A 40,902-nucleotide genomic window follows, 5' to 3' on the forward strand; every position below is an offset into this window, starting at 1 on the left:
AATTTTTTTGTATAACAATCGACGCGCACCCGCATAGCGGGTGGATTATTGTTTCGCCCATCTCCATTTTTCGGATCAACGAAAAACTCCAATGGGCGAAACAGACTAAAGTCCACATTAAAAAATACTGCCTTTCTCCTAACTGGAGAAGGCAGCATCTCTTGCATGTTTCATCAAAGTTTCCAAAACTTCATCTGCACATCCGTAGTATTCCTGTATCATTTGAAGTTCCCTTGTAATACTTGTATTGCTCACAGTTCGATTATCCGTGTTTATGGTAACCGGTATTCCTTTTTTCAAAAACAGAAACAATGGATACTCTTCCATACTTTGTACTGCTTTTGTCTGGAGATTGCTTACCGGACACATCTCAAAAGGGATTTTGTGCTGTACACAGTATTCCATCAGCCTGGGGTCTTTTCTAGCTGCGATTCCGTGTCCGATTCTGGACGCGCCCAGTTCCAAAGCGTCCCAAATACTCTGGGCATTTTGACATTCCCCTGCATGAATGGTAAAGGGAATACCTAGCTCTTTCGCAGTCTGGAACATGACCGCCTGCTGCCTTACCGGAAAGGCGGCCTCGTCTCCCGCCAAATCCACGGCGCAGACACCATGACCATAATATTCCTTTGCTGCCTTTACCAATTCCACATTTTTCTCCCAAGGCATGTGGCGCATACCGCAAAGAATCAAATTCCCCCTTATGCTATATGCTTCTTCCCCCTGCTTCAATCCTTTTAGAGCTCCTTCTATAATCTGGCGAAGAGACAGCCCTTCTCTCACAGAAAGCATGGGTGCAAAACGGATTTCTATATATACCACCCGTTCTGCAGCAGCAGTTTTCATGACATCTTTTACCGCCTCAGTAAAATTCTCCTCTGTCACAAGACATTCCAGAGGCAAATCAAACTTCGTCAGATACTCTGCCAGACTTTTGCAGTTAAAATCAGCCAAAAGACGCTCCTTGAGATTTTTTTCTTCCAGAGAAATCCCTGCCTGTTCTGCCATGGTACGAATACAATCCACAGACAGCGAGCCGTCCAGATGACAGTGCAAATCATATTTTTGTAATTCCTGTAAAAAGCTCATAACAGTTCCTCCTGTTTTCTGCTCACACTTTTCTTAATATATACTGTAACACGATTTGCACTTTTTTACTACCATTTCGGTTTTATGCCCGGACAATGACGTACTTTCATAGCCGCACGCATTTCAACATAACAGCCGCATATTCTGCACATCCCGGAAATCAAATTCTCACAGTTTCTGCACAACTCCAGCCTGCTCTGGTATTCCGCCTCTGACACCTTATCCTCCTTGGACAGATTATCAATATAAGCGTACATGTTTGCGAAATATTCTTTTTCCTCCATATCCCGCAGAAGGCATTTCTTACATATCCTCTGGATATTATCCGGCATTTTATCTCACCTCTAAATGTACCACACTGCATTTTGGGATTGTAAATTTCAATCCTCCCTCTGTAAGCTCTGCTTTATCAAAGGTTTCCACTGTTACAGTCTCCGGCTCTTCAAAGGTATTCTTCGCATGCATTTCTCCTGTGACGATTTCTCCCCGCACCTGTGATACTGCTTTATCCAATATGGTGGTATCAATTTCATAATCCTCTTCCAAAGACAGATTTGTAAGTGTAATATGCAGCGTACCATCTTCTGCCACAGAAACAGATTCTGTCAGATTCGGCACATTCCACTCTCCTGTGCCAATGGTTTTCGTCTCCATATGGCTGTCCAGAAGTTCTGCATCCTGGTGATGTTTATACATATTAAAAATATGATAAGTTGGTGTTTTCACCATCTTTTCACCTTCTGTCAAAAGCACTGACTGCAGAACATTGACCATCTGAGCCAGGTTTGCCATTTTCACCCTGTCGCTGTGTTTATTAAAAATATTCAGGGTAATTCCTGCCACCAGAGCGTCACGCATGGTATTCTGCTGATAAAGAAATCCTGGATTTGTGCCAGGTTCGCAGGTATACCAAGTTCCCCACTCATCTACAATCATGCCGATTTTTTTCTCTGGGTCATAAGTATCCATAATAGCCCCGTGACGCTGAATCAATTCCTCCATATACAAAGCCTTATTTAAGGTTTTGTACCATACTGTTTCGTCAAAATCTGTAGCACTTCCTTTCACATCCCATCCTTCCGGGTGCACATAATAGTGCAGAGAAAGCCCGTCCATAAAACCATGCTGGAAAGGAAGAGAATGACGAAAACAGGTATCCAGAACCTCTTTTGTCCATTCATAATCATCTACATTTGCACCACAGCAAATTTTCTCAATATGCTCTCCTGCCTTATAATCTCTGATAAAAGTCTGGTATCTGCGGTATTCATTGGCATAAAAATCCGGATTCATATTGCCGCCGCAGCCCCAGCTTTCATTTCCCACACCAAAAAAATCTACTTTCCACGGTTTCTCGTGTCCGTTCTTTGCACGAAGCTCTGCCATAGGAGAAACGCCTTCAAAAGTCATGTATTCTACCCATTCGGACATTTCCTGAACCGTACCGCTTCCCAGATTTCCATTGATATAGGTTTCGCAGCCAAGTTGCTCACACAATTCAAAAAATTCATGGGTTCCGAAACTGTTGTCCTCTACCACTCCGCCCCAGTGAGTATTAATCATCTTTTTCCTTGTTTCTTTCGGTCCTATACCGTCTTTCCAGTGATATTCATCCGCAAAGCAGCCGCCCGGCCAGCGCAGAACAGGCACTTTCATTTCCTTCAGGGCCTCCACCACATCACATCTCATGCCATTGACATTCTCAATAGGGGAGTCTTCTCCCACATAAATCCCTTCGTAGATACATCTTCCCAGATGTTCCGAAAAATGTCCGTAAATTTCTTTGTTGATTTTGCTTACTTTCTTTTTTGTGTTAATTACAAGTCTTGCCATGTGCTTTTCTCCTTTTCTACTCTTCTATTGCGTTAAGGCCACTTCCCCAGACAGACACTCCTGTTTCACTGCACAGGGCAGTAAACGTCATAACATACTTTTTGCCGTCCTCGTCCCATTGCTTTAAATAAACACCTTTATAACTTTTTCCATCAAGCTCCAGCTCTATCTTACAATCCTTTTTGAGATTCCAGGTGCCTTCTGCCGCCCCCTTTATCTTTCCATCCGTGCAAAGTTGAATTTCATCTGATTCTGCCATATCTGCCGAAATCTCTCTGCCATGATTGATAAATTTATAATTTCCTGCAAGTTCTTCCTTTGTATATTCTTTCAAAGATTCCTCTGTATATCGGTAAGGCGCAATCACCGGCCAGCCATCTTCATTGAAAAACATTTGGTGTACACGAACCTCATGTTCTTCACCCCTGTTCTCAAATCTGGTGTGATAAATAATGAAATATCGGTCTGTCTCTTCCTGATAAATACAAGAATTATGTCCTGGCGAAAGGTATCCTTCCCTTTCCTCTCCCTCTTCGCCTTCTTTCCATAAAAACTTATAGCCCCCCATTAACTTCGTGCCATACAAAGCTGCTGTTGCATCACTAAAAGATGTCCCTGCTGCCCCTTTACAATCCTCCATTTCCTGTCCCATGGAGTCCACATAGGGACCGTCTGGATTTTCAGACCTGCACACCCGGATGTTATATCCTCCGGTAGAATCCAATCCTCCAAAGGAAAGAAACATGTAATAATATCCTGTTTCTTCATTATATATAATGTACGGCGCCTCTATCCTAAGATGATTGCCGCCCAATAGTTTTTTCCCATAGCCTGTTTCCAGGGGCAGACCCGTTTCCGGATTCATTTCTTTTATGAAAATTCCGCCCGAATAAGAACCGTAAACCATCCAGAGTTTTCCCTCTGCGTCATAAAAGGTACATGGGTCTACCGTATTAGGGTCCGTGGTTGCCTGATACAAATTACCATCCTCGTCTTTTTCTTCTGCACCCATTCCGGATTTCAACATCAGCCCCTCGTTAATATATGGACCTGCTACTGTGTCAGAAACCGCTGTTCCGAGACAGGAAACCGGGGCATCTCCTTGACAGTTACAATAATACAAATGAAATTTCCCGTCTGCCAGCTTTGCCACATCCGGAGCCCAGAACGTATTGCTGTGAGACCATTCAAATGCCTCTTTCATATTCAGATACACATCCGGGATAACGGAATTATCATTCTTCACTCCCTGATTCACATATTCCCAATTCATAAAATCATCGGTTTTCGCTACTGCCAGATGAGAACCAAAAATATAATAACTTCCATCATCTCCCTGCACAACCGACGGGTCATGAACAGATACCTCTTTAAATTCTTTCTCGAAAGCTTTATCTGCCTTTAACTTTTCTTTTTGTCCACAGCCAGCCATGCCAACACACAGGGCCATTGTCAGATATAAAATTGCTTTTTTCTTCATGCTGCCTCCTTTTACTCCCGCAGATGCAAAACAAAACGACTCAACTCTGCTTATAATGCAGAATATTGAGCCGCTTCTATCTTCTTTACATTTGACTATATGCAATCCGAACCTTAATGTCCTGATTGTAATTTCCGAATCCATTGCCGAAAATTGTGATGCCGCCTACATTTTTAGCATCTTCTTCAATCTGGAACTTAAATCGGATGGTACTCTTATAATCCAGATTAAATTTTCGGATATTAATATCCGATATTTTTAATCCATCTACAAAAGTTCCTTTCTTATTAATTACAATCATTTTCAAAAGTCCATATTGATTCCAATTCGGGAACCACCAATCCGGAGTGAAAATTCCCCGGACATCGCCATAATCTCCCGGACTTGTCCAGGTTCCGATTTTCTCATCATTTAAGTAAAAAGAAATATCGGAAGGCCAGTCGCTGTTGACTCCCGGCGCCTCTGAACTAATTTCGAGAGAAAGGGTAATTTGTTCTATCTTTGTTGCACTGGGCAAAAGATTGGGTATAATATATTCAATATAACCCTTTGTAAACCAGAGAATTCTTGCTTTAATTCTGTCCGGATGAGCAAAATATCTTGGATCATCAACTTCCCCTACCAAAGCCGTGTCTGTGGCTAAACCGCAGGTCGGATAAATTTCATAATCAGAATAATGTCCAACCCTCACTTCCGTGTTATAGATATTGTTTTCATCTTCCGCCTCTTTGCCCTCTACTTCCACCAGAATCTTATCCACATCGACTCTGCACAGCTTCTGATTCCCATGTCCGCCATGTTCTGTAATGACTTTAATTATGCCCGTCTCTTCAAGTTTCTTAATATGGCTGGTCAATGCACCATTCGTAATGCCCAAGCTGGATGCAAGTTCATTCATATTCATCTCTCGGTTTTCCAGCAGCAGTTTGACAATATTAATTCTGACTTCTGACCCCAATGCCTTGAATATCTCAAGACCCTCATCTAAGCTCTTAATATGTAACATTGCTTCTTCCCACTTTCCAGATAACCTTAAAAATTTTAGACTTATCTAAACTATACTATACATGAATTTTCCCCAATATGCAAGACCGGATTTATCAATTCCCGACATAACTACCGATTTTTTTCCATTCTCAAAATCTCTGCATTCATAAACTATAGAGTTTTCAAAGTGCTTACAAAAATCCGCTATCAGAACCTTTTCTGAGCGCTGGATTTCTTTTCCATCTTCCCGGAAATATAAAATTTCCCAATATCCACCGGGAGCTTCAGAAACAGGAATTTTCCTCTCCTCTCCCTGGTACGGTTCGGGCAGAAAAACAGGCCAGTCATTTATCAGTGCCATTGTGCGTACCATCATGTAATGCACCTGATAACTGGCACGCTTTTCCTCTTCGTCATAGTCTCTGTATATTTCAGCACCATCTCTTACATGATGCACAAAAAAATATCTGTTCCGCCTTTCGTCATAAAAGGGCACGCCATGCCCCGGACCTCGAAATCCATTCCATTTCCATGAATTCCCATTTATCCCTGCATTAGGATTTCCAGCTTCAAACCTATAACTCCCTGCAATCTGAACTCCCATGCTTTCTTCTTTCAGATTCTTTCCACAAAAGTCCAGATAAGGGCCGGTCACATTTCTGCTTCTCCCTACCCGAATATCGTAATCGTCTCCCAGCCAGCCATAAGACTGAAACAGATAAAACCAACCGTTTTCAGGCATATATATAATGGAAGCACCTTCCGGTCCGTCTTTTGAAAATCCTTTTCCTCGTCTGGAAATACACTTTCCGAAACTTTTCGGATTACCATCTGCGGATAATCCCGTAGACGGATCTAGAGCTTTTATATAGATTCCTCCGAAAAAGGAGCCATAGACCAAATAACACCGGTGTTCATCCCATACCACATGTGCATCAATTGCATTTGGATAAGTATTATCCGTTCCCCAGGTATCTGCCACAACCCCTCTATTCTCAAAAGGCCCCAGAGGATGCCTGGCTACAGCCAGCCATATGCGGGATTCCGAACTGCCAAAGGCTTTCGTTGCAGAATAATACATTCGATATTCTCCTTTTACATACTCCACATAAGGCGCCCAAAAACCTTCCGTAGGCGGAAAATCCCCATTATCCCGCCCTTCCCGTATAGCCTTTTCCGAAAGTACGATTCCCTCATAAGTAAAATGTATTAAATCCCTGGAACTGCGCACCGGAATTCCTATTTTTTCTCTTAATCCCTCTTCAGGTCTGTAAATATCTGTGCTATAGGAATAATACAGTTTGGTTACAGGGTCCCACATCATAGACGGATCGTGGGACCATACCACTGGATTTTGATACACATTTGTCTCGTTCAGGCGAAGAACACCTTGTACTTCCCCTTCATTTTCTTCATACACAGAAACACACCTCATCCTTTTACACCAGTAACTGCCATGGATTCAATAATGTATCTCTGGAAGAAAAAGAACAAAAGCAGCGTTGGCAGGATTGCTAAAACAGAAGCTGCCATAATCAGCGGGTAATCGCTGTTTACTGCATAATAAGCATTAAAGGACCGGATAACCACCTGCAGAGTAAACCACTGTTCATCCTGAATAAAAATAGTCGGTGCCAGATAATCATTCCAGATTCCCATGAACCACAAAATAATCTGTGTCATTAATGCCCCCTTCATCAAAGGAAGAAAAATTTTATAATACATTTTAAAATAGCCACAGCCATCAATTTTAGCAGCCTCCACCATAGAATCCGGAACGCTGGTCAGATTCTGCCGCAAAAAGAAAATAATACTGACATTTCCAAAAAGCCCTGGAATAATCAGAGGCAAAAGACTGTTTGTCCATCCCATCTTTGTAAACATCACATACTGGGGTATCATAACGACCGCAAACGGTATCATCATAGTTGCCAGCAATCCCAGAAAAATTCCATCTTTCCCTTTAAATTTCAGCTTGCTGAAAGAAAACGCCGCCAAAGAAGAAGTAAATCCGCCAACTATCAATACTGGCATAGCTACTATCAGCGTATTTCTAAGACCTCTCATAAATTCCGGTTTCTGCAGCACCTCTGCATACTTTCCAAACTTCCACGGATTCGGAATAATACTGAAGTTCGCAGACAAAATCTGATTTTTTGTCATAAAGGAACTCAGAAGCATATAAATCAGCGGAAATACCATGGCAATAGCGCCTATCAAAAGGAGAGTAAAAACAATCCTGTCTACTATTTTTGCTTTTTTCGTTTTCACTTCAGAACTTTTTTCATCTAATTTAGCCATTTTCTTTTCCCCTCCTATTCAATGGTCTTTACCCATTTATCCTGGGCCTTAAAGTTAATTGCCGTAATGATAAAGATAAAGATTGCCAGAATAAATGCCATTGCAGAACCATATCCCATCTGGTTATTGCCAAAGGCCTTATCATAGAGATAGAATACAACGGTTGCAGCACTGTAGTTTAAGCCTCCGTTCGGAACCATAACCAGCACTTCTACAAAAACCTGGAAACCACCAATCAGACCTGTAATCAACAAATAAAAAGTAACCGGAGATACCAAAGGCATGGTAATATAGCGAAACAGCTTCAGGCCATTAGCGCCATCAATTTTAGCAGCCTCATAATAATCTCTCGGAATACTCTGCAGACCTGCCAGATACAAAATAATGGAACCACCCAGACCTTTCCATACCATAAAAATAATCATGGATACTTTTACCCAAAATTCATCTCCCAGCCAATTAGGACCATGAGCGCCTGTAACAGCTTTGATAATACTATTCAGCAGACCATAGTCATAGTTGAAAACCCACATCCACAGAATAGCTACCGCAACCAGGGAAGATACAACCGGTACATAGTATAACGTACGAAGAATCTTAATTCCCTTTATTTTTCGGTTCATTCCTACCGCAATCACCAACGCCAGTATCATGCCAACAGGAATACCTATCATATAAATCACTGTGTTCAGCAGTACCTTCCAGAACTTCTCATCTCCCAGTAATTTAATGTAATTGTCCAAGCCCACAAAGTTATCCAGCATCTGGTTCATACCGTTCCATTTTGTCAAACTCGCTACAAATGCGAACACAATCGGAAATGCCATAAAAATACAGAATCCAATAAAAGGCGGTGATACAAAGGCCAGTCCCCAGCAGTGCTCCTTAAAAGCAGCTTTGCTCATTTTTCTCTTGATTGGTTTTACTTTTGTTCTGCTCATAACTCTATCCCTCCAAACAAAGAAAAGCCTCCTGTATAACGGATATTTTCTTACAAATCCCTATACAGGAGCGCTTCTCACTTGCAGCCTTATTCTACGCTTTCCCAGGCCTCATCAAGAGATTCCTGCATTTTCGGTGCTACCTGCTCTATGTATTCATCCACCGTCATAGAGCCATTTTTTACATTATCCAAACCTTCCAGGAAGATATCATTCCATTCTGCATTTGGTGTATAAGTTGTTTCCTGAAATCTTCCCTCATATTTGTCTGTTCCGTTCAGATAATTAAAAAATACATTTACATTAGACGGGAACTGAAGTGTTCCGCTGTTAATTGCATCTACAAATTCTCCATCTGCAAGGCTTTTAATATTGGGAAGCTGAATAGATTCTCCGCCTGTAATACCGGAAAGTTCTTTCTGTCCATCTTCATCTGTACACAGATAAGAAATCAGTTCTGCTGCTTCCTCTTTATTTTTGCTGTTTTCAGATACACAGAACCCAACGGTTCCAAGCCAGGTCATAGTTTTTCCTGTTGACAAAGTCGGGAACGCACACAAATCCCAGTTGAACGGGAAAGTTTCTTTATCCATAAAAGCGGCCACATCCCATGTTCCACATGCATAGAAAGCTTCCTGTCCTGCCAGCCATCTCTGATATACACCAAGAGAAGCGTCCTGCTCTACGGTAGGTGTTACTTTATACTTTAATGTCAAGTCTACATATTTCTGTAAAGCCTCTTTAAACTCCGGAGTATCAATATTTACTGTTTTATAATCGTCAGATAAATAGGAAGCTCCGTTTGACCATACATACTGTTGAAGCATAAAGGCATTGGCCATACCACAGCCCCACTGGTCGATTTCCCCATCTCCGTCTGTATCTTTTGTAAGTTTCTGGCATACATCTACAAACTCTTCATAGGTATATGGATTTTCAGGATCCGGATATGGAATACCTGCTTCATCAAAAATGTCTTTGTTGTAAGCATAGGCAAATACAGAGGCATCTTTCGGAAGTGCATACAAATCACCGGAACCGGTCTTTTCTCCATCGTATCTATAGCTGTTTAATGCCTCCTGCGCCACAAGTCCGTCTGTACTGATTCCTTTCTCATCCAAAATTGGCTGCAAATCTGCAATATAACCATTTTCCACATATTGTTCTACGGCCTCAGGTCCCACATAGAATACGTCCGGCAAATCCCCCGCTGTCATCATTCCTGTTAATGTCTTACTATATTCTTCCTGTGTAGTAATCTGAATATCCACTTTTCCAATCGTATCTTTGTGGTCTTCCTCAAACTTCTTAATCATATCCTTGTACACTTTTGACTCATGGTCATTGGCAAAGATAAAAACAGATAAATTCTTTTTTCCATCTGCCGTTTCAGAAGAATCGGAATTTCCACATCCGGTTAAAGCAGTTGATGCCAACGTGGTTACTGCAAGTCCTGCAGCCAGAATTTTTTTTGCCTTCATAATCTTTTCCTCCCTAGGTAATATTTTCCAATACCTTATTTACTAATTGCTGAAATAATACCACTATTTTTTAGTTTTTTCAATAGTTTTTTATATTTAACTAAACATCTACCACACTTTCTCTTTATTTCACAATTCCGCACCCATTATTTTATGCAATTTAAACTATAATTCTATAATATTTTAGATTTTACAAAAGTATATGTTTTATGACATCGTATCGTAAGAAAATACAGGAAAGCCTTTTTCATCATAGTTTACTTTCATAATCATGGCATGACGATTTGGGTCATACAAAGAATCTCCCTGTATTTCATCATACTGTCTCGCATGATAAATACACAAATCCGTCACTCCATCTTCCGCCTTTACAAAGGAATTGTGACCCGGTCCATAAATTCCTTTCTCTGTGTCTGTTTGCAAAACCGGTCTTTTCAGTTTTGTCCATACATGAGGGTCAAGCAAATCCGCATCCTCATGAGCATACAACAGCCCCATACAGTAGCAGGCTCCCGTAGCGCTGGCCGAAAACGTCATATAAATTCTGTCTCCATGTTTTAACACGGCCGGCCCTTCATTCACCCAGAAGCCTTCTCTTTCCCAGGCATAGTCGGGCGTCGTCAAAAGCACTTGAACCGTCGCAAGTTTATTCGGGGCCGCCAGTTTCGCAATATACAAATTGGAAATCTGCTTGCCAACTCCGGTCTTTTCCGCCCATACCCAATAATATTCCCCCTTATGCTGAAAAACTGTTGCATCCAGAGAAAAGGCATGAAAGGAAAACTCATCCCCATCGGCAGCCTGCATCATCCCCAGCTCCTCCCATTCATCTTCTAATGGATTCTGCCCTTTGCAGTGCAGTACATACGGGCGAATTTCCCAGATATCTGCCGCGTCCCCGGCTGCATAATAAATATACCAGCCACCATAGATGTAATGAATTTCCGGCGCCCATATATGAATACTCTGAGGTCCTTTTTCGTGTTTTCTCCAAAGAACGTGTTCTTCGGCCTCCTTCAGCCCCTCAATGGTATCTGACCTGCGCAGTATGATTTTGTTATATTCCGGAACAGACGCAGTGAAATAATACATCCCATCTGTGTGTTTATACACATAAGGGTCTGCTCTCTGTTCAATAAATGGTTGATTGTAACTTGTCTTTTTAAAATTATTTTTGTTCATATTCATTCTCCCTCATACACAGGTTTTATTTTCATACGCTTCAGTCTACACTACTTTTTTACTTCCCGCAATATTTAATTTAGTTTTTATTAAAATATTACAGTTTCAACTAAAGTTTTTTGTCTAAAATTACACTTTCTATCCAAGAAAAAAAACGTTATAATAATTTAAATGAAATTGACAAAACCCGTGTATTCGTACATGAAGAATCTGACAAAACTTTGAAGGAGATGTTTATATGAATTTGTTTTCCTATGACAGCGCATTTTCCCGTTTTCTCTATTTCGTGGCAGATGTGGTAACTTTGCATATACTTTGGATTCTTTACAGCCTGCCCTTGATAACCATAGGCGCTTCCACTACTGCGCTTTATTACAGTTGTATGAAACGTATCCGAACAGGAGAAGGTTATGTATCACAGAATTTCCGCAAGGCTTTCCGACAAAATTTTCGCCAATCTACCATTCTCTGGCTGGGACTGGCTGCTGTAAGTCTTTTATTTTTTCTGGACATCCGAATCAGTATGGCACTGCAAAACACCATGGGCCGGATAATGTTAATCAGCTGCTCTGTGTTTCTGATTCCTTTTATTCTGCTGGCTCTGTATATTTTTCCGGTACAGGCAAAATTTGAAAACAAAATCTTTAATAATATCAAAAACGCTTTGCTTATGTCTATCCGCCATTTTTTCTGCTCTTTGCTTTTACTTATGATTTATGCCACTATTGTGCTGCTTGGCTTCTCTTTTCCGCCATTTATGGGGTTATTCCTATGCTGCGGAATTGGACTTACAGCATATTTAACCTCAAATATTTTCATTTATATCTTCAGAAAATATGTACCCGAGGAATTAGAACAGGATTTGGAAGCTTCCGGAAAAACCTTCTATTAACACACAGAAATGGGGCATGTCATGATATGCATGACTGCCCCATTTTCTTCGCTATACAGCAAAATTTTCGCTGTACTCTATAGTTTTTTGTTTTTAAAAATTCAATATAATCTTGTCCCCAGTTTTGCAATGTTTCTATTACCGAATGAAATTTCTTTCCTATTTTCGTTAAAGAATATTCTACTTTGGGTGGAATTGACTCATATTGCTTTCCCTCTACCAGTCCATTCTCTACCAATGTTTTTAATTGAACAGACAATGTTGCATATGGACATTGCCCAAAGCGTTCTTCCATTGTCGGATCTATTTCAAATAATTGCTTCATTTCAATACCTCTTATACATCAAATTCTTCCCCATCTCCCATCCATTTTTATCATACAAACATCTCACCTTTTTCCCCCAACAGAAAAACCCCGGAAACCTTACGGTTCCGGGGCATCTTACGCTTGGACACAATGTATCTTCCGATACTCTATATTTTAGTTGGTTCTAATCAATAATTACTCGATTACTGTAGCAACACGACCTGAACCTACAGTTCTACCACCCTCGCGGATAGCGAATGTAAGACCCTGGCTCATAGCGATTGGGTGAATCAGTTCGATTGTCATTTCTACGTTATCACCAGGCATGCACATTTCTGTACCTTCTGGTAACATACAAACACCTGTTACGTCTGTTGTTCTGAAGTAGAACTGTGGACGATAGTTGTTGAAGAATGGTGTATGACGGCCACCTTCGTCTTTTGTCAGAACGTAAACCTGAGCTGTGAATTTTGTATGGCATGTGATTGTTCCTGGTTTAGCAAGAACCTGTCCTCTTTCGATTTCGTTTCTCTGAACACCACGAAGAAGAGCACCGATGTTATCACCAGCCTGAGCTTCGTCTAACAGTTTACGGAACATTTCGATACCTGTTACAACTACTTTACGTGTTTCTTCTTTCAGACCAACGATTTCAACTTCTTCAGATACGTGAAGAACACCAGCTTCTACTCTACCAGTAGCAACTGTACCACGACCTGTGATAGAGAATACGTCCTCTACAGGCATGATGAAGTCTTTATCTGTGTCACGCTGTGGGTCTGGAATCCAGCTGTCAACAGCATCCATTAATTCCATGATTTTGTCTCCCCATTCTCCGCTTGGGTCTTCAAGAGCTTTTAAAGCAGAACCCTGGATGATTGGAGTGTCATCGCCTGGGAATTCGTACTCGTTTAAGAGTTCACGGATTTCCATATCTACTAATTCAAGTAATTCTTCATCGTCAACCATATCACATTTGTTCATGAATACAACGATGTAAGGAACACCTACCTGACGGGAAAGAAGGATGTGCTCTTTTGTCTGAGCCATAACACCGTCTGTAGCAGCTACTACTAAGATAGCACCGTCCATCTGAGCAGCACCAGTAATCATGTTCTTAACGTAGTCAGCATGTCCTGGGCAGTCAACGTGTGCGTAGTGACGTTTTTCTGTTTCATATTCAACGTGAGCTGTAGAGATTGTGATACCACGTTCTCTTTCTTCCGGAGCTTTATCGATATTTTCGAAATCTGTAGCTGTGTTACCAGCAACTCTTGCTGCAAGAGTTTTTGTGATAGCAGCTGTTAAAGTTGTTTTACCATGGTCAACGTGTCCAATGGTACCAATGTTACAATGCGGTTTGCTTCTTTCAAATTTAGCTTTAGCCATTTTGAATGTCCTCCTTGTTTAACATGCGCCCCGTTTGGGCAAATAGTTTTTTTGATTTTGTTGCCTCATAACGAGGCGGTTGATATAGTCAACCTGCTATCCTTGATTATATTGCAAATCAAGGATATTTGCAAGTTTATTTTAACTATTTCTTATTTGTCAGCTTTTCCTGACAGAACCTTTTCCTGTACAGATTTTGGAACTGGTTCATATTTTTCAAAGAACATGGAATAGTTACCACGGCCCTGTGTTCTGGAACGTAAGTCTGTTGCGTATCCGAACATTTCAGCCAGGGGAACGAATCCGCGAATCATCTTACCACCGCCGATATCGTCCATACCTTCGATACGTCCACGACGGGAGTTGATATCACCGATAATATCACCCATGTAATCTTCCGGAGTTGTAACTTCAACTCTCATGATTGGCTCAAGAAGTACTGGTGACGCTTTTGCCATAGCATCTTTAAATGCAAGAGAACCTGCAATGTGGAATGCCATTTCAGAAGAGTCGACTTCATGGTAAGAACCATCATATACGTTAGCATGAACGCCTACTACCGGGAATCCACCCAGAATACCAGCTTTCATAGCTTCTTCGATACCTTCGCCAACTGCAGGGATGTATTCCTTCGGAATAGCACCACCAACAACTGTGGATTCGAACTTGAACAGTTCTTCACCGTTGGCATCCATAGGCTCGAATTTAACTTTACAGTGACCGTACTGTCCACGACCACCGGACTGTTTTGCATATTTGCTGTCAACATCTACAGCTTTTGTAAATGTTTCTTTGTAAGCAACTTGAGGAGCACCTACGTTTGCTTCTACTTTGAATTCACGAAGCAGACGGTCTACGATGATTTCCAGGTGAAGCTCACCCATACCAGCGATGATTGTCTGTCCTGTTTCTTTATTTGTATGAGCACGGAATGTTGGGTCTTCTTCAGCAAGTTTTGCTAAAGACTCACCTAATTTACCCTGACCAGCTTTTGTCTTAGGCTCGATAGCAAGCTCGATAACTGGTTCTGGGAATTCCATAGACTCCAGAATTACCGGATGCTGTTCGTCACAGATTGTATCACCTGTTGTTGTAAATTTCAAACCAACAGCTGCTGCGATATCACCGGCATATACTTTATCTAATTCCTGACGTTTGTTAGCGTGCATCTGAAGGATACGTCCAACACGTTCTTTCTTTCCTTTTGTAGAGTTCAGAACATAAGAACCGGAGTTGATTGTTCCTGAATATACACGGAAGAATGCAAGCTTACCAACAAATGGGTCAACCATGATTTTGAATGCAAGAGCTGCAAATGGTTCATCATCTGAGGAATGTTTTTCCATTGGGTTTCCATCTAAGTCTGTACCCTGAATAGCAGGTACGTCTACCGGTGATGGCATGTACTCAATGATAGCATCGAGAAGCTTCTGAACACCTTTGTTTCTGTAAGCTGTACCACAGCAAACAGGAACAGCAGCACATTCGCATGTACCTTTTCTCAGTGCAGCTTTTAATGCTTCTGTAGAAGGTTCTTCGCCTTCCAGATATTCCATCATTAAGTCATCGTCTAATTCGCAGATTTTCTCTACCAGTTCTGTACGGTACAGTTCTGCGTCTTCTTTCATGTCTTCCGGAATATCTACGATAGAAATATCATCACCTTTTTCATCATTGTAGATGTAGGCTTTCATTTCAAATAAGTCGATGATTCCTTTGAATTCATCTTCTTTACCGATTGGTAACTGAATGCAGATAGCATTTTTACCTAATCTTGTTTTAATCTGTTCTACTGCGTTGTAGAAGTCTGCACCAAGGATGTCCATCTTGTTGATGAAAGCCATACGAGGTACATTGTAAGTGTCAGCCTGACGCCATACGTTTTCAGACTGTGGTTCAACACCGCCCTTAGCACAGAATACACCTACCGCACCATCAAGTACACGCAGAGAACGCTCAACTTCTACTGTAAAGTCAACGTGTCCCGGTGTATCAATGATGTTGATACGATGCTCTAATGCACCTGGTTTCGGTTTGCAGTTTTCCTGCAGAGTCCAGTGGCATGTAGTAGCGGCTGAAGTAATTGTGATACCTCTTTCCTGTTCCTGCTCCATCCAGTCCATGGTAGCAGTACCTTCATGAGTATCACCGATTTTATAGTTTACACCGGTATAGTACAGAATACGCTCTGTTGTGGTAGTTTTACCAGCATCAATATGCGCCATAATACCGATGTTTCTGGTTCTCTCTAATGGATATTCTCTTCCAGCCAATTGGATTTCCTCCTCTTAGAAACGATAGTGAGCAAATGCTTTATTTGCCTCAGCCATCTTATGCATGTCTTCTTTCTTCTTAACAGATGCACCTGTGTTGTTCATTGCATCTAATAATTCATTAGCCAGTCTTTCTTCCATTGTTTTTTCTCCTCTTTTACGGGAGTACAATGTAATCCAGCGAAGAGCTAATGCCTGACGTCTGTCTGCTCTTACTTCGATAGGTACCTGGTAGGTAGCTCCACCGATACGTCTTGCTTTAACCTCTAATACAGGCATGATGTTGTTCATTGCTTCTTCAAATACTTCGATTGCTGGTTTTCCAGCTTTTTCTTCCACTCTGGCGAATGCACCGTAAACAATTTTCTGAGCTACACCTTTCTTACCGTCCAGCATAATGCTGTTAATAAGTTTAGTAACTACCTTGCTATTGTACATTGGGTCAGCCAGAACGTCTCTTTTCTGAGTATGTCCTTTACGTGGCACGTTACTTCCCTCCTTAATCATTTCCGATTAAATCATAGGTACTCACACAAACTATTCTGTATGTTCGCACTCGGTAACTTCTCTATATAAACCCGCAGCCACTCCTGGGCTTATGGAATCCCGGTACAATTTTAATAGTTCTTTGTGACTTCTATGAATTCATCATAATAAAAGCCTCTGATTTGCTTTTACTATTTCTGGATTTTTAAAAGTTACTTATTATTTTTTAGGTCTCTTAGCACCGTATTTAGAACGAGCCTGGCGTCTGTTAGCAACACCTGCTGTATCTAATGTACCACGAACGATGTGGTATCTGGTACCTGGTAAGTCTTTTACTCTACCGCCTCTGATAAGAACAACGCTGTGCTCCTGTAAGTTATGACCTTCTCCAGGAATGTAGCTTGTTACTTCGATTCCGTTGGAAAGACGAACTCTGGCGATTTTTCTAAGAGCAGAGTTAGGTTTTTTAGGTGTAGCAGTTTTAACAGCTGTACAAACACCTCTCTTCTGTGGAGAAGACATATCAGATGTCTTTTTCTGTAAAGAGTTGTAGCTCTTCTGAAGTGCAGGTGCTGTAGACTTTTTCGCTGTAGTCTGACGTCCTTTTCTTACTAACTGGTTAAATGTTGGCATTCCTTTCACCTCCTGTAAAATTTGCACATCCTTCTTCCTTTTAAGAAGGAATTAGTGGCTGCCAGTCATTCAATTCTGAATAAACTTTTTTGCACACAAAAAACTTACGTCTTTTATGCACGCTCTCTCATTATATCCACGAAAAATTACGGTGTCAAGGGCTTTTTCACTTTTTTGCAGAAAAAAACCGGAACCCAAATTCCGGGCCCCGGCTTTCCTCTCTTATTTGCTTTCGTAGTTCTCTGCCGTATAATCTTCTAATGGATTCCAGTTTTTAAATTCAAAATCTGCTGCAGAAACATTCGCCCCCGCTTCTTTTGCTTTTGCAATTCCGTTATCCCATTCTTTCTGTGTATTTTCTGCCAGTGTATTCAGGGAATCTTTGTAATCTGTTTTTCCGGTAAGAACACCCTGTACAATCTGTCCCAGATTCGGGGATACTTCTTTGATATTTGCATAAACAGCCGCTGTATCTGCATTTCCTACGATTGGATCCGGGCAGAGTTTACCCTGTTCCAGAGCCAGTGTGTAGTAATCTTTCATAACGCCGTCTTTCATGTATTTTTCATTCACACCTTCTATTGCTGATACGAAACCTCCATCTTCTACAACCCCAGACTGATATTCTTCAGAATAGAGTCCCTGAAGATATTTTGCTGCCAATTCCGGATTTTCAGAAGTTTTGGAGATACCCATCCATGGCTGCGCACCAATGTAAGGAAGACCGCCCTTTGCACCCTCATCCGGCACCGGCATTTCCATAACACCAAACTCCAAATCCGGATTTTCTTTTTCCCATGTGGAGATACACCATGCTCCCTGAATCAAAAATGCTGCCTGATTCTGTGCGAACAATGCTCTTGCTTCCGGCGCTGCCAGGTTTGCGGAATCCGGATGGAAACTGCCGTCCTGTACCAGTCCGCTGTAAAAATCAAAGGCCTGAATCATAGCATCAGAATTCAGTACATTTTTGCCGTCTACCATACTGATAACACCGATATCATTAGACTTGCTGCCTGCCAGACAAGACAGCGCACGGATTGCGATTTCCAGTCTGTTTATCTGTTTTCCGCCTTCAATCATACCATAGTATTTGCCTTTTCCTGCTTCTGTAACCTGTTTGCAGGCTTCTCTGAATTCACTCCAGGTTTTTGGAAGGTTGTTGGTATCTACACCTGCGTCTTCCAGTACATTTTTATTGTAGAATACCAGTGTATTAACAATATTAGCCGCTTCTGGAAGCACATACACTTCCCCATCCATAGTCGTAATACCTTCATTCAATGCACCTTCTGAAAAAGTATCAAAGAATCCGTCTTCCACATAATCATTCATCGGCATATACCAGCCTTCTTCCACGGCTGTCGACAATTTCACACCGCTTGGAAGCGCAAATAAATCCGGCGCTGTGTTTGCTTTAATAGAAGAGTTGATGGTTGTCTGATACTGGTCTCCTGCCAATACCGTATACTCAACCTTACAGTTGTTCTCTTCCTCAAACTTTTTGTTGTACTCTTCTCTTCTGGCCTTTGTAGAGTCACTCATATCTACAACCTGGAGTACCACCTCTCCATCACCTTTTGCATCTTCTTTTTTCTCAGAAGATGACTCCTGCTCTTTCCCTTCAGAGTCCCCTCCGTTTACCTGAGGACCGCATCCCGCTGCTGATAATACCATCAGACCAGCCATAGCTAATGCTGCAATTCTCTTTTTCATGTTAAAATACCTCCTTAAAATAAATATAGTAAATTTTATTTCTTAACTCTTTACTGCACCTGCTACACCATCTACAAAATATCTCTGCAGGCATATAAATATCAGAATAATAGGCAGAACCGCAATACATGCGCCAGCTGCAATACCTGTCCAGTCCACCACATTTTCTCCCCGAAGGGCATACAGGCCAACCGCCAGTGTCCTCAGCTCCGGTCTGCTCAGCGTAACAATCAACGGCAAAAGGAAAGAGTTCCAGGTCCATATAAACTGCATGATAACTACCGTTGCCATAATCGGTTTGGCCAGCGGAAACATAATACTGGAATACGTTTTCAGGAAACCGCTGCCGTCAATGGTTGCTGCTTCTTCCAGTTCCTTTGGAATCCCCCCGTAAAAACTGGAGAAAAGCATCAGGAAAATAACATGTCCTCCTCCTGCTTCCGCCAGAATCAACCCCAGCAGATTCTGTTCCAGCCCCATTTCCTTCAGCAATTCATAAATTGGAATTACAGTAAATACCAAAGGAATGGTAATACTTGCCATGAAGATTCCCATAATCAGTTTCTTGCCCACAAAAGCATAGCGCCCCATAACATAGCCAGCCGCAGAAGTTGCCAGAAGCACAATCACCACCACACTGACTGTTACAATAATGGAGTTCTTAAAGTACACACCGAAATTGGCATTGTTCCATGCTCTCACATAGTTTTCAAAGTTCAGGCTCTTTGGTATCAAACTTAAACCGCTGGCAAAAAACTCATCCTGGGTTTTCAGCGATGCCGTAATCATCCAGATAAAGGGATATATCCAGATCAGAGCCACAACAGAAAGCAGTACATACACAATACTTCTACCAAATTTCCCTGCAATTTTTTCTCTTTTCATAAATTCGCCTATCCCCTTTCCTAAATATTTCTCTTCTTATTAAAGTAAGTTTTGACCCCGTTTAACACAAGACCGATGATAACTACCATAAGACCAAACAAGAGCGCCGCCGCACTGGCATAACCCAGACGGGGACTTCCGGTTGTACTGGAATAAGCTGTCCGGTATACAAAGGTTGCCACAACATCTGTCGCAAAGTAAGGCCCGCCATTGGTCATGGTCTGCACAATATCGAATACTTTCAAAGAACCAATGACGCACAGCACAGCAATTACACCGCCGATAGGAAGAATCAAAGGAAAAACTACATCTGTAAAGGTTCTGAACTTTCCGGCCCCATCGATTTTTGCGGCCTCATATACATCCTGTGATACACTCTGCAGAGCAGCAATCCAGTAAATCATATATGTTCCCAGGTCTTTCCAGATACCGATAAGCACCACCGTAAAGAGCGCTGTTTTTTCATCTCCCAGAAAGTTAATCGTATCAATTCCCAGAAGTGACAATAGCTGGTTTACAGGACCCGTACCGCCGAAAATAAAAATCATAATAATTCCTACGATAGAAGCAGTCGTTACCACAGGAACGAAATACATGGTACGGAACACTGTAGCCCCTCTCCGGATAATACTGGTCAATATGTAAGCAATAACCAGAGACAAAACAAGCTGAATCGGAACACTTAGCGCCATATACTTAAAGCTGTTTGCCACAGAATTGTAAAACAGGGGATCCGCCAGAAGCTCTTTGAAGTTTCCAAGCCCCACATAGGTGGCATTCATAGTCATACCCGACCAATCCAGAAGAGAATACCAGGCACTGGTAATAATCGGATATCCCTGAAACAAAATGTACAGAATCAAAGTTGGCAGCATAAACACCCAGCACCAGGCATTTTTCCGCAAAATACGTTTTTTTCTGACAGAATTCAAACTTTTGAACTCCGCCAATGTTGTTTTCGTTTTCATATAGCCCTCCATTTATTTATTTTATATAATTATCATTTCCTCTTTTTCCCTTTTCGTTTCCATGGGTATAATATACTATGTTCTTGGTAATAAATCAACATTTATTTACTATTTTGTTAAATATAGTCAATTTAACTTTTTATTTTATGTGCATTTTTCACATATACTTTTCGTTTTCTTTTCGTTATAATCAATTTACAATTTATTATTTTTAATAACCAAACTATGGAGGGCTAAAAATGGATATCCGAGTTGAGTATTTATCAACATCAAAAACCATTCTGTTCGCTGGTTCTGAGTTGAGATATTACTTATCAAAAATAAATAATATGATTTCTTTTTCGCAAGATACTGAGCAGACGGACGAGACTTACCGCAAAAAAATATGCCTCGGACTCTTTCCTGATTCTGAATGTTCTTCAGATGAAGATGAATACGAAATTGAAATCTCCCATTTAAGCGGGCATATCAAAGGCAGTAATCCCCGCTCTGTACTCCTGGGCGTGTATCAGTATCTCACGCTTCTGGGCTGCCGCTTTCTAAGACCGGGAAAAGAATATGAATGGATTCCTTCTGTCCCCCATATAGAAGAAATCCAGATTTCCCGGCGCCAAAAGGCACGTTATCGTCACAGAGGAGTCTGTATCGAAGGCGCAGATACGCCGGAAAATATTTTGGAATTTATCGACTGGCTTCCGAAACTGGGCTACAATTCCTTTTTTCTGCAGTTTGAGCTCCCTTATGCTTTTCTAAATCTATGGTACAGCCATAAAAACAATCCTCTGAAGAAACCGGAAGCATTTTCTCTGGAAAAGGCAGCCGAAATTTCCTCGGTTATTGACCGGGAACTGCAGAAAAGAAGCTTGAAACACCATAGGGTAGGGCACGGCTGGACTTGTTCCGTACTGGGACAAAATACTCTGGGATGGGTTCCTTCAGACACGACTCTTACCAAAGAACAGGAAAACATGACAGCTCTTATAGACGGAAAAAGAGGATTTTTTCAGGGCATTCCAATCAACACAAACCTGTGCTATTCCAACCCAGATGTCATTGCTTCTTTCGCAGAAAAGGTAACGGCTTATGCCATGCTCCATCCTGAAGTAGACTATCTCCATGTATGGCTGGCAGACGCTTCCAACAACCACTGCGAATGTGATACCTGCAAAAAGCATTTACCCTCGGACCTGTATGTACATATTTTGAATGAAATTGACAGAGCCCTGAGCCAAAAACATCTGGACACAAAAATTGTTTTTCTGATTTACGAAGAACTTCTGTGGGCTCCCATAGAAGAAAAATTACTCCACCCTCATCGGTTTGTTATGATGTTCGCCCCTATCAGCCGAACATTTCTGCAGTCCTATGAAATTCCGGAACAACTCCCCGCACCTGTACCGTACCAGAGAAATCAGATTACCCTGCCGGTAAATCTAACAGAAAACCTTTCTTTTCTGGCTCAGTGGCAGAAAATTTTCCACGGAGAGTGTTTCGATTATGACTATCCCCTGGGCCGAGCTCATTATGGAGATATGGGATACCTGCATATTTCGCGGATTATCTACGAGGATATTCACCGCCTGACGGATTTAAAACTGGACGGATACATGAGTTGTCAGGAACTCCGCTGCTTTCTCCCCAACGGACTGCCCAACTACATTATGGGAAAATGTCTTTTCGGAACAGACTGCTCCTTTGAAGAACTGGTGGAGGAGTATTTCCAGGCCGCCTACGGAAAGGACTGGGAATCCTGCTTTTCCTACCTGTCCCGGCTCTCATCTCTGTGCAACTGCGATTACTGCAATGGCAAAGGTAGCCGTCAAAATCCTGCTGTGGCAAAGAACATGAAGCAGGTGGCACAGACAGCAGAAACCTTTTTGTCTGTGTGCGCTGCCCAGGACAAAGCAGCGCTGCCCCCTGTACAGCAGCTTTTCTGGAAACACCTTGACTACCACAGGGAATATTGTATATTATTATCAAAAGCCCTCTTCCTTCTTGCTGACGGCAGGACACAAGAGGCCGGAGAAGCCTGGAAAACCTTTACCTATTATATTTGTTCGCAGGAAGACACTTTCCAGAAAGCCCTTGATGTTTATCGGGTAGTGGAAGTTTCTACCAATTATACTGGCTTTCCTCTGATTGAAAACTTTTAATATTAGATTTGTTACAGGAGGTTTGCAGCTTATGACCACTCAGGAAAACAGAAGCACCATTCTGGAATATATTTTCCGTCATGCTCCGGTTGCCCGTTCAACCATTGCCAAAAAAACACAGATTACCCCCGCTACAGTAACTTCCATATCCTCAAATTTTATTCAGGAAGGTATTATCCGGGAATTAGGTTCGGATGAAACCCTTGGAGACTCTTCTCCCGGACGAAAGAAAATTCTGCTGGATATCGTTCCCGACCATGTATATTCCATGGGAGTAGAATTCACCCTGCGGCATGTACGTTTTCTCATCTGCAATCTCCGGGGAAAACCTGTATTCGAAACTTCCATACTGAGGAAAGCAGAGCCAAAAGAAAACATTACGGAATTCCTGATACATAAAATCACAGAGATTTTGGACAGTCTCCCTGAAATCTCCAACTCTCTTATAGGAATTGGTGTTGCTGTACCCGGACACATTGATCACAAACAAGATAAGGTGATTGTAAATTCTTCTACTTTTCCCGGATTCAGCGGGAAAGAATTAAAAAAGCGCCTTCCATTTCCGGTAATATGTGAAAATAATGTGCGCTGTATGGCTTTCGGACGCTATCTGTTCGACAAGTCTTCACCGGAAACTTTTGCTTTTTTCCATATAGGACTGGGAATGTTCTGTGCCATGATGAAAGACAGCCGCCTCTTTCAGGGTACAAACTACTATGCCGGAGAGATTGGACACACCATTGTAAATCCAGAAGGCAAAAAATGCGAATGCGGCAAGCGCGGCTGTCTTCAGACTTACTGCAGCGAAACCTGGCTCTTAAAATATTGCCGGTTGCTTTACAACAGCAACGCTGCAACGGTTCTGACTTCCCTAAAGCCTTCCGCGGAAGAACTGACGCTGGAGGATATATCCAAGGCCTTCTCCCTGGGCGACCCTCAGGTAGGCAGTTATATTTCCACTGCCCTGAAATATTTAGGTGTTACCATTTCCAATCTGGCCATTATTATGAACCCGGACAAGATTTATCTTCACTGCCCCCTCTTTTCCAACAAGGAAATCAGTGAGGAACTCATGGACTACATTAAGCAGCAGCTCCTTTTTGTGGATGACCCAACAGACCAGACCGTAAACATCCTTCCCTACAATCCTTTGGAAGGCGCTGCCGGCGCTGCGGCCTATGCTATTAAACAGTTTTACATATCTGTTATATAAAACAGAAGCACGGAAAACCCCTTTCGGAATTCTCCGTGCTTCTGTTTTTATTCTTCTGTTAATTCTGCTTCTTCTTCCTCTTCAGAAAGTTCCATTTCTTCTGCTTCTTCCCCTTCTGCATCTTCAGAATCCTCTGCAGTTTCCAGTAATTCATCTTCTGTCTCATCTAAGTCGTCTTCAAACTCTTCTTCGTCATCTCCGTCTGTATCCAGCTTAATGTTGGCATAAGTCTTCATACCTGTACCAGCCGGAATCAATTTACCGATAAGAACGTTTTCTTTCAGACCGATAAGCGGGTCAATCTTACCTTTGATAGCTGCTTCTGTAAGAACCTTTGTAGTTTCCTGGAAGGAAGCGGCTGATAAGAAGGAGTTGGTTGCCAGAGAAGCCTTTGTGATACCCAGCATAACCTGCTGGCCTTCTGCCGGCTCTTTGCCCTCTGCAATAAGTTTTCCATTTTCCTCCTCGAAGTCTAAAACGTCTACCAGAGTACCCGGAAGGAATTCTGTATCTCCATTATTCTCGATACGAATTTTCTTCAACATCTGGCGAACAATCACTTCGATATGCTTATCGTTGATTTCTACACCCTGCAGACGGTAAACTCGCTGTACTTCGCGAATCATGTAATCCTGTACAGCACGAACACCCTTAATTCTCAGGATATCATGCGGATTTACAGAACCTTCTGTCAGTTCGTCACCTGCTTCCAGATAATCGCCATCCTGTACTTTAATACGGGAGCCGTATGGAATCAGGTAAGTCTTGGATTCACCGCTTTCATTGTCTGTAACAATAATCTCACGCTTCTTCTTGGTATCTTTGAGTGTCGCAACACCCTTGATTTCCGTGATAATGGCAAGACCTTTCGGCTTTCTTGCCTCGAAAAGCTCTTCGACACGAGGAAGACCCTGTGTGATATCTCCGCCGGCCACACCACCGGTATGGAAAGTACGCATGGTAAGCTGTGTACCAGGTTCACCGATGGACTGCGCTGCAATGATACCAACAGATTCACCAACCTGTACCGGCTCACCTGTAGCCATGTTGGCACCGTAACATTTTGCGCAGACACCAATCTTACATTTACAGGTAAGAATCGTACGGATTTTTACAGTATCGTATGGCTTGCCTTCTGCGTTTACACCGTCTTTTACCACTCTTGCAGCACGTTTCGGTGTAATCATATGGTTTGCTTTTACGATAACATTTCCATCTTTATCTTTGATTGTCTCGCAGGAGAAACGTCCTGTAATACGTTCCTGAAGACTTTCAATTTCTTCTTTTCCGTCTGCAAAGGCTTTAATCCACATACCCGGAATTTCTCCTGTACCTTCACAGCAGTCCACATCGCGGACAATCAGTTCCTGAGAAACGTCAACCAGACGTCTTGTCAGGTAACCGGAGTCGGCGGTACGAAGAGCTGTATCGGACAGACCTTTACGAGCACCATGGGCGGACATGAAGTATTCCAGTACGTCCAGACCTTCACGGAAGTTTGATTTAATAGGCAACTCGATGGTGTGACCGGTTGTATCGGCCATCAAACCACGCATACCTGCCAGCTGTTTAATCTGCTTATCAGAACCACGGGCACCGGAGTCAGCCATCATGAAGATGTTGTTGTACTTGTCCAGTCCGGTAAGCAGGGCTTTTGTCAGGGCATCGTCCGTCTTTTTCCATGTATCTACAACTTCTTTGTAACGCTCTTCTTCTGTAATCAGACCACGTTTGAAGTTCTTGGTAATTAGGTCAACGGTATCCTGTGCCTGTTTGATCATTTCCGGTTTCTGAGGCGGCACCGTCATATCGGAAATAGATACCGTCATAGCCGCTCTTGTAGAATATTTGTAACCCATAGCTTTAATTGCATCCAAAACTTCTGCCGTCTTGGTTGCGCCGTGAGTATTGATAACTTTTTCCAGAATCTGTTTTAACTGTTTCTTTCCTACCAGGAAATCCACTTCCGGAAGCAATTCATTGCCCGGTACAGTTCTGTCAACAAAGCCTAAATCCTGAGGAAGAATTTCGTTGAACAGAAGACGTCCCAGTGTGGACGGCACCTTTCCTCTTAAAATGCTTCCATCAGCCATTTTCTTCTCTGCATATACAAAAATCTTGGTCTGCAGAGTAATGGCCTGGTTTTCATAAGCCAGAATAGCTTCGTTTACACTCTTGAATATCTTGCCTTCGCCCTTGCTTCCCGGTCTTTCCTGTGTCAGATAGTAAATACCAAGAACCATATCCTGTGAAGGAACGGCTACCGGACCACCATCAGACGGTTTCAGCAGGTTATTCGGTGAAAGCAGAAGGAAACGGCACTCTGCCTGAGCTTCTACAGACAATGGAAGGTGAACCGCCATCTGGTCACCATCGAAGTCCGCGTTGAACGCAGTACAAACCAATGGGTGCAGCTTAATTGCCTTACCCTCTACCAGAATCGGTTCAAAGGCCTGAATACCAAGTCTGTGCAGAGTAGGTGCACGGTTTAACATAACCGGATGCTCTTTAATAACATCTTCCAGTACGTCCCATACAGCCGGCTCCAGCTTTTCTACCATCTTCTTTGCATTCTTGATGTTGTGGGCAGTACCGTTAGATACCAGTTCTTTCATTACGAACGGCTTAAACAGCTCGATAGCCATTTCTTTCGGAAGACCACACTGGAAAATTTTCAGTTCCGGTCCTACGACGATAACGGAACGTCCTGAGTAGTCAACACGTTTACCAAGCAGGTTCTGACGGAAACGTCCTGATTTACCTTTCAGCATATCGGAAAGGGATTTCAGCGCTCTGTTTCCAGGACCTGTAACCGGACGGCCGCGGCGTCCATTGTCGATAAGAGCATCCACAGCTTCCTGCAGCATTCTCTTCTCGTTGCGGACAATAATATCCGGTGCGCCCAGTTCCAACAGTCTTTTCAGACGGTTGTTTCTATTGATAATTCTTCTGTACAAATCATTTAAGTCAGAGGTTGCAAAACGTCCGCCGTCCAGCTGTACCATAGGACGTAAATCCGGCGGAATTACCGGAACAACAGTCATAATCATCCAGTCCGGTCTGTTTCCGGATTCGCGGAAAGCTTCTACAACTTCCAGACGTTTTACAATACGGGCACGTTTCTGGCCTGTGGAATCTTTTAAGCCCGCTTTGAGCTCTTTGGATTCTCTTTCCAGGTCGATAGCTGCCAGAAGTTCCTGAATCGCTTCTGCACCCATGCCCACGCGGAATTCTTCGCCGTATTTTTCTCTGGCGTCCTGATATTCTCTCTCCGTCAGAACCTGTTTGTACTGCAGGTCTGTAGTTCCTGCATCCAGTACAATGTAGTTAGCAAAATAAAGAACTTTTTCCAAAGTTCTTGGGGACAGGTCAAGAATCAGACCCATTCTGGAAGGAATACCCTTGAAATACCAGATATGGGAAACCGGCGCTGCCAGTTCAATATGTCCCATACGCTCTCTGCGGACAGATGCTTTTGTCACTTCAACACCACATCTGTCACAGATTACGCCTTTATAACGAATCTTCTTATACTTACCACAGTGACACTCCCAATCCTTGCTTGGTCCGAAGATTCTTTCGCAGAAAAGGCCGTCCTTTTCCGGTTTCAGTGTTCTGTAGTTAATGGTTTCCGGTTTTTTCACCTCACCATGAGACCATTCCCGGATTTTCTCCGGGGATGCCAGTCCGATTTTAATGGCATCAAAGGTCATTGGCTTATATACCTCATTCTTTGCTGTTTCTGGCATTGTGGACTCCTTTCCTCCTTACTCTTCGTCAAGAGCATCTTCATCAAAGTCTAAGAATACGTCGTCTTCATCAGCTTCTTCTTCAACATCTACCAGTTCTTCTCCTTCAAACTCCTGTTTGGAGAATCCGTGGCTGCCATAGTCCTCTTCTTCTCTTCCTCTGGAATCGCCTTCGATAATGGAACGCATGTCTGTATCGCCGTAATCTACGTTTTCCATGATTTCCACTTCCTGCATATCTTCGCCCAGAACTCTGACGTCAAGACCCAGGGACTGCAATTCTTTCAGAAGTACCTTGAAGGATTCCGGAACACCCGGTTTCGGAATATTATCGCCTTTAATAATTGCTTCGTAAGTTTTCACACGACCGATAACATCATCGGATTTTACTGTCAGGATTTCCTGCAGAGTATAAGATGCACCATAAGCCTCCAGAGCCCAAACCTCCATCTCTCCGAAACGCTGTCCGCCGAACTGAGCTTTACCACCCAGCGGCTGCTGTGTTACCAGGGAGTATGGACCAGTGGAACGTGCATGAATCTTATCGTCTACCAGGTGATGCAGTTTCAGGTAGTGCATGTGTCCGATGGTTACCGGACTGTCAAAATATTCACCGGTACGTCCATCTCGCAGTCTTACTTTTCCGTCTCTGGAAAGCGGAACGCCCTTCCAAAGCTCTCTGTGAGCCTTGTTTTCGTCCAGGAACTGCATAACTTCCGGTCTTAATGTATCTTCATATTTTGCACGGAACTCTTCAAAATCTTCTGTATTTACATAATCATTTGCAAGCTCCAGTGTATCCTGAATATCATTTTCGTTTGCACCGTCAAATACCGGTGTCGCAATATTGAAGCCAAGTGCTTTCGCAGCAAGACTCAAGTGGATTTCCAGCACCTGTCCGATGTTCATACGGGAAGGCACGCCCAGAGGATTCAGTACGATGTCCAGCGGACGTCCATTTGGCAGGAACGGCATATCTTCTACAGGAAGTACACGGGAGACAACACCCTTGTTACCGTGACGACCGGCCATCTTATCACCAACAGAGATCTTTCTCTTCTGTGCGATGTAGATGCGGACAGCCTGGTTTACACCCGGTGACAACTCGTCGCCGTTTTCTCTTGTAAACACTTTTGCGTCTACGACAATACCGTATTCACCATGCGGCACTTTCAGGGAAGTATCACGCACTTCTCTTGCTTTCTCACCAAAGATAGCACGAAGCAGTCTTTCTTCTGCAGTCAGTTCTGTCTCTCCCTTTGGAGTTACCTTACCAACCAGAATATCTCCGGCACGAACTTCCGCACCGATACGGATAATACCTCTTTCGTCCAAATCTTTTAATGCATCGTCACCCACACCAGGAACATCTCTTGTAATTTCTTCCGGTCCCAGCTTGGTATCTCTTGCTTCCGCTTCATATTCTTCAATATGAATAGATGTATATACATCATCCATAACCAGTCTTTCGCTCAGAAGAACGGCATCCTCGTAGTTGTAACCTTCCCAGGTCATGAATCCAATCAACGGGTTCTTACCAAGTGCCAGTTCTCCGTTAGAAGTAGAAGGACCGTCTGCAATAACCTGTCCTGCTTCTACATGCTCACCCTTAAACACAATCGGTCTCTGGTTGTAGCAGTTACTCTGGTTACTTCTCATGAATTTTGTCAGATGATAAACGGATTTTGTACCGTCATCATTTTTAATAGTAATTTCTTTTGACGCAGCACACTCTACAGTACCTGCTTTATCCGCAAGCACACAAACACCGGAGTCCACTGCTGTTTTTGATTCCATACCAGTACCAACTACCGGCGCGTCTGTCGTCAGAAGCGGCACGGCCTGACGCTGCATGTTGGAACCCATGAGCGCACGGTTGGCGTCGTCGTTCTGCAGGAACGGAATCAAAGCTGTAGCCACTGAGAACACCATCTTCGGGGATACGTCCATATAATCGAACATCTGGCGTTCGTATTCCTGTGTTTCTTCTCTGTAACGACCGGATACATTCTTATGAATGAAATGTCCTTCTTCGTCCAGCGGCTCATTCGCCTGTGCTACATGGTAATTATCCTCTTCATCTGCTGTCATATAGATAACTTCATCTGTAACACGAGGATTTTTCTTATCTGTCTTATCAATCTTTCTGTAAGGCGCTTCTACGAAACCATACTCATTGATTCTCGCATAAGAAGCCAGAGAGTTAATCAGACCGATGTTCGGACCTTCAGGGGTCTCGATAGGACACATTCTTCCGTAATGGGAGTAGTGGACATCTCGTACCTCGAATCCGGCTCTGTCTCGGGACAGACCGCCAGGTCCAAGTGCGGAAAGACGTCTCTTATGTGTCAGCTCACCCAGAGGGTTGTTCTGATCCATGAACTGGGACAGCTGAGAAGAACCGAAGAATTCTTTCACTGCTGCAGTTACCGGTTTGATATTAATCAGGGACTGCGGTGAAATACCATCTAAATCCTGGGTGGTCATTCTTTCACGAACCACTCTTTCCAGTCTGGAAAGACCGATTCTGTACTGGTTCTGCAACAGTTCACCTACAGCTCTGATACGTCTGTTTCCTAAGTGGTCGATATCATCATCGGTTCCAAGACCGTATTCCAGATGCATGTTGTAGTTGATAGACGCCAGAATATCTTCCTTTGTAATGTGCTTCGGAATCAATTCATGAATGTCTCTCCTGATTGCGTCTTTGATATCTTCCGTTTCTTCATTTTCTTCCAGAATCTTTGCAAGTACCGGATAGTATACGAATTCTGTAACACCCAGCTCTTTCAGTTCTTCCTCGCTTAAATCCACATGACTTCTGATATCTACCGCCATGCTGGAAAGTACTTTGATGTTGCGCTCTTCGCCCTGAATCCATACATATGGAACAGCAGCGTTCTGAATCTGGTCAGCCAGTTCCTTTGTTACAACGGTTCCGGCTTCTGCGATAATCTCGCCTGTTGTTACATCCACGACCTCTTCAGCAAGCATCTGCCCTGCAATACGATTACGAAGGAGTAATTTCTTATTAAATTTGTAACGTCCCACTTTTGCCAGGTCATAGCGCCGCGGGTCAAAGAACATGCTTGTAATCAGGCTCTCTGCACTTTCCACAGCCAGCGGTTCACCCGGGCGAATCTTTTTGTATAATTCCAGCAGACCTTCCTGATAGCTTTCGGAAGTATCCTTTGTAAAGCTGGCTAAAATCTTTGGTTCTTCACCGAATAAATCGATAATTTCCGCATTCGTGCCAATACCAAGAGCACGAATCAAAACTGTAATAGGGACTTTTCTGGTTCTGTCTACACGCACATAGAATACGTCATTGGAGTCGGTTTCATATTCCAGCCATGCGCCCCTGTTGGGGATAACAGTAGAGGAATACAGGGTTTTTCCCAGTTTATCGTGTGCGATTGCATAATAAATACCCGGTGAACGTACTAACTGGCTGACGATAACACGTTCAGCACCGTTAATAACAAACGTACCGGTTGCTGTCATTAGTGGCAAATCACCCATGAAAATCTCATGTGTAGCAATTTCGCCGTTTTCTTTGTTGTGTAATCTCACCTTTACTTTCAAAGGCGCTGCATATGTTGCATCTCTTTCCTTACACTGCTCGATGGAATATTTCTTTTCATCTTCACACAAAGTAAAGCCAACAAATTCCAAGCTCAATTTACCGCTATAGTCTGCGATTGGAGAGATGTCTTCAAAAACCTCATTTAAGCCTTCGTCCAGAAACCACTGGTAAGAATCTTTCTGAACCTCGATGAGGTTTGGCATTTCCAGTACCTCTTTCTGGCGCTGGTATGACATTCTCATTGCCTTACCATTAGTTACGGAACGGATTCTGTTTTTCTCCATTGACGTTTCACCCCTTGTATGTTTTAATTTAATTAATGCTGAAGTCTCTTTTTGATAGACTCCTAGGCATAACTTGCCATAATAGTGCATTTCTCACTATATCATGCTTTGTCAAGAGTGTCAATAGATTTTCCTAAAATAATATTTTTTCCCGACACAAAAGAGAACCTCCGCAAAGGTTCTCTCAAAATCTATTTCACAGCTGCTGCCCTATTCTTGCCATACCAAAGTATCACACCCACATAAGCCACTGCCGCACATACACCAACGATATAAGCGCCTGTCCATGGAATATTAAACCCAATCTTAGCATTCGCTATATAGGTAATTGTAACAAAAGCATACCAGGCACCCGGTATCAAAGGCATCCACACAAATTTTTCTTTTTTATGTTCAAACATCCAGATAGATATTGCCAAAAACGCAAACAACGAAAGGGCCTGATTCGACCAGGCGAAATAACGCCACAAAACATTAAAGCCATTTGCATTCATTTTAGCAAATACCAGAATCGCTGCCACCAGCGAAAAGATAACCGCCGACAGCGCCAAACGTTTCTTTGTCGAAGTCTGATCAATACGGAACGTATCCGCAATAGCCAACCGCAGTGAACGAAGCGCCGTATCTCCTGACGTAATGGGAAGTACAATAACTCCAACAAGTGCTATAATACCACCCACAGAGCCCAGCAAATTCTTGCAAACCACACCAATGGTTGCCGTAGCCAGAGCCGGATCTGCGCTCTGAAGTCCCAGATTGTAAACTCCCATAGCTCCAGCAGCCCAAACCATAGCAATAAATCCTTCCACAATCATCATGTTATAGAAAGTCATACGTCCTTCTTTTTCACTTTTGACAGTACGGGAAATAATCGCCGTCTGTGTAGAGTGAAATCCAGACAAAATACCACAAGCCACTGTAATGAAAAATACCGGAATAAAATGATTTTCCCCAAAGTAATCTCCGTAAGCAACCAACGGACCATTCCAGTTATCCCAAAGTTCTACCAGCGGATATCCCTGCACAAAAAGCCCTATAAACACACCAATAGCTGAAAACAGAAGCACTGCACCGAAAACCGGATAAATCCTTCCGATAATAGCGTCGATAGGAAATACCGTTGCAATAAGATAATAAGCAAAAATCACCCCATAGATTACCCAGGTAGAAACTGAAGTTGCTGCACCGTCAAATCCAAAGACCTGCGTCGCGGCTATGTCTCCCGGCGTGTAAACAAACACCGCACCCACCAGTAGAAGCAGTAAACTGCAAAAAACCTGATAGACTCCATAAACACCCTTATTGCTGTACTTCCGTATCATATCCGGCATCTGTGTTCCACCGTCCCGCAGACAAATCATACCGGAAAAGTAATCGTGCATAGCTCCTCCGATAATATTTCCGATAGGAATCGTAATAAAGGCAATGGGACCAAACAAAATCCCCTGGATAGGACCCAGAATTGGACCTGTACCTGCAATATTCAGCAGGTTAATAAGACTGTTTTTCCACTTTTTCATAGGCACATAATCAATACCATCCTGCTTGGTATAAGCCGGAGTCTTTCTGTCATCCGGTCCAAAAACCTTTTCGCAGAATCTTCCATATAACGCTGCACCTACAAACAAAATCACAAGACCAATGATAAACGTAATCATTATCTTTCCACCCTGTTTTCTCTTTTTTATTACAGTATAGTATTAAAGCGTTAATTTGTAAAGTTTTTATCGCAGGAAAAATGACGAAATTATTTATAAAATTTTATTCAATTCAACAAAAAACTGCCGCATCGATGACTTTCATCACCGTATGCGGCAGTTTTGATTTTCCAGAAATGCTCTGAACGTTAAAATTATTTAAGAGTAACTTTAGCGCCTTCTGCTTCCAGTTTTGTTTTGATTTCTTCAGCTTCTGCTTTAGATGCAGCTTCTTTCAGAATCTTAGGAGCTCCGTCAACTACTTCTTTAGCTTCTTTTAAGCCTAAGCCTGTAGCTTCACGAACGATTTTGATAACTTTAACTTTGTTTGGTCCAACTTCTGTTAATTCTACGTCGAACTCATCTTTTTCTTCTGCTGCTTCTGCTGCTCCGCCTGCTGCTGCAACTACAACACCTGCTGCTGCAGATACACCAAATTCTTCTTCACAAGCTTTTACTAATTCGTTTAATTCTAATACGGATAATTCTTTGATAGCTTCAATAAATTCAGCTGTTGTTAATTTTGCCATTATAATTTACCTCCAATTTTTTCATTCATTATATTATTTGGTCTGCCCCTTTGGGCGGTCACTTCACTGAAACTGCTTATTAGGCCTGCTGTTCAGCAATCTGATTAAGCACACGAGCGAAGTTTGCGATAGGAGACTGGATACTTCCAAGCAATTTTCCAAGAAGTTCTTCTCTTGAAGGAACCTGGGAAAGTGCTTCGATTCCTGCCTTATCGTAGTAAGCGTCTTCTACAACACCTGCTACTAATTCCAGTGTCGGAACTGTTTTTGCGTATTTAGCAAGGATTCTTGCAGGAGCTGTTGCATCTTCTGTACATACAGCTAAAGCGTTTGTTCCTTCTAAATGCTGGCATAATTCTTCGCAAGCTGTTCCTTTGAATGCAAAGTTCATCATTGTGTTTTTGTAAACTTTGTAAACAACTCCAGCTTCTCTTAATTCCTTACGCATCTGTGTATCCTGCTCAACATTGATACCTTTGTAGTTTACTAAAACTACAGCTGCTGCATCTTTAATGCTGTTGGAAATCTCTTCTACGACAGGTTTTTTAAGTTCTACTTTTGCCATGAATTAGTGCACCTCCTTATTTTTTTAGGCTGCGCTGCTCAAAATTAAGAAAGCCTCTTTGCGCAAGACAAAGAGGCTCAAAATCAATCTTATGAATCAAGAATGAATCTTTCCTCGGCAGGCGTTTTTATCCTTATGCCTTACGGCACCTGCTGTCTTCGGCAGCTATTCCTCTGATAAATTATCACAAAAACAATAATTTGTCAACGGTTTTTTTACTTTTCTACAGTAAAACAACTTTCACTTTTTATATCTCATGCGAAACTGATGGTATTTTCCCCGTCTGCACTTATCAAAAGACGTCCTATCCCCATGCAGGAATCCATTTGAAGCAAGTCATGAGGACCGGTTAAGTCCTTATATCTAAATATAAGCCGATACTCGTGATTATCCGTACGAATATACAGACCCTGAGCATATTCTTCTTTCAGCGCACAGTTTCTTACCGGATTATAAACCGACCGCATACACACCTGAATCGGCTGCATCTGCTTTCCTGCCAGCACCGCAAACATAGCGATCTGCCCTTCCCCCTGCGCCTCTGCACTTACCGCCTCATTTTTTTCACACAAATTATAATGACGGGAAATTTTGCTTTCTATTCTGTGAAAAGAAATGTTTTTCTGCGGAAATACCAGCTCCATTTTTGCCCTTGTCCCATTGTATACAATTCTGTTATCTTCGCAAACAAGATTTCCCTGATTATTAAAATGGAAAAGCCTGCTGTAGGTGTGCTTTTCGCTGGTGTATGCCATATCTGCCAGAACATATACCCCCGGCTCCAACACCACAACCATTCTCTTTAAAAGCACCTGTACCCCCTTTTGCAGATAACCGGTATGCGCCCCTTCCAATACCAGATACCCTGCCTTTTGTATTGGCGAAATCCTCAATTCCGGCGCGGCATACTCACTCCCCCATGCATCGGTATATTCCATAAAATCCTTATTGTCCACCAACAGCGTATTGTGCGCATACGCACTTTTCAGCCAGATACGATTTTTCTCATGATAAGTGTACTGATACCTTCCCGCGTCGACCAACACATCCTCACCCTCACTGACTACATCTATATGCAGCTTGTCATTATGTCCGTGTCCGCCTCCCAGGCAGCCGTTTCTAAAGTGCAGATATTCTCCGTTACGTTCCCAGTTATTTCGCACATAATAGTTTCCGCTTTCTTCCAGCATAAAGTTTGTCTGCTGGGGCACACGCCCTAAAATTCTCTCATAAATTTCAGCTCCCTCTCTGCGCAAATCCCATATGCTTTCATAATCCGGGTACTGTCCGGCACAGCCTTTTAACACTTCCGCCTCCTTCTTTCCCTCTTTTGCAAGCAGAATAGCAGATACCGCCAGCATATCCTCTACATTCGTCTCATCGCTGTCTCCTGTAAGGGGCTGGCAGCCGTCCGGCTTTTTCCATGCCACATTCACCATAGCCATACGTCTGGCTGCTTCTGTTATTTTCTCAGGAATCTTTCTGCCCCAAGCCTGCAACATATGGATAGTCTCTAAGACGCAGTGAAGCACTTCATTATGGTACATACAGGACTGCTCCCAGTGTACGCCGTCCGAAAAAATCTGAATTTGAACTTCCTGTTCCAAACGCTTCAGCGCTGTTTCTGTATAAATTTCTTTTCCCAAAGCAAGCCCTATAAAAAGCAGACCGTGATTTTCAAGAACACCCCAGTTGCTGGATATCTGAAATCCCCTTTTCGCGTTAAAAAGATATTCTCCATGCTCTTCCAGGCTCTTTGTAAACAACTCCATAAAATCATCGTCTACCAAAGAACTGTTCTCGAAATATAAAATACTTTTCGTCCAGTTCTCTCCCCGGATCCCCGCCTCAATCTCTCTCCATGTGACCTTTTTGCTCTCTTGATTCAGAGGCACATGCTCAATCCAATCCCTCAGGATGCGTACAAAGGCTTCTGCATATTTTTCATTTCCTGTCATAGCATAAGCCTGTCCGAGGCAAATGAAATATCTATGCCGGTTCATCTGATAGATAAATTCCGAATCATCTGTGGGCATATAAGTCCAATCAATAGGATACTGAAATTTCTCAATTTTATAAGTGCGCTCCATATCCCATGGCAAATCAAAGAGAAATTCCAAGCGAACCGCCTCATCCGCAATGCGCATAATCTGTCGGCAGTTCTCCTTGTGCTGCTGCAGGACCGTTTGCGTACACCAGCGAAATTCCCCTTCTTTATATCTGTTTTTCTGTCTTTCAAAATATGTTTTCTTATTCATAACACTCTATTCCTTTGTTTCAGAAATTTTTCTCTTAAACACGATAAACAGTGTGCCTCCCGCTATAAACATAGCAGACCATACGGCAAACGGTGTCTCATCTCCTGTTTTTACCTTATTCGGCTTTATCTTATCTGGTTTTATATTATCTGCACTTGCAGAAAACGCTTTATCAAATACCACACCAAAACTGTTTAAAGTTTCCACTTCTATCAAAGCACGCCCATCCTTTACTTTAACTTGGAACTTCTGCACCTTTGGATTGTCACAGGAAAGCACTGCAACCTCTTTTCCATTGTATCTCTCTCCCACAGGAAGCTGAAGTTCTGCTTTATGAGGAAGGGCAATCTCTTTTCCATCCTTTAAAAGCTGAATTTCAATAGGATTACTCAGCTGTTCCTTAGAGGAAAGCTCCTTCTCCATAAGCTTTACGTCTGCATGCTTTTTATCCAATGCTTTTACAGACAACTGCATATCAGAGGTTAAACCCTCCCCTGTTAATTGAATACCATGTTTTTCATTCAGCAATGTGACTTTTCCCTGGCTTTCCGGTCCTTCTGGTGTTTCTGGCGTTTCCGGTGTTTCTGGTGTTTCCGGTGTTTCTGGTGTTTCCGGTACCGCAGGAGACGAAAGCCGAAGTTCTGCCATACATGCCTCACCATTTGTTCCGGCCATGTGGAAGGTCAAAACAACCCCGCCTTCTTTCTTCTCGCAAGTTACATTTTCGTCCATTTGGATGCTGTCTGCTATTTCTTTGTTAACAGTAATCCGAATAGCCTCTGTATTCTTCATGGTAGGGTCAGAAACAGAAATTTTCAATGTTCCGCCGCCTGTTTCCTGCAGCATAACCGAAGCGGGTTTATCGCTTGTTATTCCTTCTACACTTCCTCCCTGCTCCTGCCAGAAATTTATTCCTGTAATCCCCAGTTCCTGGTGACGGACAGCCTGCACTTCACCGCTGTTTTCCAACACCGTTATTTTCGGTGCTTTTGCATAACGCTCTGTTTCCTCAACGCTTGTTTCCGGCAGCAGCACGTAGCTGTAAGCGGCATTTTCTGGATTCTGTCCATGGTCAACCCACATTTCCAGATAATTCTCTGTGCTCTCTCCTTCAAAGGTTCCTATATCCTTCCAGTTTCCTGTTGTCCGTCCCCGACGAACCTGAATTTCTGTATTTTCCTCCGGAAAATAATATCCTGTTCCCGCCGACTGATTCCCCTCTAAATGTGCCCAGCTTACCTTATCAAAGCTTGTACCTGACGCATCTGCACTGCGTTCAACAAGTTCTTTTACATTCGCTTCTTTGACCGGAATATCCGTTTCCTCTCCATTTACAAGCAAACGATTACTTCCATCTTCCTTCAGTTTTTTGTTTTCAATAGTTGTTTCCACAGGAAGTTCCATATTTTTATTCGTAATTCCTGCACCCAGACAAACAATCTCATCCCCAAACATGAACCACGACTTCTTGCCCTTTAACTCAGGAGCATAAGAAACCGGAGCATCTCCTGCAATTCCCTGTGTTTCTCCGGAAAACGCCATACCACTGATACCATAATTGCCAAGGGAAGTTCCTCCCACCCAGCTTTCGTTGGAACAGAAGTCCCCGCCCTGTGCAAATCCAGAGCCATCCGGCTTTCCCGTTCCGATATTCACAGGAACCACGGTAGTTCCCGGCAGCCTTAACGGATTTACTGTATTCCAGTAGTTTTCTGTATACTGTTCATCTGCATCATAAATATAAGTCATACCGTTATTCTGATGCCATCCAAAACGATTTTCGTCGTTCATAATTTCCGTATTCTGAATACGCTCTGAGTACATGGACAGGGCAAATAAGTAATTCTCTGTTCTGTGAACAGCACGGTCCATGAGCGGATAGGATTTATGTATTGGCGTCACCTGGCTTTGAATGGAGCTATCTTCTAAAATTTCCTTGGCTTTCTTTTTTATTGCCATGTTTTCCGCACCTGTAAGACTGTCCACAAATCCTTCATCCTCTTCCATCCAGTATTTCAAGGAAGAAAGTGTAGTATTCTTAGCTTCTCCGCTGAAAGAATCTGCAATCTGAAGAATAACCGTCATCGCCTCACGTCCCGCTGCCTTATTGCTGCTTGCAGGTCTGGACACAGAACGCCCCTTCAGGCAATCCAACATCATTCCTCTGTACATGCCATTGCCAAAACTTTCTACTATATAACTCTCCAAATTTTCCTGAACCTGTTCCGGATACTTCCAGGGTGTGCCGGCAAGCAGAGAGGGTATTTTAGCTCCTCCCTTCATGAATTCAATTCCATAAGCCCCTAAATATGGTACTTTTATGTGGTCCAGATAAGAACCATCCGGATAAAAACCGCTGCTGTATCCATTCCCTGCTATCTGGGTGCTGTCTTCTACATTCTGAATAACAAAGGTTTCAGATGAGGCCAGCATTCCCAAATACACCAGTTCATTATCCTTTCTTAATGCGCCAAGGCCTACCGCTGTTGTGGAGCAGTCAATAATATTAGCCCCCTGAGCCTCCCGATATCCCTGGCCATGAGTACTGGCCGTGTTAATTACCCCTTCATGAAATGGGTCTGGCTGAAAGAAATAAAGAGATTCTGTATATGCCATAACCTGTTCCTCTGTCAGCCCGTCGTAAACCAGGACCAACGCCGGAATCAAGTCTTTCGGAATCCCAATCTCCCAGGTCCACCAGTTATCGGTCTGGCTTTTGGGTGTATAGCAGGAACCGCACAGAAAATCCAGTATCTTTGTGATATCTTTCAGCATATCCTGATTCTGATACAGCTTTCCTCCCTCTGCGGCATAGGCTTTACACATGGAAAGTACTTTCTTAAAGGAAGGACGAAATTCCACCGCATCATCTTTGTATGGAATATTTTTATTCCCCTTTGCGCCCTCATCTTCTGTCCACGGAATACCGCTGCACTCCTCCTGCCCCTTATAAGCATAAGAATTCCAGATAGTTTCTGCCTCCTGGTTAATCTCCTCTAAAACCTCTGCTCCGTCTTCTTCCAGAGACAACTCCTTACCGATTAAAGATTCTTTCCACGCCTGACGGATTTTCCCATAGTCTTCCTCCGCCGCAGACGGCAATACAGAAGGAGACTGATACAGGATTTCTACCTTCCACTGCGCTGTCTTTCCCTGGTCATCCTGTGCCACAACCACGACATTCCCTTTATTTTCTCCGGTAATTACTGCATTTTCACCCTCATCTGCAGTAATTTTTAACAAATGCTCTGCACTGGCATCTCCTGCCATACGGTTTCCGTCCGTTTCCCCTTCTTTTAACTCTCTCTTAATTTTTGAATAACCCGCATTTCTCAAAAATCCCCCGTCCTTCTTTAAGAATTTTGCACTCCATGTAACATTTTCAGAAAAACTCTCCGGTTTTTCCAGTTGGAGACTTTCACCCCTGACAACTGTAATTTTCTCATTTTCCACCGGCACTTCCATTTCCAAAGTTTCCTCTTTCTGTTCCTCAACGCCTGGCACAGACTCTGCAGCTGCACCTTCTTCTGTCTTTTCCTCTTCGTCTTCCTGCAGAACCTCTTCTTCCAATTTTTCTCCTTCTTCCGGCAGTGCCTCTTCTTGCTTTTTGCCTTCCTCTTCCGACAGCGCCTTTTCTTCTGCAATTTCCTGCGTATTTACCGGCTCTGCCCATACCCCTGTTACATGACTCATGCTCATTGCCGCAATCAGTATGGCACTCATATACTTTTGTGTTTTTCTTTTACCTGTTTTCATGGTTCCTCCTTTTTGAAAACCCTTCTTTTTATTCTTTTAAGTTACCATTCCCCCCTTCTTTTATAAATACAATATTTAGATTTCTCTATTACTATCTATAGGTTGCTCTATTTTTTCTATTATTTTTTTAATATTCTATTATTTTTCTAAGTCATGACCACCCGCTTAGCGGGTGGCATGTTCTCCCCCTATAAGGGGATATTACCTGCTTGCGCCCGGAAGGCGCACTGAAGTCTGCTAACTGCACCACATTTACAGCTGCCCCCAA

The 40,902-nt window shown here is 42.8% G+C and carries 28 protein-coding genes and 1 other annotated feature; of the genes, 3 read left to right on the forward strand and 25 right to left on the reverse strand.

What is annotated here, in order from left to right:
• Window positions 1-138: 138 nt before the first annotated feature.
• From add to WBS51_RS13630, 10 genes are all read right to left on the reverse strand, one after another.
• Window positions 139-1,089 (reverse strand): adenosine deaminase, encoded by a 951-nt coding sequence (gene add, locus WBS51_RS13585; protein WP_291682417.1) that lies wholly within the window; start codon window positions 1,087-1,089, stop codon window positions 139-141.
• Between the two features lie 68 nt (window positions 1,090-1,157).
• Window positions 1,158-1,421: a DUF6171 family protein gene (locus WBS51_RS13590; protein WP_180211136.1), complete on the reverse strand. Its 264-nt coding sequence runs from the start codon at window positions 1,419-1,421 to the stop codon at window positions 1,158-1,160.
• 1 nt (window position 1,422) lies between these two features.
• Window positions 1,423-2,922, reverse strand: a complete 1,500-nt coding sequence (locus WBS51_RS13595) for an alpha-N-arabinofuranosidase (RefSeq protein WP_291682420.1) — start codon at window positions 2,920-2,922, stop codon at window positions 1,423-1,425.
• Window positions 2,923-2,938: 16 nt separating this feature from the next.
• On the reverse strand, window positions 2,939-4,402 hold the full coding sequence (locus WBS51_RS13600; RefSeq protein WP_173749669.1) for a glycoside hydrolase family 43 protein: 1,464 nt from the start codon (window positions 4,400-4,402) through the stop codon (window positions 2,939-2,941).
• A gap of 85 nt (window positions 4,403-4,487) precedes the next feature.
• Window positions 4,488-5,408, reverse strand: coding sequence for an ArsR/SmtB family transcription factor (locus tag WBS51_RS13605; RefSeq protein ID WP_173749668.1), 921 nt, complete (start codon window positions 5,406-5,408; stop codon window positions 4,488-4,490).
• Window positions 5,409-5,453: 45 nt separating this feature from the next.
• Entirely contained in the window at window positions 5,454-6,809 is a 1,356-nt protein-coding gene (locus tag WBS51_RS13610; protein WP_226853663.1) for an arabinan endo-1,5-alpha-L-arabinosidase, read from the reverse strand.
• A gap of 11 nt (window positions 6,810-6,820) precedes the next feature.
• Window positions 6,821-7,690 (reverse strand): carbohydrate ABC transporter permease, encoded by an 870-nt coding sequence (locus WBS51_RS13615; RefSeq protein WP_173749666.1) that lies wholly within the window; start codon window positions 7,688-7,690, stop codon window positions 6,821-6,823.
• Between the two features lie 14 nt (window positions 7,691-7,704).
• Window positions 7,705-8,631, reverse strand: a complete 927-nt coding sequence (locus WBS51_RS13620) for a carbohydrate ABC transporter permease (RefSeq protein ID WP_173749665.1) — start codon at window positions 8,629-8,631, stop codon at window positions 7,705-7,707.
• An 89-nt stretch (window positions 8,632-8,720) separates the two neighbouring features.
• A complete protein-coding gene (locus WBS51_RS13625) occupies window positions 8,721-10,112 on the reverse strand; it encodes an ABC transporter substrate-binding protein (RefSeq protein ID WP_294463246.1) in 1,392 nt (463 codons plus the stop codon).
• Between the two features lie 207 nt (window positions 10,113-10,319).
• Complete coding sequence (locus WBS51_RS13630; protein WP_173749663.1) at window positions 10,320-11,294, reverse strand: glycoside hydrolase family 43 protein; 975 nt, start codon at window positions 11,292-11,294, stop codon at window positions 10,320-10,322.
• Between the two features lie 238 nt (window positions 11,295-11,532).
• Here WBS51_RS13630 and WBS51_RS13635 point away from each other — a divergent pair, with 238 nt between their 5' ends.
• The gene (locus WBS51_RS13635) at window positions 11,533-12,186 is read left to right on the forward strand and encodes a YesL family protein (protein WP_294463248.1); all 654 of its coding nucleotides are present in this window, start codon (window positions 11,533-11,535) and stop codon (window positions 12,184-12,186) included.
• A 19-nt stretch (window positions 12,187-12,205) separates the two neighbouring features.
• Here the strand turns inward: WBS51_RS13635 and WBS51_RS13640 are convergent, their stop codons facing one another.
• The 8 genes from WBS51_RS13640 to WBS51_RS13675 form a co-directional block, all read right to left on the reverse strand.
• Window positions 12,206-12,511, reverse strand: a complete 306-nt coding sequence (locus WBS51_RS13640) for a winged helix-turn-helix transcriptional regulator (protein ID WP_173749661.1) — start codon at window positions 12,509-12,511, stop codon at window positions 12,206-12,208.
• Window positions 12,512-12,688: 177 nt separating this feature from the next.
• Window positions 12,689-13,882 carry an elongation factor Tu gene (tuf, locus tag WBS51_RS13645; RefSeq protein WP_173749660.1) on the reverse strand — a complete coding sequence of 398 codons (1,194 nt, stop codon included), beginning with the start codon at window positions 13,880-13,882 and terminating at the stop codon, window positions 12,689-12,691.
• Between the two features lie 152 nt (window positions 13,883-14,034).
• Window positions 14,035-16,155, reverse strand: a complete 2,121-nt coding sequence (fusA, locus tag WBS51_RS13650) for an elongation factor G (protein ID WP_111917898.1) — start codon at window positions 16,153-16,155, stop codon at window positions 14,035-14,037.
• Window positions 16,156-16,170: 15 nt separating this feature from the next.
• Window positions 16,171-16,641, reverse strand: a complete 471-nt coding sequence (gene rpsG, locus WBS51_RS13655; RefSeq protein ID WP_207657634.1) for a 30S ribosomal protein S7 — start codon at window positions 16,639-16,641, stop codon at window positions 16,171-16,173.
• A 219-nt stretch (window positions 16,642-16,860) separates the two neighbouring features.
• Window positions 16,861-17,274, reverse strand: coding sequence for a 30S ribosomal protein S12 (rpsL, locus tag WBS51_RS13660; RefSeq protein ID WP_111917896.1), 414 nt, complete (start codon window positions 17,272-17,274; stop codon window positions 16,861-16,863).
• Window positions 17,275-17,496: 222 nt separating this feature from the next.
• Window positions 17,497-18,990: an ABC transporter substrate-binding protein gene (locus tag WBS51_RS13665; RefSeq protein WP_173749659.1), complete on the reverse strand. Its 1,494-nt coding sequence runs from the start codon at window positions 18,988-18,990 to the stop codon at window positions 17,497-17,499.
• Between the two features lie 42 nt (window positions 18,991-19,032).
• Complete coding sequence (locus tag WBS51_RS13670) at window positions 19,033-19,875, reverse strand: carbohydrate ABC transporter permease (protein ID WP_173749658.1); 843 nt, start codon at window positions 19,873-19,875, stop codon at window positions 19,033-19,035.
• A 20-nt stretch (window positions 19,876-19,895) separates the two neighbouring features.
• Window positions 19,896-20,843, reverse strand: coding sequence for a carbohydrate ABC transporter permease (locus WBS51_RS13675; protein ID WP_173749657.1), 948 nt, complete (start codon window positions 20,841-20,843; stop codon window positions 19,896-19,898).
• Between the two features lie 239 nt (window positions 20,844-21,082).
• On the opposite strand from WBS51_RS13675, the gene WBS51_RS13680 reads away from it, so the two are divergent.
• Both WBS51_RS13680 and WBS51_RS13685 read left to right on the forward strand, forming a co-directional pair.
• Window positions 21,083-22,996 (forward strand): DUF4838 domain-containing protein, encoded by a 1,914-nt coding sequence (locus WBS51_RS13680; RefSeq protein ID WP_173749656.1) that lies wholly within the window; start codon window positions 21,083-21,085, stop codon window positions 22,994-22,996.
• Between the two features lie 31 nt (window positions 22,997-23,027).
• Window positions 23,028-24,209 carry an ROK family protein gene (locus tag WBS51_RS13685; RefSeq protein ID WP_173749655.1) on the forward strand — a complete coding sequence of 394 codons (1,182 nt, stop codon included), beginning with the start codon at window positions 23,028-23,030 and terminating at the stop codon, window positions 24,207-24,209.
• A 47-nt stretch (window positions 24,210-24,256) separates the two neighbouring features.
• Here the strand turns inward: WBS51_RS13685 and rpoC are convergent, their stop codons facing one another.
• The 7 genes from rpoC to WBS51_RS13720 all read right to left on the reverse strand — a co-directional run bounded on the left by rpoC (window position 24,257) and on the right by WBS51_RS13720 (window position 40,634).
• Window positions 24,257-27,958 carry a DNA-directed RNA polymerase subunit beta' gene (gene rpoC, locus WBS51_RS13690; RefSeq protein WP_294462979.1) on the reverse strand — a complete coding sequence of 1,234 codons (3,702 nt, stop codon included), beginning with the start codon at window positions 27,956-27,958 and terminating at the stop codon, window positions 24,257-24,259.
• An 18-nt stretch (window positions 27,959-27,976) separates the two neighbouring features.
• Complete coding sequence (gene rpoB, locus WBS51_RS13695) at window positions 27,977-31,828, reverse strand: DNA-directed RNA polymerase subunit beta (protein WP_294462980.1); 3,852 nt, start codon at window positions 31,826-31,828, stop codon at window positions 27,977-27,979.
• Between the two features lie 191 nt (window positions 31,829-32,019).
• Window positions 32,020-33,486 carry a carbon starvation CstA family protein gene (locus WBS51_RS13700; protein WP_173749652.1) on the reverse strand — a complete coding sequence of 489 codons (1,467 nt, stop codon included), beginning with the start codon at window positions 33,484-33,486 and terminating at the stop codon, window positions 32,020-32,022.
• A 194-nt stretch (window positions 33,487-33,680) separates the two neighbouring features.
• On the reverse strand, window positions 33,681-34,055 hold the full coding sequence (gene rplL, locus WBS51_RS13705; protein WP_294462982.1) for a 50S ribosomal protein L7/L12: 375 nt from the start codon (window positions 34,053-34,055) through the stop codon (window positions 33,681-33,683).
• A gap of 79 nt (window positions 34,056-34,134) precedes the next feature.
• The gene (rplJ, locus tag WBS51_RS13710; RefSeq protein WP_173749651.1) at window positions 34,135-34,620 is read right to left on the reverse strand and encodes a 50S ribosomal protein L10; all 486 of its coding nucleotides are present in this window, start codon (window positions 34,618-34,620) and stop codon (window positions 34,135-34,137) included.
• A gap of 37 nt (window positions 34,621-34,657) precedes the next feature.
• Window positions 34,658-34,800, reverse strand: a sequence feature (ribosomal protein L10 leader region).
• Between the two features lie 74 nt (window positions 34,801-34,874).
• On the reverse strand, window positions 34,875-36,878 hold the full coding sequence (locus tag WBS51_RS13715; protein ID WP_294463296.1) for a heparinase II/III family protein: 2,004 nt from the start codon (window positions 36,876-36,878) through the stop codon (window positions 34,875-34,877).
• Window positions 36,879-36,884: 6 nt separating this feature from the next.
• Window positions 36,885-40,634 carry a polysaccharide lyase 8 family protein gene (locus WBS51_RS13720; protein ID WP_302702892.1) on the reverse strand — a complete coding sequence of 1,250 codons (3,750 nt, stop codon included), beginning with the start codon at window positions 40,632-40,634 and terminating at the stop codon, window positions 36,885-36,887.
• Between the last annotated feature and the right edge of the window lie 268 nt (window positions 40,635-40,902).

Source organism: Blautia acetica (assembly GCF_038739805.1).
Lineage (GTDB): Bacteria > Bacillota > Clostridia > Lachnospirales > Lachnospiraceae > Blautia.

Coding starts and splice junctions, on each gene's coding strand:
- add (WP_291682417.1), bottom strand. CDS start 1,089: ATGAGCTTTTTACAGGAATTACAAAAATATGATTTGCACTGTCATCTG.
- WBS51_RS13590 (WP_180211136.1), bottom strand. CDS start 1,421: ATGCCGGATAATATCCAGAGGATATGTAAGAAATGCCTTCTGCGGGAT.
- WBS51_RS13595 (WP_291682420.1), bottom strand. CDS start 2,922: ATGGCAAGACTTGTAATTAACACAAAAAAGAAAGTAAGCAAAATCAAC.
- WBS51_RS13600 (WP_173749669.1), bottom strand. CDS start 4,402: ATGAAGAAAAAAGCAATTTTATATCTGACAATGGCCCTGTGTGTTGGC.
- WBS51_RS13605 (WP_173749668.1), bottom strand. CDS start 5,408: ATGTTACATATTAAGAGCTTAGATGAGGGTCTTGAGATATTCAAGGCA.
- WBS51_RS13615 (WP_173749666.1), bottom strand. CDS start 7,690: ATGGCTAAATTAGATGAAAAAAGTTCTGAAGTGAAAACGAAAAAAGCA.
- WBS51_RS13620 (WP_173749665.1), bottom strand. CDS start 8,631: ATGAGCAGAACAAAAGTAAAACCAATCAAGAGAAAAATGAGCAAAGCT.
- WBS51_RS13625 (WP_294463246.1), bottom strand. CDS start 10,112: ATGAAGGCAAAAAAAATTCTGGCTGCAGGACTTGCAGTAACCACGTTG.
- WBS51_RS13630 (WP_173749663.1), bottom strand. CDS start 11,294: ATGAACAAAAATAATTTTAAAAAGACAAGTTACAATCAACCATTTATT.
- WBS51_RS13635 (WP_294463248.1), top strand. CDS start 11,533: ATGAATTTGTTTTCCTATGACAGCGCATTTTCCCGTTTTCTCTATTTC.
- WBS51_RS13640 (WP_173749661.1), bottom strand. CDS start 12,511: ATGAAGCAATTATTTGAAATAGATCCGACAATGGAAGAACGCTTTGGG.
- tuf (WP_173749660.1), bottom strand. CDS start 13,882: ATGGCTAAAGCTAAATTTGAAAGAAGCAAACCGCATTGTAACATTGGT.
- rpsL (WP_111917896.1), bottom strand. CDS start 17,274: ATGCCAACATTTAACCAGTTAGTAAGAAAAGGACGTCAGACTACAGCG.
- WBS51_RS13665 (WP_173749659.1), bottom strand. CDS start 18,990: ATGAAAAAGAGAATTGCAGCATTAGCTATGGCTGGTCTGATGGTATTA.
- WBS51_RS13670 (WP_173749658.1), bottom strand. CDS start 19,875: ATGAAAAGAGAAAAAATTGCAGGGAAATTTGGTAGAAGTATTGTGTAT.
- WBS51_RS13675 (WP_173749657.1), bottom strand. CDS start 20,843: ATGAAAACGAAAACAACATTGGCGGAGTTCAAAAGTTTGAATTCTGTC.
- WBS51_RS13680 (WP_173749656.1), top strand. CDS start 21,083: ATGGATATCCGAGTTGAGTATTTATCAACATCAAAAACCATTCTGTTC.
- WBS51_RS13685 (WP_173749655.1), top strand. CDS start 23,028: ATGACCACTCAGGAAAACAGAAGCACCATTCTGGAATATATTTTCCGT.
- rpoC (WP_294462979.1), bottom strand. CDS start 27,958: ATGCCAGAAACAGCAAAGAATGAGGTATATAAGCCAATGACCTTTGAT.
- rpoB (WP_294462980.1), bottom strand. CDS start 31,828: ATGGAGAAAAACAGAATCCGTTCCGTAACTAATGGTAAGGCAATGAGA.
- WBS51_RS13700 (WP_173749652.1), bottom strand. CDS start 33,486: ATGATTACGTTTATCATTGGTCTTGTGATTTTGTTTGTAGGTGCAGCG.
- rplL (WP_294462982.1), bottom strand. CDS start 34,055: ATGGCAAAATTAACAACAGCTGAATTTATTGAAGCTATCAAAGAATTA.
- rplJ (WP_173749651.1), bottom strand. CDS start 34,620: ATGGCAAAAGTAGAACTTAAAAAACCTGTCGTAGAAGAGATTTCCAAC.
- WBS51_RS13715 (WP_294463296.1), bottom strand. CDS start 36,878: ATGAATAAGAAAACATATTTTGAAAGACAGAAAAACAGATATAAAGAA.
- WBS51_RS13720 (WP_302702892.1), bottom strand. CDS start 40,634: ATGAAAACAGGTAAAAGAAAAACACAAAAGTATATGAGTGCCATACTG.